The sequence below is a fragment of the Paraburkholderia sp. SECH4 genome, from assembly GCF_030511745.1.
GTDB lineage: Bacteria > Pseudomonadota > Gammaproteobacteria > Burkholderiales > Burkholderiaceae > Paraburkholderia > Paraburkholderia madseniana.
The window spans coordinates 115,344-173,014 of sequence record NZ_JALOCP010000015.1 but is presented as its reverse complement, the minus strand read 5'-3'; the positions used below and the strand labels follow the sequence as shown (position 1 = coordinate 173,014).

Sequence of the window (57,671 nt, the reverse complement as noted above, 5' to 3'; positions counted from 1 at the left end):
CCTGTACGCAGTCGCTCCGGAAGATCGGGGTTCGAAATGAACATCCGGCCGAAGGCAACGAGATCCGCATGGCCATCGACAACGATCTGCTCAGCGCTCTCACCGGTGAAACCGCCGGCGGCAATGATCGTGCCCTTGTAGATTCGGCGAATGTCCTTCGAAGAGACGTCCGCGTCGGTCGTCTCCTTCTCCACAATGCCGCGAATGCGCGGTTCGATCACGTGGACGTATGCGAGGTCATACTGATTGAGCCGGCCCGCCACATAGCCGAACGTCGCATGCGGATTGCTATCGGACATGGTGCCGTAAACGCCGCTCGGCGAAAGACGGACGGCCACGCGAGCGGGACCCCACACGGAAACGACTGCATCGAGCGTATCGAATAGGAAACGAGCGCGGTTCTCGATCGAGCCGCCGTACTCGTCACTGCGATGGTTCGTGCCGTCGAGCAGGAACTGCTCGAACAGGTAGCCGTTGGCACCGTGGAGCTCAACGCCGTCGAAGCCGGCCTGCTTTGCGAGTTCAGCGCTGCGACGGAATTGCTCGACGATAACGGGGATTTCCGCGGTCTCGAGGGGGCGAGGCACGATCAGTTCCGCCTCGCTGACCTGGCCGCTCTCGTCGCGAATCGCAGCATGCTCGAGCGAACGCAACGGCGACGGGGCGACGGGTGTGACCCCGCCAGTGTTGGCAGGATGCGCCTGACGGCCCGCGTGCCACATCTGCAGAAAGATGCGTGCTCCCTTGGCATGAACGGCATCGGTCACGCGCTTCCAGCCCTTGACTTGTTCCTCGGTGTAGATCCCGGGCGCATCGACGTAAGCGATGCCGAGCTGGGACACGGCCGTCGCGTCGGTAATGAGCAGGCCACCGTCCGTCGCACGCTGTGCGTAGTACTCCACCATGAGATCACCCGGGACATTGCTCGGCTCGGTACGCATTCTCGTAAGCGGCGCGAGAACTACACGGTGTTGCAGATCGAAATGTCCGACTTTCGTACGACTGAAGAGCTTGCTCATGACGTCATCCTCGAAGAGTGTTGGGTGTCGCTATCTTGGCCGCAAGCGTCCATGTGCAGTAGAGGCCGCGAGGCAATAGCTATCATTCCGGAGTGGAATGGCAGCACATCCGGGTCAGGGCGATCCGGAACGGCACGGAGCATGAGGGACACGCACACCAAGCTTCGACGTTGTTCTCACGCATCCCGAATGAGACGAATGCATGTTGCGCGTCGGCGGTTGCCTCGAGCGAATCGTTAAACTTTGCGCGACTTATGAGGCTGAAATGAATAGGCTCACTTCGGCATGGAAAAGCAAAACTAGCGGAAGACAATAATTCGCAGAAAGTTGATTCGAATACAACACGAACGTCCGCACGCGCTGACGTCCAGCCATTGGCGCTCGCGAACGCCCGATGTCGGCGGGGCAGCCGACGTTCGGACGTCCCTGAGAGTTCGCTAACGAGCGTCCACAGTTGGCCGCACTGAGCCGGATGACGACAGTCGCTGATCGACCCACAAGGGCCCTCGACCCGTTGCTCCTTCAACGACGGCTTCCAAGGTACAGCGGACCTTCGCCCAATCGTGCCGTTCGGCGAGTTGTCGGCCTTTGCGGACGTTCGCAAGCCGTCTTGTCCCGCGCTCGGTGAAGGGGCGCTTACGAGCGAGACCTGAGACCGGAGTCAACCCGGAGCAGACGGTCGAGTTTCTTGAATTCCATACCCGATTGCTTCACACAATGGCCCAAGCGTGCCCAAGCGCAGGGCTCGCCTCGAGCGTGTCATCTGATACGACGCGAGGTCCGAGTCGGCTGCCCATCCAGCGCACTGCATCGCGTGCGCCGAATGGACAGCAGTGGGCCGGCTACTGGCCTACAAAGATCATTCCGTGCGGGGAACCCATCCCGGTATAGACCGGCGTCATTGCCCCCGTCGAAGTGTTGAGCTGCAACAGCGTGCCCTGGCCGGAGGCGTACGCCGTTCCGGCCGTAAAGCCAGCGCTTGCATCGATGCGATAGATCAACTGAGTTTTATTGTCCGACACCAGCATGAACGAACTGCCTGAAGGTGCCCAACGCGTGTCGTCCACCGGTGCAGCGTTGCCGGACAACATAAGCGGCAACACGCTCACCGACTGACTCGCACCAGGGTTCTTCAGGAACACGAGTTCGGCGTCGGCCTGACTATCGACGACCACGTTGCCGGCCGGGTCGATTGCCATCGAATCCGGATCGGTCATGTTAAGCATGACTTGCGTATTCGTTGCAATGTTCGTCGCTGCCGCATTGCCCATCAGAGCGGGCGTCAGATGAAACGTCTTGTTGTCCGGATTCAGGGTGACGGTATAAGCCGACGGCACCGAACTCACGCCTTTAGGCGCCGTTACAGTAGCGGCTCCCAGTGTAGGATGCGATGCGGACACATACACCACCCCGTTGAGCTGCTTCATGTCATCGAGTCCGCCACCATGTGCCGGCGTAACGTCAGGCGCGAGCGTTGTCTGGGTATTGGCCGTGGTATCGATCACGATCAAAAGCGGGTTCGCGTCTTCATTGGTGCTGACCCACACCGTGTGCGAATCGAACTCCATGATGCCGTCCGGGTGTCCCGGTACGTTGAACGTCTTGACGACATTGCCGTTCAGATCGTACTCGATCACCTGGCTTTGCGGCGACGTACCCGCGACTGTCGTTCCGTCCGGATTGTTATTGCTGTCTTGCGCAACGGCGAAGATGTTGCTGCCGTGCTGGACGAGATCGTCGGGCAAAAGCGTGCCGGGCGCCTTGGCAAAGACCGAAATCTTGTAGCCCGACTGAGCGGCGGTCACTGAAGCAGGAACGGCTATAGACGCGGGTGTCGCGGCGGGCGTCGATGAACTGTTGCCGCCGCATGCGGATAGCGTCGCGGCCAGACTCAGCAGGGTGACTAACTTTGTCTGAATCATTTGCATTTTCGATGATGAGATATCTTGAGGAAGTGCGGCGGGACGGCCGCGTCTTGTGAGGGCTGGGAGTTAGAAGCGGGTGCGAATGCCTGCGGTCACCGCAACTTGCGTATTCGTCGCCGACTGCGCGCCAATACCGTTGATCAACGCACCGTTCAACACGGTGCCGCTCGCGCCGTTGACATGTTGATACACGCCTTCGAGATAGAGATCCGTCCGCTTGGAGAGCGCATAGTCGCTCAGCAGGCTGATCTGGTTCCACTTGGGTTTGGCGTTCGTTGTCGCGTTGCTCAGGCGGCCATCGGTAAATGTATAGGCGCCTGAGATACGCCACGCCGGCGTCAGGTCGTAGCGCGCATTGAGTTCATAGTTGTTGAAGCTAAGGCCGCTTGCATTGCCGAACTTCGTGGGGCTCGATGGCGAGCCGGTGCTGATTGTGGTCGCACTGTCAAGCTTCGTCTGGGTCCATACCAGTCCGACGGTTGCGGCGCCAAACGAATAGTTCGCTCCCGCGCCCCAGACGCGCTGACGTTGCGCGGTGAACGGTGCGTCGGCGGACGTGCTGGTGCCGTCCAGGGCGCCGCCACTATTCACCCCGGGCTGATTGATCTCCATGTAGGCCGCCGCGACGTTCAACGGACCGGTGTTGTATGACGCGCCCAGGCTGTACAGACGGTTGTTCGCAAAGGCACCGGCCTGGTTTGAAAAGCCATAGACGCCGCCGAACTTCAGGCCACTATAGTTCGCGCTCGCATACTTGATCGCGTTGTCGACGCGAAACGAGTTATCGAGATTATCGTTGTCAAACGGGTGAGCGAACTGGGTGCCTCCATACTGCGTGCCAGTCAGGCTCATGGGTCCAAGATAGTCGACTACCGAATCGTATTGACGCCCTAGTGTCACTGAGCCGTACTGGTCTGTCGCGAGGCCCACCCAAGCCTGACGGCCGAACATACGGCCACCCTGGCCCAATTTTCCGTTGGTGATGCTGAAACCGTTCTCCAACGTGAAGATGGCATGCATACCGGAGCCGAGATCTTCGCTGCCGCGCAGTCCCCATCTGTCGGAATTGAGATTGCCACTGGTCGCCTGCACGTTGCTGTGACCTGTCGTGCCGCTGACATGTTGATTGTTCGTATACGTGACGCCGGCATCGAGAAGACCGTATAGCGTCACGCTGCTCTGCGCATGGGCCACCGTGGCCCACATTGCTGCAGACGCGAGAATTAGAGAATTGACTTTCACTTGATCATCCATCGGAAGTGGGGGAATTCGGCTCCTCTGGGTCATAGGAACCGCACGTCCCTTCCGGGCCCCGCCGCTGCGTCTGGTGCCTCGCCGCAAGATCCGGTAAGGGATCGAGCGAGTCTATCTTTGCAGTCCGCGCAATTTTTGAGCAACACTGAATTGCTCGATCGCCAGCAGCACCGGATTTCCACCGAAGGCTTGTACCGCTTGGCTGATACGATTGTGCGCCGTGGGAGATAAGAACTTTTTATGACGTCGCGTATCGGCTGTTCACCAGGCGCAACGCATTCAGTTCCGACAGACGAAATCGCCAATCCCGTGAACGCGCGCAGACGACAGCGCGTCACGCACTGACGGGTATGCGGCGAAATAGTAAAAAAGGCCCGCCGTGCGGCGAGCCTCCCTGACGTTACGGAGTGCGCGCGTATGCAGCTTGTGCGGCATCGTTGAGCGCCTGCCAGTTGAATCCTTCAAGCAACACCGCGAGCTGCAACGAGGACAGCGGCGCATTGCCCGCGTCCATCGGCGATCCCCTGGCGTCATCCGTGAGAGTCGTCTGCGTCTGCTTGGGCGCACTTACGGAACTGCGGTGTGATGTGACGGCCTGATCGATGGCAACGAGGCCAGTCAGGGTGGTGATGGCAAGAACGGTTCGGGTAGTGGCAGTAATGTGACGCAACATGTCAGGCCTCCATTCAAAAAAAGGGAAGTGAGCGAATTGCTTTCGCGTCATCATCAGGATAAGAGACCCAAGCTTATTGTCAGCTTAATAGCTGTAGATTTGTTTCACTGCCGTCTGTGAGACCGGCGAAATCCTGCTTTCGTGAGTGACCACTTCGGCCGATGAACCGTCACCGAGTTTGCTAGATTCAGTGACCGCTTTCGATGGATTGTGTTGAAAAAGTCTTGTTTTGGGTCAGGGCGCTGGAGTTGGCACGACGTTATCGAGTTGTGACGATCGGCGAAGCGGTGAACTTGGGCGAGGCAACGATCCTCATTTCTCGTCATGCAACTGCCTGGTTCATCTGCTTGCTTCCTGACATGAACCGCTTGGCCATTCTTCGCAGGTTTTGCGCAGTCGCTGCCATCAGGAACTCATCATGAGCACCGCTTGGACCTCGCAGTCGCAAACGGTCCAGTTTCAGGATGCGTTTGAGATGGGCAAAGAGCATTTCCACCTTCTTTCGCTCACGGCAAGATCGCTTGTATTCCGGCGTCTTCGCAATACGCCTCGTTTCGTCACGCGCAGCTTCATGGATGCTGCGGGCGATCTTGCGGAATGGTGTATTCGGACAGCAGCGGTCCTTCATCGAACAGCTCTCGCAGTCGAGCTGACTTGCCCGATAGATGATCGTGTCAGCCTTCGTGACGCGCGAGCGCGGATTCGTGAATTTGCGCCGATCACTGCGTAGTGCGTGCCCGGTGGGACAGCGATATTCATTGGCCAGTTCATCCCATAGGAACTCGCTGCTGGACAATGTATTGTCCTTGCGCGTCGTTTTATCCCAGACCGGAACATGTGGTGCAATCTCCTTCTCTTCGATCATCCAGGCAAGCATCGCTGCCGAGCCATACGCGGTGTCGCCTGCAAGACGTCGAGGTTTGAGATCATGCCGCCGCTCAACGCGGTCAATCATCGTCCTGGTTGATTCCACTTCGTGCGAACGGTTCGCGGGCGTCGCCTCGACGTCAACGATGATCCCTGCCTGCAGGTCAATCAGATAATTGGTCGAGTAGGCGAAGAACGGCAAGCCACCCTTGGCGGCTGTCCAGCTCGCGGCGGGATCCGTAAGAGATATCCTCCTTGGCGGGGTCGATGTCTCTGCCATCTCCGCCGCTTCGGTGCCCGCTGGATTCGCTTCTTCCAATGCTTCCAGATACTCGCGCACCGCACGGCTTTGTCCCTTGACGCAACCCCAGTCGATGGGCCCAGAACCCGGAACACCGCGTGCAGAGCTCGCGTCGGCTCTGATGATGCTTGCGTCAATCGCGAATCCTTCACCCTTTACGAGGCCTTCGGACATGCACCGACCCAGCACTGACTCGAACACATGGCGTAGTACATCGCTATCGCGGAAGCGACCGTGGCGGTTCTTGGAGAATGTCGAGTGTTCGGGTACGGCGTCCTCCAGGCCCAGGCGACAGAACCATCGATACGCCAGGTTCAGATGCACCTCTTCGCATAGCCTACGCTCGGACCGGATGCCGAAACAGTAGCCGACGATCAACATGCGGATCATGAGCTCCGGATCAATCGATGGCCGCCCCATCGGACTGTAGAACGGCGCGAGATGCTGGCGTAGATCGCGCAGATCAAGGAAGTGATCGATGCCTCTCAACAGGTGTTCGCGAGGGACGTGATTATCGAGGTTAAACGAGTAGAAGAGTTTGTCCTGTCCGCTGCCCAGTTGACCCATCATGACGAATCACTCCCGTCGATCGATGTCTTCCAGGATACCGAACATTCCGAACCACGGGCGACTTTTTCAACACAATCGATGTGCTACCGACGCTCCAGTGTCCAACCGCGGCATCACGTGAACGTCGCTTCCTGGCCGTTCTCGGAAGATCCGACCGTCACCTAGGTCGCCGGCCCGCTGGGCTCACAGCTTCGCTCAGTTCGCAGTCTTCGGTGTTAGTGGTTCGAGCCCGGTCCCCTCAATCGCGGGGGCCGCGTCCGGCGATGACAGAAAACGGATCAGCGCCTCTGCGCCCGCTGGATTTTTGGCATTGGTGGCGATGCCCCCGGAAAACACCGTGTACCTTTGTACCTCCGCGGGCAAACTGCCGACCACCGTCACCCCGTCCACCGGCAACAGTTCGACGATCTGCTGAAATCCGATCTCCGCTTCGCCGTTCGCGACGACACTGGCGACCCGCTCGGCCGGGATCATGCGGCTCTTGTTCTCCACCCGCCCCTCGATACCGAGACGCCGGAATAGTTCACTGCCGATGTAGACTCCATTCGCGTCGTCCGGATAGACGATCGACTTCGCGGCGAGCAGTGTGCCCCGCAATGCGTCGACCGAGCTGATATCCGGCTTCGGCGCCCCCTCGCGAGCCGCGATGCCGATTGCCGAGCGTGCGAAGTCCACCTTGCTGCCAGACACGACCTTGCCGGCGTTGATCTGATCGTCGAGCGCATAGCCGACCACGATCAGCACGTCTGCCCACTCGCCGCGCGCAAGTCGCACAGGGATGGCATTTGCGGCCGTGCCCACCACAGGCCCCCAGACGGTGACCAGCGTATCGCCGGCCGCCTCCTCGAATTGTGGCCCCAGTGCGCGATAGGCTGACGCAAACCCGCCCGAGATCATCACCTTAACTTCATCTGCCGATGCCGCGACGCTGCCCAACAATGCGCCCGCGACGCAGAATACGAGTGCGTAAACCTTCAGCTTGCGGCAAGTCACGGCCCCGCTCCATGTCGATCGGATGACCCAGCCCAGACATGCATCGAGTCTGGACGCCACTCATGATGTTAGCCAGCAGCGCGGCATCGCGCGCAGCACCGATGCCGCTCCAATTCGGAGTCCCTCGACGCCGCCGTTTGCGCGATGGCCACTGCGCACAACCATCCCTATGTGGGACGGGCTTCGTCGACGTCGCTTTCAGCGCCTCAAACGGGTACGACGATCACTTCGAATGGGCGGAATTCGTAGTTGACATTACCCACGTCATATTAGCCCGTCAGCGCTATGCGCAAATTTGGTTCGACCGAGTAACAGCGCTCAGATATTGCTTGGCACGACGGTCAGCAGGCGACCCGAAAGAGACCGTCATACCGCCGAGTGCCCAGAGGCACAAGTGCGATGCAAAGCCGCCTTTCAGTCTCGCTTACACCCGCCGCCTAGGGAAAGCCAGCGCGGGGAAGTCACTGTCTGCGCAGCAGTATTGGAGGCTGGAACGGTATTGAGGTGCGCTCACATGATCGCGCTAATTTGCCAAGGTACGAATTCGTTTTGTCCGTAACCGTGCTGCTCACTGCGAGAACGGGTTCCCGAGGCGACATCTAGCAGCAATTCGAAAAGAACGCGGCCTAGTTGCTCGATCGTCGCTCGTCCTTCCAACAGTTCTCCGCAGTTCAGGTCTATATCATCAGACTGTCGTTGCCATAGTGCTGTGTTCGTCGCAAGTTTGACGGATGGCGCCGGCGCGCAGCCGTAAGCTGAACCACGTCCCGTCGTGAAGCAGATCAGGTTCGCACCGCCGGCCACCTGGCCCGTAGCCGACACCGGGTCGTAGCCGGGCGTGTCCATAAACACCAGACCGCGCGCCGTGACCGGCTGAGCATATTCGTACACCTCGGTCAGATTGGTAGAGCCGGCTTTCGCAATGCCTCCCAGCGATTTTTCAAGGACGGTCGTCAAGCCACCTGCCTTGTTGCCCGCAGACGGATTGTTGTTCATTTGCGCCCCTTGCCGATGCGCATACGCTTCCCACCACTTGATGCGATCAATCAGCTTCCGACCCACCTCGGGCGTTTCGGCGCGGCGCGTAAGTAAGTGCTCCGCGCCATAGATTTCGGGCGTCTCCGAGAGAATCGCGGTGCCTCCGTGTTGCACGAGTAGATCAACGGCTGCACCAAGCACGGGATTGGCGGTGATGCCGGAATACCCGTCCGACCCTCCGCATTGAAGACCGACCGTGAGATGACTTGCACCGACCGGCTCCCGCCTCACGTTGTTCGCTTCGGGCAACATGCGCCGAACCAGTTCAATACCCTTCGCGATCGTCAGTGTCGTACCACCGCTATCCTGGATCGTGAACGTTCGCAAGCGGTCGTGTTCCCGGAGTCCCTGTGTCTCAAGAAGTCGCGGGATCTGGTTCGTTTCACACCCGAGACCGATGAGCAGCACGCTTGCGAAGTTCGGATGACATGCATAGCCGCCAATCGCGCGCTGCAAGATCGCTAGACCATCGCCTTCAGAGTCGATAGCGCAACCGGACCCGTGTGTGAGTGCCACGACGCCATCGACATTCGGGAACGCGGCCAGTTCTTCGGGATGGAAGTCGCGGCGGAAATGATCAGCAATGGCTCGTGCAACCGTGGCCGAGCAGTTCACCGAGGTGAGGATCCCGATATAGTTCCGTGTGGCGACTTGCCCGTCTGCGCGGACAATGCCCTGAAATGTTGCCGGCTCATTCGACGGAACAGTCGGACGCGCGGCCTGACCGAACGCGTAGTCGCGCGCAAAATCGCCCATCGCAAGATTATGGGTATGAACATGCTGCCCCGTGCGAATTGGCTGGCTTGCAAAGCCGATTACCTGGCCGTAGCGGTGCACCGCCTCACCCTGACCGATGTCATGTGTCGCCACTTTGTGCCCGGGTGGAATCAGTCCCGACACGGTCACTGCTTCCTTGCCGAGCACCATGCCCGACACAAGCTGTTCGAGCGCGATAACAACATCGTCGGCAGGATTGAGCCGTATGACACGAGCCGACATCGACGCGGTGGATGGCTCTGAAGTGTCGGCGATATTCAACGACATGGCACTACTCCTACGTTTCTCAGGGTAAAGGCCGGTCGCGCTTAGCCACGTGGGATTCGCGCGAAGGGCCATGCAGCGGTCCTCAGATGACGCTTAACCGCTCAGCCAGCGCTCCAGGGCGTTTTGCAGCGCGTGTACTCAAGTTGATAGAGGGTCGTGTCCGGTGCTGTCGCGCCGGCCTGGGGCAATGCCGCGAGTCCCGAAACGAAACGGTCCACCGCTGAACGGACATAGTCTGCCCGGCACCCTTCGACTAACACGATCCATGTCGGTACCTGGGTGCCTTCTGAACGCGCCTTCTTCTCCGCCGTTTCCACCTTGCTGATCTCCTCGTCGGCAAGGCAAAGGTGCACGCCCGTGATACCCGGTAGGTCGACGAGGGGCGGTAGGACGCGCTGACGCACACCCTTCACGACCTCCGCCCGTGCATCCGATGCAACGTCGAAGCGCACAGTCATGAGATTGGCACCCTGCCCAACACCGTCCGAATAGGCCACGTGACAGATTGAGCGTGCGACGCTCCGGAAAGAGGCGACCACCTGCTTGGTCCACGGCGTCGGCGTATTCAGCCGAGAAAGGTAGTCTTGCGCGCCAAGCACCTCGACCGTGTCAGCCTCGTAAAGATTGAAGTACTCGGGACCTGCATCCAATGCTATAAAGCGCCGACCGCGCCTGAACCCTGGAATCCCGGCGCGTTCGGGCATGTGCTCGCGATTGTGCCACTCGTAAAATTCGTCCTTCGCTTCCGGCAGCAGGTCATGCCAGATTGCGACGACGCCCGTTCCAGCAAGGCTCATATCTCCTCCCTTTGACAAATCGAATCGTCTTAAAGTGCCGACGGATACTCGCCGCGGCCCCACGCTGCGCCAAGCGTATCCACGTACTGCACAACCTTTTGTGCCTGCTCGCCGAGCCCGCTGCCACCGAGCGTCATGGTGTCGCCTGCTTTCAGGAAGACAGGCGGCTTCTGACCGAGGCCTACGCCAGGAGGCGTGCCCGTAATAATCACGTCGCCCGCCATTAAAGGCATGAAGCGGCTGAGATACGCCACGATGTGCGCGACGTTGAAAATCATCGTGCGTGTGTTGCCCGTCTGACGGCGCGTACCGTTCACGTCCAGCCACAGGTCGAGCACCTGCGGATCGGGAACTTCGTCGCGTGTCAGCAGCCACGGACCAAGCGGAGCGAATGAGAATCCGCTTTTGCCCTTGGTCCACTGGCCTTCGCGTTCGAGCTGATACGCACGTTCCGAAACATCATTCGCAAGACAGTATCCCGCCACATGGTCCAGCGCGTTGGCTTCGTCGATCTGCCACGCGGGTTTGCCGATCACCACGCCGAGTTCCACCTCCCAATCGAGCTTGCGCGCGTCTGCGGGCAAGACGACCGGATCGTTCGGGCCGCTGATGGAGCCCGTGTGTTTGTTGAACACCACAGGTTCGCGTGGGATCGGCGTGTCGGTTTCAGCAGCATGATCGGAGTAGTTCAGGCCAATGCACACGAGGTTACGGACATTGCCGACGCAGGTGCCAAGACGCGTCCCCGCCTCAACGACGGGTAGGCGATCCAGATCAAGTTCGCTCAGCTTTGCAAGGGCGGCTGGCGTTATGGTCGTTCCATCAATGTCGCTCACGATGCCGGTCAGATCGCGGATCGCGCCGCTCGAATCGATGATACCGGGGTGCTCCTGACCAGGCTGGCCAAAACGGACGAGACGCATCTAGTACTCCTATCAAGACAGAAAAGTAATCGGCAATGTGCCGAGGTCGCCGAAGCCGATATGCAACTCGCGACCAACTGGCAACTCCAGAACGCCCGCGTAGGACCCGGTGATCACAGCTTGGCCGGCATGCAGCCCGAGGCCGCGGACGCGAAGGAAATTGACGAGCCACACAATCGGCTGGAGCGCACCCCGGTCAGGGTGGCGTCCCGCACACATGACTGGTTCTTCGCCGACGCTGGCCAGACTGACGTCGAATTCGACGGGGAGATCGGCCAGCGTCGCGCCCTCCCGAGATTTAACGCGGGGGCCGATGACAAGGCCGGCATTGAACAGGCCGTCTGCCAGTAGTTCAGGGAACGACAGCGTTTCGGGATGCGAATAACGACTGCCTAGCAATTCGAGCGCGAGGTGCGTGTGCCCGAGAGCGTCGAGCGCTTCAGCTTCGCTGTAGGTTTCGCGCCGCGGCGGCAGGTCGCGGTTCAGCAGGCAGGCCAGTTCCGGCTCCGCCCTTACAGAGACACGCGGAGACCCACTCATGCGACATACATCGCCTCGATGAATATCGGCGTCGTAGATCGGCGCAGCGATGACCTTGCCCGGCTGCGGAAGCGCGCATTTCCATGCGCCGGTTCTACTCTCAAGGGCATCACTCACCTTTCGCTGGATCGCGAAGCCCTCGTCAACCGTTGAAGGCCGCAGTTCAACGGGGAGGCGCTCCACTTGCGTGCCTTGACGGCGCGCTGCGACGAGAATGCTTGCTGCCTTCTCATGCCAAAGGGCGACTCGCTGAGAAGCATGAACTGCGTCCGGCATCTCAGGCCGCCTCGTTGACGTGCCGATCGACGCTCTGTCGCGGCCAGACAGCTCCCAACTTCGCGGATGCTTCGCGCAGTAGCGCGTAAAAGGCGTCGTAACGCTCCGGCGGTATGCGTAAGACCGGCCCAGCAATGCTCATCGTCCCGACTACCGCCCCGTCAATCAGCGAGCGCACGGTCACGGCCATCGCGACGACACCTGGCTCGGCTTCCTCGACGACCAGACCATAGCCACGTTGCCTCGTCAGTTCGAGCTCCGGTATCAATCGGTCGACGCTATTAATCGCCTTCGATGTCCCTGCGCCGTTGGGCTGGCCGAGCCCCCCGCGCAGTGCGAGCCCGATTGCTTCGTCGTTTGACATTGTCGCCAACCACACCTTTCCGACCGATGTGGCATGCAATGCGATGGGACTATGCATGGACGGCGAATACATGAGACCGGGCGCCGCGCCTTGAGACGCAGCGAACCACGCGAGTGTCCCTTCATTGACGACCGTCAGCCGAACTAGCTCGTGACATTGCGCTGCGAGTTCGTCGAGAATCGGCTGCACCAGGCCCGGCAACCCGAGCCCGTGCAGGAACCGCTGACCAAGCAAAGAAAGCTTCAAGGTCAAGCGGTACTGGGAGGTCTGTTCATCTTGTTCAGCCCAGCCCTGCTCGCACAGCTGCGCAAGCACGCGATGGGCGGGGCCTTTCTCCAGCTCGAGTTCAGCGGCGATATCGGACATACGCATCCAGCGCGCTTCACGTGCGAGCAACTCGATCGCCTGAAGCGAACGGTCAACTGCTCCCTTGACAACTCTCATAATATGGGTAACATTGTTCTTACTGGAACGGTGTTACAACAATAACGGAACGGCGCCGAAAAGTCAATCCACGACGGAGACAAGTCATGAACGGAAGCACCCAAGCTGAGGCCCATCGTCAGCGCCAGTCGAAGATAGCCGCGGCCAGCGGCTGGATCGGCTCAGCGCTCGAGTACTACGACTTCTTTATTTACGCGACCGCAGCGTCATTACTCTTTCCGCAGCTCTTCTTTCCCTCTGGCAACCCGACGGTTGCCATCATCGCATCACTGGCGACTTTCGGCGTCGGCTATGTCGCCCGACCAATAGGCGCGATGGTGCTTGGCCACGTCGGCGACCGACACGGCCGGAAGACGGTGCTGATTTTCTGCATGTTTTTAATGGGCATTTCGACGATGGGCGTGGGACTCTTGCCCACGTATCAGCAGGCCGGCATCTGGGCTCCGGTGATGCTTGTCACCCTCCGGCTCATTCAGGGGTTCGCCGTCGCGGGAGAGGTCTCCGGCGCCAGTTCCATGATTCTTGAGCATGCACCGTTCGGCCGGCGTGGCTACTTTGCGAGCTTCACGCTCCAAGGGGTGCAAGCTGGGCAGCTCCTAGCGGCAGCGGTCTTCCTGCCCCTCGCGCATTACATGCCGAAGGACCAGTTCGCTTCCTGGGGATGGCGAATTCCGTTCCTCCTCAGTTTTGTCGTTATCATCGTCGGCTACGTCATTCGCCGCCAGGTCGAGGAAACTCCGGCTTTCTCCGAGGAGCAGGCCCATGGCGAAGTTCCTGCCTCACCGGTCGTCGAAGTCCTCCGGCAGAGTTGGGACGATGTCTTGCGCGTAATCTGCATGGCGCTCACCGCCGTCATCGCGCTTCTCGCTACGGTTTTCGGCGCCGCGTATGCGGTCCAGCCGGCCTACGGTATCGGCTTTTCTGCCGGCGTCTTTCTTTTGATTCCGGTTCTTGGCAACATCTGCTCGGTCATACTGATTCCCTTCGTCGGCAATCTCTCTGACAGAATTGGCCGCAGGCCGCCCGTTCTCGCAGGCGTCCTCAGCGCCGGGCTGCTCTCGTTCGCATACCTCTACGCCATCAGCATCCATAACCTCTGGCTCTCGCTGATTCTTTCGATGCTGATGTGGGGCGTTGCCTACCAAGGCTTCAACGGTGTCTTCCCGAGCCTTTTCCCAGAATTATTCCGCACGCGGGTGCGCGTGACGGGAATGGCCATCGGACAAAACGTTGGGACGACGCTTGCTGCACTGACGCCAACACTCTTCGTAGCTGTCGCGCCCCCCGGCTCCACCAATATTCCGCTGAAGATCGGTTTGCTGACGTTCGGCATTTGTCTTGTCGCCGCGTTCGCTGCTTTCACTACGCGGGAGACGTATCGGATCCGCCTCAACGATCTCGGCGACCGCGATGCGGTCCCGGTACCCAAAGTCGAGTACGAGCGCTTGCGCGGCGAAGCGATGGCCGGAGGAATCAAAACTGCCGATGCCCAGGATCTCGCAAATCAGATTCGCTCGTAGCCGTTCTGGCCGGCCCTACTCGTTGCGACCACTGTGTTGGTGCAACTTGGCATGAGCCGAACATAAACGATGCGACTGCGGCGCTTGCAAATCGATTGACACCGCACAAAGGGAACGCACATGCACAACGAAGACACACCCCGTTACGACGGCCCGCGCGAGCTCGCGCAATCTCTAAGCGCGTTTGCGCGCATCAGCGCGGCCGAGTCGCCCTGGAACCAAGAGGGCCTGCGCGCGGACTCTGAGTATCGCGACCTCGGACTCGCCGCGGTGACCGACGGTCGCATCGGAGCGAAACACATTCGTGCGCTGAAGCCGTTCACCGATCCCACTGGCTGGCACTGGCACGACATGACTGGGCACTACCTGTATGTGCTGCGCGGATCCGTGACGTTCCGTTTCGCCGGAGTGGAGGGCGACGTGACGCTTAACGCTGGTGACGGCCTGTCGCAGCCTGCCGGCGTGCCGCACAACGTGATAGGGCGCTCCGACGACCTCGAGGTCATCGAGATTAACGAGCCCGCTGTCTACGGGACTTGGGATCTGGACGTACCGCCGGCGCCTTGGAAGTGACTGTTTATACCCTTGGGGCCTTCTCGAGTGTCATGAGATCGCCAGTTCTCGGCGCATCCGACAGCCGCAGACGGCCCAAAGTCGAATTGAGCGCGTTGCGTCAAAGAGATGCGGTCTTCGTCATCAAAGGGGCTCGGTCGGAGATTGTATGTGTCCGACACGCGCTTGGTACGCCACATTTCCGAGCAGTCACGCAAGACTGCGCCTTCAGCCAACATCGAACACCAAACAGCCATGGATCCACATATCACAGGTAAATCGCGACTTTATGGATTAGTGGGCGATCCACTGACGGCAGCTAAGTCGCCACAATTGTTGAACCAGCTTTTTGCTGAACAGCGCGTGGACGCGGCTTGCGTTCCGTTCTGGGTGAAGGCGGAAAACCTGTCCGAGTTCGTCAGCGGTGCACGAGCGATGGGCAATCTCTCCGGCCTGCTCGTCACCATGCCTCATAAGCAACGGATGCTGGAATTTGTCGATGAACTAGATCCAACTGCCCGTCAGGTCGGCGCGCTCAACGTCATCCGTTGTGAAGCAGATGGACGTTGGGTCGGCGCGATATTTGATGGCGTCGGTTGCGTTCTTGGGATGCAGTGGGAAGGCAACCACCCGGTGAATAAGTCCGTGCTTCTCTTAGGCGCCGGAGGTGCGGGGAGCGCCATCGCATTTGCGGTTGCGTCCGCAGGCGCTAGCAAGCTAACCGTATCCGATGTCGACGGGCATCGGGCTGGCGACCTTGCGGCATCTGTTGCTGCTGAAACCGGCTGCGACGTACGTTCGGGGCCACCCGATCCGCAAGGCTTCGACATCGTTATCAATGCCACGCCGCTTGGCATGAAAGCGAACGATGCCATGCCAGTTGATCCTGAGCGGCTCGCGCCTGGCGCCATCGTCGTCGACATCATCAATGCGTCCGAGCCAACGCCGCTTCGCCGCGCCGCGCACGCGCGCGGGTGCCGTACCCAGGACGGGGGCCCGATGCATCAGGGGCAGGCTGTCTATGCACTTAAGTTTCTGGGATTCGATTACCGCCCCGATGGACGATCAGCACCGGACACGGCCCGCGATGAGTAAAAATTTCAAAGGAGAATACGCATGAGAGTTGCTTTACTGGAAGTCAGTCATTGGCATGTGCCACTCTATCTCGATGCGCTGGAAGCGCCCGGGATTGAAGTGGTTGCCGTGTCAGATGCGGAGGATGTCAAGGGCGAGGCAATTGCCGCACGATTCGGAAGCAAGCTGTACTCGTCGGCCTATGAACTGCTCGAACGTGAGGAAGTCGATTTCGCATTCGTGTTCGGGCGGCATTCTGAGATGCCGGCGCTCGCTGAGGCCGTGATCGCGCGTAACATTCCCTTTGCGCTGGAGAAACCGTGCGGCGTCAACATGTCGCAGATCACCCGACTTCGCAAACTGACCGAGGAAGCCAATCTTTATTGCGCAGTGCCATTGATCTTCCGGATGAGCGAGTTGCTCAGCTCGCTCGAAGATGCGGAGGGGCGCATACCGTCGGACTTCAACTACATGTCGTTCCGTTTCATTGTGGGACCGCCCAGTCGATACGAAGCGGCCGGTGCCGGCTGGGCGCTCGATCCTGTGTATTCCGGAGGCGGATCGACAATCAATGTGGCGACTCACTTCATCGACCTGTTCAGATTGCTCACTGGCAAGGAGATCGTCCGAGTCTCTGCCACGATGAACTCAAGAACGCATCAAACGGCCGTTGAGGACTATTCGCTGCTGACAATGCAAACCGAAGACGGCGTGATCGGCCTGGTGGAAACGGGATATAGCTTCCCCAGTACACCCGACGAGCAGCGCGAATTTTCTTTCACTCTTGCTTCGAACCGCATGTACGCGAAGTCTGGTCCGGACCGGATCGAGATCCGCGACAGAAATAATCTTTCTGCCGGCACGCGAAGCCGCCGCCTCCAGCTTGAGACCGACGTCTATTACCCCTTGTTTGTCAAGCGTGTGCTCGCCGAAAGTCGGACTGGCGCAAAGCCGATCGCATCGTTGCGGGATGCGGAGCTGATGATGCAAGTCATGGACGCGGCCTACGCCTCGGCCAAACAGGGCGGAGTGTCTATTAAACTGGATCCCGTTTCCTAGTCAGAAATCTGTAGCGTAGGAAAAACGCGAGACAGCCGACCTGCATGCGCCTAAGGATCGGTGTCAATCGCCGCAGCATGGGTAGCTGCTCGCAACCTGATGGATCTAGCGCATTAACGAGGAATTTCCCGCAGGTCTAGTTGTTCTAGTTTCATCTGGAAGCGGCGCGCCATACAACTACGTTAGTTGTCCGTACTTGATATGACGCACGAGCCGAAGAATGTAGTTGCAAGTAATCCGACGACACCAAGGGTCGATATGAGCGTACTCAAGGCGCTCGTACCGATCCGATAGGGCAAAAGCAATTCACGTGGACATAGAGGAGAATTTAATGAAGGGTTTCTACTTGAACAAGGCCGCCGTTGCCGCAGCAACGGCACTCGCGGCAGTTGCGCCGGCGTTCGCTCAAAGCAGCGTGACGCTCTACGGTATCGTCGATGATTCGATCGTTTATCAGAGCAGCCAGACGTCGCTCGGTTCGACGAGCGGTGGTCGCTCGAACGTCAAGATGGCATCGGGCATCTGGGCGGGAAGCCGCTTCGGCCTGAAGGGCGCAGAAGATGTGGGCGGCGGCACCAAGGCCATCTTCCAGTTGGAGTCGGGCTTCAACATCAACAGCGGCGCGCAGCAATACGCGAACGCGATGTTCGGCCGTCAAGCCTGGGTCGGTCTGACGAATCAGACCTTCGGTACGCTGACATTGGGTCGTCAGTACACGTCTTACTACACACTGATGGCGCCGTACAGCCCCACGAACTGGCTGACCGGCTACTTCGGCGCGCACCCGGGCGATCTGGACGCATTGGACACGATCTACCGCGCGAACAACTCGATCGTATATACCTCTCCGAAGCTCTACGGCGTGACGGTCAGCGGCTCGTACTCGCTCGCAGGCGTGCCGGACAGCGTGTATCGCGGTTCGACGTGGTCGGCGGCGATCCAGTATCAGCAAGGCCCGATCGGCGGTACGGTTGCGTTCTCGCGCATCAACAACTCGACCGTCGGCGGCGGCGTCTACGGTACGGATTCGACGATGAATACGGCTGGCCAGTCGGGTGTGTCGGCGGTGACGAACGGCTATCAGGGCGCGCAGGCGCAGAATCGCTTCGCGGTCGGCGTCGGCTACGTGTTCAACAGCGCGTGGGATATCTCGGCGACGTACACGAACGTTCAGTACATCCCGGGCGTGCTGTCGAAGTTCACTGACGAGCAGGTTTTCAACACCGCCGGCACCGTGCTGCACTGGAAGCCCACGACGGCATGGGACTTCGCTGCAGGCTACAGCTACACGTGGGCGAGCAAGGCGAACGGAATCGACGACGCAGCGTCGTACCACCAGTTCAACCTGTCCCAGTACTACGCGTTGTCCAAACGTACCGGGTTCTACGCACTTCAAGCGTTCCAGCGTGCGAACGGCCGTACGCTCGCCACGCCGACGTTCCCGGGTGGCCCGACCAACCGCTCGATCGCCGCAACGGCATCGATCGGCGACGGCTTCCAGTCGACTCCGTCGTCGTCGCGCAGCATGTTCGCAGCAGGCGTGGGTATCGTCCACCGCTTCTAGCGTCACCAGAGTTTTATCCTTATTGCGGCTACCGTTGCCACCACTTTCAATGCACATTGGATCCGTTCATGACCTCATATTCCAGCTATCTGCCTCACGATCTCGACGGTGCCCTGCTCGTTGGCCGCGTGTGGCGTCAAACGAAAAACGGCGCGGGACCGTGCGTCGTTGCGGTTCGCGGCGGGGAAGTATTCGATATCTCCCGCATCGCACCAACAGTGTCCGATCTTTTCGATCGCCAGGATCTCGTAGAACTCGTCCGGCAGGCTTCCGGCGAATCTCTGGGTCATGTCGGCAATCTGATCGAAGCCACCGTCGCCGCACAACGGAAAGACGATCAACCCTACCTCCTGGCTCCCTGCGATCTGCAAGCCATCAAAGCCTGTGGCGTAACGTTCGCCATTAGCCTTCTTGAGCGCGTCATTGAAGAGCAGGCAGGCGGCGAAGCTGCGAAGGCTGAGGAAGTGCGCGCTGCGATCACGCGTCTGATCGGCACCGATCTGTCGAAAATCAAGCCCGGCTCAGAAGCTGCCGCCAAGCTTAAGGAAGAGCTGCAGCGACGCGGTGCATGGTCGCAGTACATGGAAGTCGGAATCGGTCCCGATGCAGAGGTATTTTCGAAGTCGCAGCCTATGTCTTCAGTCGGACTCGGTGCCGATATCGGCTTGTTGCCTGCTTCGAAGTGGAACAACCCAGAGCCGGAGATCGTCCTCGCAGTCAACAGCAGGGGCGAGGCGGTGGGCGCCACACTGGGTAACGACGTCAATCTGCGCGACATCGAAGGCCGCTCCGCCCTGCTGCTGGGCAAATGTAAGGATAACAACGGCTCATGCGCGATCGGCCCGTTCATTCGCCTGTTCGACGGACGGTTCACACTGGACACGATTCGAGAAACGAGTGTTTCGTTGCGCGTGGAAGGTACCGACGACGGCTTCGTGCTTGAAGGCATCAGCCATATGCGGGAGATCAGCCGTGACCCTCTTGACCTGGTGAGTCAGACCTGGGGCAAGCACCATCAGTATCCCGACGGCTTCATGTTGTTCCTCGGCACGATGTTCTCTCCGATCAAAGATCGCGATGCGCCGGGTGGCGGCTTTACGCATCACCTCGGCGACCGCGTGACGATCAGCGCCCCTCCGCTTGGCGCGCTCGTCAACACCGTGTGGCTGTCGACCCAAATCGCTCCGTGGACATTCGGCGTGCGTGCGCTGTACGCCAATCTCGCCGAGCGCTCGCTGCTGAACCTCGGTTGATCAAGCAGATATTTACTCACTGACGGATTTACGATGACGCAATTCAAGAACTTCATTGGCGGCGAATGGGTCGATGGCAACGACTTCGCTCCTAATGTGAACCCTTCGGACACGAGCGACGTGATCGGCCATTTCGCACGGGCCAGCGCAGATCAGACACAGAAAGCAATCGCGTCTGCACGCTCAGCCTTTCGCACGTGGTCGCTCAGTACCCCACAACAGCGCTTTGACTTGCTCGACCAGGTCGGCAGCACCATCCTTGCGCGCAAAAACGAACTCGGTAAGCTGCTGGCACGCGAGGAAGGGAAAACGCTCGCCGAAGCAGTCGGCGAAGTGGGACGCGCCGGACAGATTTTCAAATTCTTCGCGGGCGAGGCATTGCGGGTCGGCGGCGAGATTTTGCCGTCCGTCCGCCCGGGACTGACGGTCGAAGTCACACGCGAACCGCTAGGCGTCATCGGTCTGATCACGCCGTGGAACTTCCCGATCGCTATTCCCGCCTGGAAGATCGCGCCTGCGCTCGCGTATGGAAACTGCGTGGTCATCAAGCCGGCGGAACTCGTGCCGGGGAGCGTATGGGAACTCGTCAAGATCATCGCCGAAGGCGGTGCACCGGCGGGCGTAATCAATCTCGTCATGGGCACGGGTTCGATCGTCGGCGAAACACTCGTCAAATCAGCTGACGTGGATGCCATCAGCTTCACGGGCTCGGTTGGGACCGGCCAGGCGATCGCCGCGAAATGCGTCGCCACCGGTAAGAAATTCCAGCTCGAGATGGGTGGCAAGAACCCGATGGTCGTGCTCGACGATGCCGATCTGGACGTCGCGGTCGAGGCCTGCATCAACGGTGCTTTCTACTCCACCGGCCAGCGTTGTACCGCATCTAGCCGCCTGATCGTGACGAGCGGCATCCACGACCGTTTTGTCGAGGCCATGCAGGCGCGCATGCGCAGTCTCAAGATTGGTAACGCGCTGGATGCGTCGACGCAGATCGGTCCCGTTGTCGACGCCAAACAGCTAGAACAGGACGAGCGTTATATCGAACTCGCACGTGCCGAAGGTGGTTCGGTGTTTGGCGGCGACCGTGTTCCCTCGGCGACCGAAGGATTTTTCCTGGCGCCCGCTCTCGTGACCAACACGACCTCGGCGATGACGATCAACAGGGAGGAAGTGTTCGGTCCTGTCGCTTCCGTCATCAAGGTCGCGGATTACGAGGAAGCGCTTGCCGTAGCCAACGACACGCCATTCGGCCTTTCCGCTGGCATCTGCACCATGTCGCTGGCTCATGCGAGCCATTTCAAGCGTCACGTACAGGCCGGTATGGTAATGATCAATACGCCGACAGCGGGCGTCGATTACCACGTTCCATTCGGCGGGCGCAAAGGTTCGAGCCTGGGTCCCCGTGAACAAGGCACCTATGCGCGCGAGTTCTATACAATCGTGAAAACCGCTTACATCGCTCCCGGGAACGTTTGACCAAGCGATAAAAACCGCGATAAATCGCCGATCCCTATGACATGCACGAGTGCTCGCTAAGCTCGACACGACCGCACGGGCGGCGTGAACGGTAACCGGCTACCCGGCAGCCGGTTACACGGCAGCCGATCACATGGCGGTTGAATGCTTATACAGTCAGCTGTATCGAGGAAACGTTCGACGGCCGCAGATCACCGAGAGGATGGCCACGTTCGAAGGTCCGCTGATCGGTTTGTAGCAGCCGCTCGAATGACAATCTTTGCGCGACTGCGAAAGGCTGTTAATGGCCGGCTACCGCCCCACAGGTTTTATATATGCCGGCGCACGGGAGGCGCCCGACTTCGAGGCAGCGAAGCCTCCTGCTCGCGATATGCTGCACGTTAATATTCGCCGGCTGATTTCCCCCTCACCCCGGGGATCTCCTTCGCATGTCCTGTTCGGGAGGGTGCTCAGGTGTTGCCCTGGTTTTGAGCTGCCTTCTCGATGGTGCGACAATCGAATAAGGACAAGCCACTCCTCAACACTGCACACCGTTGGTCCGTTCAATCTGAAAGGATAAGAACATGCGTCGATACATCTATCTCGCGGCATTGCCTGCCACCTTCGTTGCCGGCATGTTTGCATCTCATCTGGGCACACTGGCGTGGGCCCAGGCGTCAGACGTACCGCTAACGGCGCAGATCGTTGACCTGGCAGCCTTAACCGATGCCGATCTTGGTCCACAGATTCCGAACATGGGCACCTTGCGTTCGAAGGGTCTGGTCGTCACGCCGAGCGGGACCGTCGCAGTGCAGACCGGTAACGTACCCAGGCATACGCATAGAGGTTCTGACGAAATCCAGTATGTGATTTCGGGAAGCGGCACTTTCTGGCTAGGTAACGAACAGCGTCAGATCCACGCCGGCGACTTGATCACTATCCCGAAGGGAACCGTGCATGCGGGGTCCGAGCCGACCAGCGGCGAATTCAAGGTCATTTCTATCAAGCTGCCGCCGCAAGCTCCAGGCGACATGCAGATGGTTCCCTGACGTGCCGTCGATATCCGGCGCTCCCTGATCGACGCAAGACAAACACTCGCGCGATCGTCAGGATTGTGTTCACGGACACGCTCGAAATAATCGAGCGCGCGTTGCCGCCGGCCCGCGCACGCCTCGGCGAGGCCAAGCTGTCGATACGCGGCAACCTGTCATTCGCACGATCATGCCTTGACGTTGCTACGCTCAGAGAACGGCCGCTTACGAGAAAAGCGTGAGGCGGGACCCGACCCGGAGCGGTCTCCCGACTGGCTAGATAGCGGTCGTTCGACGGGCATGTTGGAAGCGATAGTAATACCCATGGACAGTCTGATCAGAGCCGTACTTCGAAGCAGCGTACGGCGCCAGCAATGCTGGCCTCCAGATGTTGACACGGTCAAAATGCTTTTTGCCGGTGCAACACCTCAGGCCCCGATGGCGTCTCTCACCGAGATTGCTCCGTTCTGCACCGCTTTGACTTCTTCGGGTCCAAGGCGGACCATTCCGCACTGGCCACGCAATTGCATCTTGCGGGAGCCCCCGCGTGCAATCTTCTGGCAGCGTGCCTTCGCGGACATCACGTACCCTTAACCCTTAGCATTGGACTGCTCTCAAAGCGACGTTGCACTCGATTTTACACACGTCTATGGAACCGTTTGAAGGGCTGCAACGTCGCTTCAGAAGAATCAATTAAGACGTTTCAGTTCACCATCGTCCGCATACCAGTCGATGGTTTTGCCGCTTATATTGATCGTCACCGCACGCGGTTCGCTGAACTGATCGAACGATTCGACACCCGTCTCGCGCCCCACGCCGCTGTTCTTGAAACCGCCCCACGGCGACGCCGGGTCGAGCCGGTGGTGATCGTTGACCCAGACCATGCCGAATTCGAGTTTGCTTGCGACGCGATGCGCGCGCGCGACGTCCTGCGTCCACACGGAAGCGGCGAGGCCGAACTGCGTGTCGTTGGCGATACGGATCGCGTCCGCCTCGTCGTCGAAGGGCATCACGACGGTGATTGGCCCGAACACTTCATCCTGACCGATTTCCGAACGCGGATCGACGTCATACAGCACGGTCGGCTCGATGAAAAAGCCCTGCTTCAGGTTGGACGGCACGCCGCCGCCCGTCAGCACCTTTGCACCCGCCGCCTTCGCGCGCTCCAGCATCGCGAGAACGCGCTGGCGCGAGCGGTCCGAAATCACCGGGCCGAGTTGGGTCTTCACATCGGCAGGATCGCCTACGCGAATACCCATCGTCTTCGCGCGGAAACGTTCGAGAAACGCCACATAGATCGACTTCTGCACCAGAATCCGCGCGCCGCACACGCAGGTCTGCCCCGCGCCAATGAAGGCCGCGAACGCCGCGCCGTTGACCGCGCGCTCCATGTCGAAATCGTCGAATAGCATCACCGCGCCCTTGCCGCCGAGTTCGAGCGTCGTCAACGCGAAGGTGCGTGCCGCCGCTTCGCCAATCGAGCGGCCGACTTCCGTGCCGCCCGTGAATACGACCTTGCGGATCAGCGGATGCTGCGCGAGCGCCGCGCCTGCCTCGCGTCCTTCGCCGTTCACGACGTTCACGACACCCTTCGGTACGCCTGCTTCATCCAGCAGACGCACAAGGCGCACAGTGGTCAGCGGCGTCTGCTCGGACGCCTTGATGACGACGCTATTGCCCGTGGCGAGCGCGGGCGCAAGACTCTTCGACAGAATCATCAGCGGATGATTGAACGACGTCATCAACGCGACGACGCCGAGCGGCACGCGCTGCGTGTAGCAGAGGTACGGCCCTTCGATCGGAATCACGTCGCTGCGGCGCGTCAGCGCAAGCGCCGCGAAATAGCGGTAGAACTGCGGCAGACGCGAAATCTGCGCGCGCGTCTCCGAGATCGGCCGGCCGTTGTTCAGCGTTTCGAGTTTGTAAAACTGTTCTAGATCCGCTTCGAACAGATCGGCGAAACGGTTTAGCACGCGCGCGCGTTGCTGGATCGGCATGTCGCGCCACGCGCCGCTTTCGAACGCGCGATGGCCCGCGCGCACCGCGCGGTCCACATCCTGTTGAGACGCGGCCGCGAGCGCGCCGATTACTTCACCCGTCGCCGGGTTGACGATGTCGAGCCTACGGCCGGTGTCGGCGTCTGTCCATGCGCCGTCGATGAAAAGCTGTGCATCGAGATGTGTCTGGTTCACTGTGTCCATAGAGATCAATTCCAGGTGGTTCACTTGAGAGGCGATGCATGCGCGTCAGTGCGCATCGCATCGCTTGCCTGTAGGTCGGCGGGCTGCAGGTCTTCGAGGCGCTGGCCGGTCGGCTCGACGCCGAGCCACGCAACCACGACGATCTGAATGACGAGCAGGCCGATCATTAGCGTCAGCACACCGACGATGCCGTGCTGCGCATACAGCGCGACGACGATAAACGGCGTGACGATTGTCGCGCCGCGACCCAGCGTGTTGCAGATGCCCGAGGCGCGCAGCCGGACTTCGGTCGGGAAGAGTTCGGGTACGTAAATCGCGAACAGCAGCGCGACAAGCACGTAGATCGGAATAGTCAGCAACAGGCCGACAAGGGGCAGCAGCAGCGGATCCGAGACGAACGGATAGATCGCGCCGAACACGATTGCCGCGAGCGACGCACCGATGATGGTCGGCTTGCGGCCCCACGAGTCCGCCGTCAATGCGCCGATTGCTGAGCCGATTGGCGCGCCGAGCGACATGACGAGCGCGAAGCCGAACGACCTCGCGATGCTGAAGCCCTGATGCACGAAAAAGGTCGGCAGCCAGGTGACGAAGCCGTACAGCAACGTATTGATCACAACGAGCGTCACGCAGCCCACGATCATCCGTTGCAGCATCGTGCCGCTGAAAAGCGATCCGAACGACAGCAACGTTGCCGCTTGCCCCGACGTCTTCGCGACAAAAGGCGGCGGCAGCGGCTCGCCGCCGCGCGCTTCGGTGACTTCGCTTTCGATGCGATTCAGGATCGCGCCGGCTTCCTCATGGCGACCAACCGAGTCGAGCCAACGCGGCGACTCGGGCAGCGACTTGCGCGCATACCAGACACCCAGCGCGCCGAAGCCGCCCAGCACAAACATTGCGCGCCAGCCGAATGCTGGAATCAGCAGCAATCCGATCAGCCCGGCGACCGGCAACCCGGACACGACGAACACGGCCATCAATCCTTGCAGCTTACCGCGCTTTTGCGGCGGCACGAATTCGGTCAGTGTCGAATAGCCGACGACATTTTCCGCGCCGAGTCCGAGGCCCATCACGAAGCGGCACGCGATCAGCACGCTCATGTTCGGCGCGAGCGCCGCACCGAGCGACGCGAGTCCGAACACCGCAAGATTTGCCTGATACGTGAAACGGCGGCCGAAACGGTCGCCGAGAAAACCGGTGCCGAGCGAACCGAGCATCATGCCTAGAAACGTTAGCGACACGAATAGCGCATTCTGGCCGAGTGTCGAGAAGCCGGTTTTGAGCGTTGCACCGAGCACGGTCGACGCGACATAGATGTCGAAGCCGTCGAAGAACATGCCGATGCCAATCAACCACATGATGCGCCGATGAAATCCCGACATCGGCAAACGGTCGAGCCGTGGCCCTGCGTTGACGTTCATGTCTGTCTCCTGTTGACCAGAGTTGGCGCTTTGGCACTGACTCCGGTCCCATGCAAGATGCTTGCTGCCGGCGTGCTGAAGAAACGCGAGCCTTCCCAGGATAAGTTCGCGCGCGCCATGTGCGGACTTCGATGGGTGAGCTTGCGCTCAGCGGCCCTGCATCAGTCGCAGGCTCGTGACGGTCAGCATGTCGGTCGCGCTGCGGAAGTTCTGTTCGATCGGGCTTTCCTCCGCCGACTGAAAGAACGCCTTGCACTGGCGCACGCCTGCATCGTCGAGCGCGAGGATGCGATCGGTGAGGGCGTCGGCGTCGCCGCGCAGCGCAGCAGCCTCGCAGACCTGCGTGATCAGCCCCGCCTGCAGCGCGGCGGCGGGCGTCAACGTGTCGCCGAACAGCACCATTGGAAACAGCGTCTTCGGCAAAGCGTAGCGGCCCAGATAGGCCATGATCGCGGCGGGCGGCAAGCCTTTGCGCATCTCGGGAAACGCGAGCGTCGCGCGTGACGACACTAGCGTGAAGTCACACAGAATCGCGAGTCCGAAGCCGAAGCCATGCGCATCGCCATGCACTTCCGCTATCGAAATCATCGACGTACCGCGCACGAGGCGCTTCAGTTCGATCAGCCGCGCGACTTCCGAACGGATCGACACTGCGTCGCGGCCGGCGCGCTCGCGTCCGGTACAAAACATGTTGCCGCTCCCGCGGATGCGCAGCACACGCGCGCTCGGCTCTGCGGCCTCGCTGCGTAACGCCGCCGTCATTGCCTCGAACATCAGGCTGGAAACCTCGTTGCCCGCGTCCGGGCGATTCAGCGTAAAACTCAGCACGTTGCCCGTTCGCTCGATCAAAACTGGCTGCGGGAATGGACTGCGATCCATAACTTCTCCTGTGTCGACCGGCGTTGACGCTTCAGCGCTTACTCCAGTGCCGTGCAAGTAATTGCGGGTGTATAATCTGTATACAGCGTATTCACAGAACCATGAGGTGTCAATGCCTTCCAGTAAAACTGCAATGAAAACTGCCGAAGCCGCCGCACCGAAGCACGCGAAAGGTGCGCATGCAGGCACACATTCGCTTGACAAGATCGCGAGCAAATATCACTCGCGCATGCGCACGGTCGATGCATCTAGCGACTCATTGAGCGAAGGCGTGGTGGTACCCGCGTTGCGCGAGGCGATCGTCGAGGGCGTGCTTGCGCCGGGCAGCCGCCTTTCAGAAGTTCAGGTCGCGAAGCAGTTGAATGTAAGCCGCACGCCGATGCGCGAGGCGTTCGCGCAACTCGAACGCGAGGGACTGGTGACGGTGCTGCCGCGTGTCGGCGCGTACGTGCGCGCCGTGACGCTGCGCGATGTCGAGGAGATTTACACGGTCCGCGCCGCGCTTGAATGTCTTGCCGTACAGCTTGCGTTGGAGCGCATCACGACACTCGGCATCGCGCAACTTGACGACGTGATCGAGGCGATGCAGGTGAGCGTCGATGCTGGCGATCCGGTGGGTTACGTAGAAGCGCTAGACCGCTTCTACACAATCGTGATGACGATCGCCGACAACCGCACGCTGCAGGACAGTCACGCTGGATTGATCGGACCTGTGCGCCGCCTGCGGCGCATAGCGATGGCGCGCGGCGGCCGTATGCAGGCGTCGTTCAGTCAAGCGGTCAAAATTCGCGATGCCATTGTGAACCGCTCGTCGAACGTGCAGGATTTGATGCGTGAACAACTGGCCGGCGCGTGTCGTGCTGCGCTGGACGTGCTGAACGACGCGAGCGAATAGTCAAGGAAACGAGTCATGCTCAATACGCAAACCACCCGCATTCTTTCCCGCTATAAAACCTGGGCGGACAACGTGCTGTTCGATTGCATCGAAGCATTGCCGCCCGGTGAAGCCGTCAAAACGCGGCAGACCTTGTTCAAGTCGATGATCGGCACGCTGAATCACATTTACGTGGTCGATCTGATCTGGAAGGCGCACCTCGAACGCAAGGAGCACGGCTTCACGACACGCAACGTGGTCGTGCATGCCGATCTACACGACCTGCGTGGCGCGCAACAGGACATGAACACGTGGTTCGAACGCTGGGCGGATGAACAGACTGACGCGTCGCTGGCTGAGACGTTGTCGTTCGCGTTCATATCCGGCGAGCGTTCGGCTATGTCGCGCGGCGCGATGTTCATGCATCTCGTGAACCACGCTTCGTATCATCGCGGCTGGGTTTGCGAAATGTTCTTCGACGTTCCCGCCAGGCCGCCCGCTACCGACCTGCCTGTTTTTCTTACAACCCACCCGGAGGCCAGTTTTCCGCCCCCTTCGCACGCGTCGCACGATCAGGTGAACGCATAGCACGAGGTGGGATGGGAAATCGACCGGATGAACGCTTGTAAAAGCGAGCGTGCGCAGGAGAGGGTGTGCTTGGGTTGACGGAGCGCGACTAGAACTGATGCCGGATTCCGATACGAGCGACCGCTTGATGACGATTCGAAGAAGGCGACAAATCGGCAATGTTCGCGACCGCCGCGTGGCCGGTCGAGTCGTCTCCGCTCGCCGTCTGCCATGCACCTGAAATATAGACATCGGTGCGCTTGGACAGCTTGTGATTCACACCGGCGGAGAGCTGATTGTATTTGGCGCCCCCAATGGTTTGAGTCACAGCGTTCCCTTTCAGGAAGTTGTAGGCCGCTCCAACCGACCAATCCGGGGCAATCAGGTACTGCAGGCTGACTTCCGCGTCGTTGAAATCCGCACTGCTTTCACTAAGCGTGGCAATGTTCGAGTAGCGAATGTTCGAATAGGTCGCGCCCACGACCACGTGTCCGAACGCATATGAACCGCCGGCCGCTACGACCTGGTACGTTCTTGCCGACGCATAGCCGCTGTAGATCGGGCTCGCGGTCAGCCCGTTCGACGTCGCGGTATCGGTTGGGTTGCTCCCTAACAAGGACGCCGCCGGATTGTTGACGTGTGAATATGCCACGGACATACCAAGCGGGCCTCTCGCAAAATGGGCTCCGAAAGAGTAGGCCTGATTGGTTGCAAGCGAGCCTGGCACACCGCCGAAGCTATAGAGACTTTCGAATCTCAAACCGCCGTAGTCGGGGCTCTGGTACTTGACTGAATTGTTCTGGCGACGTGTGAAGTTGAAATTGTCGAGGTCGCCGGGATGTGCCGCGTGATCCGAGCCAAGATTTGAATCACCGAACTCGTATATTCCGACGTAGTCGATGATGGGATCGTATTGCCGCCCGAGCGTCACAGTGCCATACCGGTCGCTCGACAAACCGACAAAGGCCTGTCGGCCAAATTCATCACCTCCTTGCGCGAGATTTCCGGTGTTGAGTTCGAAGCCGTTCTCGAGCGTGAAGACCGCCTTGAGGCCGCCGCCGAGATCTTCGGATCCTTTGAGTCCCCAACGGGACCCATTCAGACCATTGTTGGCATCGAGTCGAAACAGTCTGCCGCCGCTTTTGCTGCCGGCAACAGGCACATTGCTGATTGCTTCGAAGCCCTCATCAATGATGCCGTACAACGTAATGCTGCTTTGCGCATGCGCGGCAGGGACAGACACAACAAGAGCACATGTCACCAGGATTTTTTTCATTGGCAAACTCGCAGGATGCCGGCGTCGCCCGCAGCGCGTGGAGAGCGCAAGCAGGTCCGACATTGCCGAAGCGGAAGAAAGAAAAATCAAAGGCAATGGACGAAACGAGCGCCGGCTCAATTTATTCCGCAGATTCTTCAGAAAGCGAGTCCGTGACGGTTCAATCAGGACGTCAGCTTCCCGGCTCGACCCGCATCAGCCGTTCGTGCTTGTCCAGATGCAATGGCTGCTTGCAGACGTTGACTCAAAAAAAACTTTGCAGTGAACGGAATGTTTGCACCGGGACTGTGTTTGCACCTTCGTACACCAGAATCCAGCGCCCGCTTGCAGTCGTAAGCATCGACCGGATGATTGGCTGGGTATGGTTCGTCTTTCGACTCGTCATTGCGGCTGAGCGAAATTCGCGAATCTCATCCTTCACATATCTCGGAGAAGTCTCATGAAGTTGAATTCGTTTGTCCTCGCCGGTTTCGCCTGCGCCACGCTGCTGAGCGCAACGACGTCATTCGCACAGGACAGCACCGCAGCTCCGTCCGCACCGATCAAGAACGTCGTGCTGGTTCACGGGTTGTTTGCAGATGGTTCGAGCTGGGGGAAAGTGATTCCGCTACTGCAGGCAAAAGGCCTGCACGTGACGGCGGTGCAGAATCCGACGACCTCGCTCGACGCGGACGTGGACGCGGTTAAGCGCGCACTTGCGCAACAGGATGGCCCGACGCTGCTAGTCGCGCACTCGTACGGCGGGATGGTGATCAGCCAGGCTGGCGATGATCCGAAAGTGGCCGGTCTCGTGTACATTGCCGCGCGTGCGCCGGATGCCGGCGAGGACTATCCGGCACTGACGAAGAAATTTCCAGCCGCGCCCGCATCGGCGGGGCTTCAGTGGTCGGCCGACGGCTACGGCCAGCTATCCGAGCAGGCATTTTTGAAAGACTTTGCCGGCGATCTGCCGAGGGCTGACGCAGAGAAGTATTATGCGGTTCAGCAGCCCATTGGCAAGGCGATCACGATGGCGAAGACGACCGTCGCCGCGTGGCACGACAAGCCGACCTGGTATGCGGTATCGACTGAAGACCGGACCATCAACACCGATCTGGAGCGCTTCATGGCGAACCGGATGCACGCGCATACGATCGAGCTTAAGTCGAGCCACGTGTCGCTGCTGTCGCATCCGACTGAAGTGGCAAATCTGATCCTCGAAGCGACCGGAGAGCAGAAGTAGAGTGGCGCTTGCATCAATCAACGGTGAATGAATCTGCTAGCGGCTTCCTGATCAGCCGCCAGCTTCGCCGGCATGGTATCCCTCAGATAGTCCACCCAGCTGCGAATCTTTGCGTCCACGTATTGTCGCGATAGATACATCGCGTAAAGTCCCATCTCCTGCGAACTGTATTCGGGTAGAACCCACGCAAGTTCGCCGTTGTGCAATCCGCTGATCGCCGAATAAATCGGAATCAGGCCGATTCCTAGTCCTTCCCGTACTCCAGTGACAAGAGCCTCTGGTGTATTGACTTCCAGCAAGGCTGGCCGGAGTCGAATGGACTCCTCTCCGTTTGGCCCCTTGAAGGACCACACGTTCATTGGAGATTCGGGTGTGTTCAGGTGGATGCACGAATGCGCTTCGAGATCGTCTGGCTTGTGCGGGACACCATGGGTCTCGATGTAAGTACGTGATGCGCAAACAATGCTGAATGCACTACCGATTTTCTGTGAAATGAGCTCTGAATCCGATAATGCCAGTGCCCCGACAATTGCAACGTCGCAGCCGTCTTCGATGAAATCCGGCGTGCCATTGGCGAGCGTCAGCCGGACTTTCACTTCAGGATATAGCTGTTGATATGCACCGATCGCCTTGATGAGGTAGTGCTGTCCAAACCCGACCGGAGTGCGAACCCTCAGTTTCCCACACGGACGCGCATGTGCGTCACCAGCCTCCGCCTCAGCCTGTTCGATCAGTGCCAGAATCTGCATGCAATGATCGTAATATCGCTCACCAGCTTCAGTCATCGCGATGCGTCGTGTGGTCCTGTTGAGCAGTCGGGTTCGAAGGTGTGCTTCCAGATCCGAAACGGCGCGTGAGGTCTGGCCAGGAGTGGCGTCCATGCTGTTCGCCGCCGCGGTGAAGCTCCCGGCTTCGACGACGCGCACAAAGACGCGCATGTCTTGAAGTATGTCCATGCAGAGCTCCCGATACGAGTCCAACCGGCGCTTACGTTAAATTATCTCGATGGCCATGGCGGTGGCTTCGCCACCGCCGATGCAGAGGCTTGCAATTCCGCGCTTTCCGCCCGTCGATCTGAGGGCCGCAAGCAAGGTGACCAGAATGCGTGCTCCGGACGCGCCGATAGGGTGACCGATGGCACAGGCGCCGCCGTGTATGTTGACCTTGTCGTGATCGAGCGTCATGTCCTGCATGGCAGCCATCACGGCGACCGCGAATGCCTCGTTGATTTCCCACAAATCTACGCTGGACGTCCCCCATCCAATCCTGGACAGTAGTTTCTTAATCGCGCCCGCGGGAGCGGTGGTAAACAGTCTCGGCTCCTGAGCGTGGGTGGCGTGCCCGGCGATAGCGGCCAGAGGCTTGATCCCAAGTCTCTCGGCACTTGAGAGGCGCATCAGCACCAGCGCGGCGGCACCATCGGAAATCGAACTGGAGTTAGCCGCAGTTACTGTGCCATCGGTCTTGAAAGCGGGTTTCAGGCTGGTGATCCTGTCCAGTTTGGTTTTGCCCGGCTGCTCATCGTGCTGTACCAGAACTTCACCTTTTTTGCTGGAGGTCATCACTGGGATGACCTCCCACGCGAACGCACCGGACCGAATAGCGGCTTGGGCTCGTGTGGTTGACTTTATTGCGTAGGCATCCTGATCCTCCCGGGAGAATCCGTAAGACTCGGCGCACTCTTCAGCGAAGGTGCCCATTTGACGGCCACGGTCGAAATAGGCATCTTCCAGACCGTCGAAGGACATATGGTCGAGAATCTGTCCGTGACCAAGGCGGAAGCCCCCTCGTGCCTTCGGGATGAAGTAAGGAGCGTTTGTCATGGACTCCATGCCTCCCGCAACAATGACCTCGTTGCTGCTCGCCATCAGGAGATCATGGGCTAGCATGGCGGCTTTCATGCCGGAACCGCACACTTTGTTAACAGTGGAGCAGACCACCGAGAGGGGTAGCCCGGCGCCGATGGCCGCCTGGCGCGCAGGGGCCTGGCCGAGTCCCGCAGGCAGCACACAACCCAGGATGAGTTCCTGGACCTGCTCGGCGCTAATGCCGGCTCGCTGGATAGCGGCCTGTACGGCAACGGCACCGAGCTGCGGCGCCGTGCGATCGGAGAGATTCCCCTGGAAGCTGCCAATAGGGGTGCGGGCGGCTGAGACGATAACGACGGGATCTTTGGACATGATTCGTTCACTGAAAAGATGGATGCGGTTTATTTGGCGGCCATACGAATGGCGCCGTCGAGGCGGACGACCTCGCCGTTCAGGTATTCATTCAAGAGGATGTGCTCCACCAGAGCGGCGTATTCGGCTGGCTTACCCATCCGGGCTGGGAACGGCACCGTTTTGCCCAGCGCCTCCTGTACTTCAGCGGGCATGCCAAGCAGCATCGGCGTTTCCATGATGCCTGGAGCCACTGTCATAACCCGGATGCCGCAGCGCGAGAGTTCCCGCGCGAGTGGCAAGGTCATCGCCACAACGCCGCCTTTGGAAGCGGCGTAGGCTGCCTGCCCCACCTGTCCTTCAAACGCGGCCACGGAGGCTGTGCAGATGATGACGCCACGTTCGCCGGAGGGCACTGGCGGACAGGCGCTCATCATCTCCGCCGCATTGCGGGTCATGTTGAAAGTACCAACCAGGTTGATATTGATCGTCCGGGCGAACGCTTCCAGCTTGTGGGTTCCTTCACGGCCGATGACCCTTTCGGCGGGAGCAACGCCTGCGCAATTGATGAGTCCCCTGAGGTGTCCCATTTCCATGGCCGCCGCAAAAGCTGCCCGGGCGCTGTGTTCGCTGGCGACGTCGGTGGCAACGAATCGGGCATTCGGCCCTAGCTGTGCGGCGATGGCCTCACCAGATTCGGGGTTAAGGTCCGCCAGGACCACCTTGCCGCCCCGCTCGACGATCATCTTCGCCGTGGCCGCCCCCAACCCGGAACCGGCACCGGTCACTACAAATACGTTGTCTCTTATCTGCATGTCTGTTTTCCTTTCATGTGACGCTGCGCTGATGCATTCGTTACGTGGGTCGCTGACTGGTGTCTGGATTCGCTCCCGATGCACGCTGCTAATCCGAATAAAACGTAGTAAACGAGCCGACCTCCGCTCTTTCCGTGACGAGGGTGTTCTCGATGCGCGAGGCATCCGCAAATCCGAGACTCATGCCGACAACAAACCTCTCACCTGTCTCCAATCGAAGTTGATCGGCAATGACCTTGTGGTACTTCATAAATGCTGCTTGAGGGCATGTGCTCAAGCCATGAGCACGGGCAGCGATCATGATGTTCTGCAGGAACATGCCGTAGTCGAGCAGGCTACCCTGCTGCATGACGCGGTCGATTGTGAAAAACAGGCCGACGGGCGCGTCAAAGAATTGATAGTTGCGGCTGTGCTGGGCCAGCATCCGTTCCTTGTCGCCCTTTTCGATTCCAAGCAACCCATATAGCTTCCAACCCACAGTCCGTTTTCTTTCAAGGTATGGAGATATCCACTCGCGCGGGTAATAGTCCCACTCGTCCGTGCATGTCTCGTCTAGTGCCGAGTCGTCATTAACCCGTTGGATCGCGGCACAGATACGGTCTTTGGCGTGCCCCGTGACGACGTGTACGCGCCAGGGCTGAATGTTGACTCCCGTGGCAGCGAAGCGCGCTACGTCCAATATCGATTCCACCGTCTCCCGAGGAACCGACGTGGGCAGAAACGCCCTGACGCTGCGACGCGACAGGATCGCCCATTCGATGGCCTTGCGCAGCGCATCGGCGTCCATCGCCGGTGGTGTCTCACTTCTCTTCATCTGTCACTCCATCTGTCTTCAACGTCAGCAAACTCAAGCAACTTCCCTTCACGGCAGCATTGCCTTGCGAGCAAGATTAGCCAGGGGGAACAGGGCGTGTTGTCTCGAACATGACAATTGGCATCCAGCAACCCGTCGTCCCCTACGAACCCAAGGAGTGTCCTGTTCGAGACAGTTCCATTCCGGCGCAACGGTTAGATTTGATGCGACATCGCAAGGTTTGAGCGATCCGATTCAGAGGTTGCACCTACGCACCACCAATGCCCGGAACACTTTCACATTCATGTGAGGAGACACGACATGGCCACTAAAATCTACGAGCGCGGCCTCGATCGAAACGAAGCCAACTACGTGCCGCTGACACCGCTGCATTCATTGGATCGATGCGCCGATCTGTTTCCGGAGCGTATCGCCATCGTGCATGGCGAGATGCGTCAGACCTGGGCGGCGACGCGCAGCCGCTGCCGCCGGCTCGCCAGTGCGCTCGTCCGGCGAGGTGTCAAGCGCGGCGACACCGTATCGATCATTGCGCCTAATACGCCCGCGTTGGTGGAGGCGCATTTCGGGGTGCCGCTCAGCGGAGCTGTTCTCAACACGATCAACTGCAGGCTGGATGCCGACGGCATTCGGTTCATCCTGCTTCACGGGGAATGCAAGGTCCTTTTTGTGGATCGCGAGTTTGCCGCCCTTGCTGCGAACGCACTCGAGCATGTTCCAGACAGGCCACTCGTGATTGACATTGCGGATCTCGAAGCGCCGCCGGGGGCATCGATAGGTGAGCTCGACTATGAGCAGTTGCTCGGAGAGGGAAATCCGGACTTCGAAGGCGTATGGCCCGCGGATGAAAGGGACGCTATCGCATTGAACTATACGTCTGGCACGACCTCCGACCCGAAAGGGGTCGTGGTCAGTCACCGTGGGGTTCACCTGATGAGCATGCTCCAGTTGATTGACTGGGGCATGCCGCGCGGGCCGGTGTATCTCTGGACCCTCCCAATGTTCCACGCCAACGGATGGTGCTTCGCCTGGGCAGTCACAGCAGCGGGTGGCACCCATGTCTGTCTGCGCAAAGTCAATGCCGCAGGAATATTTCGAGCCATCCGCGAGTACGACGTCGATCATTTTTGTGCAGCGCCAATCGTCCTGGCCGCACTGGCAGACGCGCCCGCCAGCGAGCGTAGCCCGTTACCTCGCGTCGTTCGCGTCCGCACGGCGGGGTCGCCACCTCCGGCAACCGTATTGAAATCGGTAAGCGAGTTGGGATTCGAGGTTGAGCACGTATACGGCATCACCGAATCCTCCGGCACACCGGTCAGTTGCTTCATCCAGGCAGACTGGCACGCATCGACAAACGAGGAGCAGGCGCGCCTGAAGGCGCGGCAAGGTCAGCGGGCCGCCGGACTCGAAGCCATGCAAGTCGCAAATCCCGCCACGCTTGAGCCCGTTCCCGCGGACGGGAAGAGCGAGGGAGAGATATTGCTGCGCGGCAATGTCATGATGAAGGGCTATCTGAAGAACGAGGAAGCGACCCGAAACGCCTTCGAGGGTGGCTGGTTCCACACTGGAGATATTGCCGTGGTGCACCCGGACGGATACATTCAGATCACGGATCGATCCAAAGATGTCATCATTTCGGGTGGCGAAAATATTTCATCGATCGAGGTCGAGGATGTATTGCACCAACACCCAGCAGTACTCATCGCGGCGGTGGTCGCGCAGCCCGATGTCAGGTGGGGGGAAGTGCCTTGCGCATTTGTCGAGTTGAGACAGGGTGTCAATTCACCTTCTGAACGAGAGCTGATTACGTTCTGTCGGGAACGGCTCGCACACTACAAGTGTCCTGTGAGGATCGTATACGGCGCGTTGCCAAAGACAGGCACAGGAAAAATTCAGAAATTTCGGCTTCGCGCGCAGGCTGGCAGCCGGGAAGCCATTACGAAGCTGTCTGACGCGTAGTCACGAATGCGGCCCAATCAATCTTCGGAATGCGCAAAATCTCGAAGCCCTGTTAGGTCAAGAATTCGGACTGACCCATATTCGATCGTTAAAAGCCTCGCATCAGCGAGCTCGTGAAGCGCCCGGTTGGTGTTCTGCCTGGAAAGGCCGGACAAACGTCCAATTTCTTCTTGCGAAAGACCCAGCATCAGATCAGCGACGCCAAAGAGTTGCGGATTGAACATTTCAGCGAGACAGAAAGCGACTCTTGCAGACGCTTTCTGCAAACGGAGGTTTGCAACCAGACCGACGTAGTAGCCGCACCGGGCGTTGAGTTGATTGATGACAAATCGACTGAACGAGTGGCTATTGTCAAGCAGCCACTCAAATGTGCTGCACGGTATAAACCCGACTTCGCTGTCACGCAGCGCTACCACCGAGTATGGGCGAGGCTCATCCTTTAGTAGGGCTCCCTCCCCGAACCAGGAACCCGCCGGCACGCCGGCGAAGGTTGTAGCCCGCCCACCTTTAGAGACCGTATCGACTTTGACTAACCCTTCGATCACGCCGATCCAATGATCCGCAGGGGCTCCGCGAAGACAGACCAGGGCGCCGGCAGAAAACGATCGTTGAAAAGCATCTTTTTGGACGCGAGCGAGCTGTTCCTGTGTCAACCTGGCCGACCAGGCGGAACGCGATATGAAGCACTGCAACTCAACTGACAGGGGCATAGCCAGGTTAGGTTCGAAGGGTCCAGAGGCATTAGTTTAACCATTTGCCGGCCGACGTTGCCAATGACCCGATCGGCCGAAATCTGCTCGATGGTCCGGTCCGGAGCAGTAGCCAACGTTCGACCGAGCACTCGATGGCGTGGGCCAACGTCCGTAGTTGTCCGAGTCCAGCCTGAATCGGCTAGGCCGGACGTAACGCCGCCGACCGGAAGCCGACGGTCGTTCGCCGCGGGTATGGCCGCCGAAAAGCGGTCGCTCTACGCTGACGCTGAGCCGCAGACGGAGGTTCGCCTGCGGACGTCGGCTCGAGCGCCCGGCTGGATGGCAACTCGGCGGTTCCGTATGTGGCCTTCACTTCTTCGCCTGCCAAACCGACTCGCTCCAGGTCGGTGCCGCTGCCCGGATGATATCGAGGACATTTGGCGGGACGTCGCCCGCTCCGGTGAGTTGGCGCACCTCCAGTACATCGTCCGCGCCGAGACCGGATGGCGCGCGCAATGCCCAGGAAATCGCCTCCTCAAGAGATCCAACTTCGATGATGTAAAAGCCACCGACCAGTTCCTTGGACTCTGCAAACGGGCCATCGACGATATACCGTTTCCCCTTGCTAACCGCAATTCGCGCTCCGGGCGCTGCTGGGTTCAAGCCTTCGGAAGCCACCAGGACACCGGCCTTGTGCATCTCTTCGTTGAACCTCATGTACGCCGTGAGAAGGGCCTCGTCCAAACCGCCGCCGGCATCCGGCTCCTCATTGTCTGCGCTCGCTTGGGCTGTGATGATGAATCGCATCGTCGTTCTCCTGAGTTGAATGGTGCTTCAGGACCACGACGAACGAAGGGCTGTCGAATCGACACGTTGCGGCCAATTTCGATGATACATATCGCAGCCCACCAGGCCGATGCCGAGCGCCTCTGTGAGACTTGAAATCACAGGGATTCCAGCGTACCCGAAAGAAGACGTTCACGAAGGGCAGCCAACGGCCAAACGCGGGCGAATGCCAAACTGGCGTTGCGGCCTGCCTGTCATCGATCTGCATCCGGCGCCGGTCGACCCTGAGGCGCCCTTCGGGCACGCACAAGGTCGGCGGCAGCTTCCTGTGCGAAGCGGCCACCTGAACGTCCAAGTTACAGCTCGTACGAATGACGCGTAATGGCCGCACAGAGCCGAATGACAACCTGCTCAGCTCGACCCTTTATAGCAGCCGGTCGAAGTATCTCCCCAGCGGACGCTCAGATTCCGACTCAGCCTGCCACGCCACAAATCCGAATGGTCCGTGCGCCCGCATTCAGCTTGTCTAGATAGTCTGCCCACAACTGCATCATCACCCGGCGCTCCCTGATGAACTTGGTCCGGTTATACGCCGAGCCACGATTATCCGGTACTGCATGTGCGAGTTGATGCTCGATTGCCTCTGGTTTCTGCTCCAGTTCCTCGTGCAGGAGGGTACGGGCCATCGCGCGAAAACCGTGGCCGGTAATTTCCGTTCGGGTGTCATAACCCAGTCGTCTGAGTGCAGCATTGATCGCCGCTTCGCTCATTGGATGCAACGTCGAACGAGCGCCGGGAAAGACAAAACGCCCCTTGCCTGTCAGTGCTTGCAACTCCCGCAAGAGAGCCACTGTCTGGGTTGCAAGCGGCACCAGATTCTGAGTCCGTGTCTTTGTCACCAGATAGCGCCACTCCCCCTTATCCAGGTCGAATTGCGCCCACTCGGCCCGACGAAGCTCGCTTGGCCGCACGAACAGCATCGGCGCAACCTTGAGCGCGCAGAGGACGGGAAACGTCCCCGAGAAACCGTCGAAGGCCCTGAGCATTTCCGCCACCTTGGCGGGTTCGGTGAGCGCAGCAAAGTGCTTTTCTATTGGAGGCGGAATCGCTCCGATCAGGTCTTTTGCTGGATCGCTCTTTGCCTTGCCTTCCTTGATCGGATATCGGAAAACGCGGCTGATTTCACTGCGCACCCGGTGCGCTGAATATCGCGCCCCCCTCCTATCGATCCGCTTGAGCACCAGCAGAATCTCGGGCGCGTCGATCTCGGTGATGGGACGCTTGCCCAGCCACGGGAATACGTCGTTTTGCAGACGGGCGAGCGTCTTTTCGTGCTGACCAATCTGCACGACCGATTTGCGCTCCTCCAGCCAGTCGCGGGCTACGGCCTCGAATGAATTGTTGGCGTTGAGTCTTGCGGCTCGCTTATCAGCCTTTTTGACGTCGCCTGGGTCTATCCCCGCCGCCAGTTGTTCACGCGCCGCACTTCGCTTCCTGCGCGCTGCTGCGAGCGATACGTCAGAGTAGATGCCCAGCGCCAAGCGTCTTTCTCTACCACCGAATCAGTATTTCAGGCGCCAGTATTTCCCTCCCGACGGCGCAATCTCCAGATACATCCCGCCACCGTCGGTCAGGCGATAGACACTCTCACGAGGGGCTGCGCTACGCACAGCAATGTCAGTCAGGGGCATGAAGGCCTCCTGGGGGCTTTTTTTCAAGGACGCCGTTTTTTACACCAACATGCCCCCTAAGATGCCCCCAGAGGTCAACGGAACTCCGCGGTTTCTCCAGGAAACAAAAAAACCCTCGAAGCATTGCTGCATCGAGGGTCCAAGGAATTTTCTGGAATCTGGTGGAATACTTCCTGGTGCCGGGGATCGGACTCGAACCGACAAGCCGTGAGGCGGCGGATTTTAAGTCCGCTATGTTTACCAATTTCATCACCCCGGCAGGGGTCAGAACCACGCTGGACGCGAATTCTACCATTGCCAGGCGGACGCACCAAACCGCCGCAATCCAGCCGCGACCCATCCTCACCCTCTCCCGCCAGGCACAAAAATTGGAGTCATCCGCAAGTCACAAACATTCCTGATAATCCGCTGACGAAAACGTTTACATAACGCGCGGAAATCATGATCCCAACGATCAAAGACGTCGCCGCCCACGCGGGCTTCTCCATCGCCACGGTCTCGCGCGCGATCAACGCGCCGCACACCGTGAATCCAGTCACGCTCGATAAGGTGCGTCAATCCATCGATGCCCTTAACTTCCGTCCCAGCCCGCTCGGCCGGCAGTTGCGCGGTGAGCGCACGCGCCTGATCGGCGTGATCCTGCCGACACTCGCCAACCCCGTGTTCGCCGAATGCCTGCAAGGCATCGACGAGCTCGCCGCGGCGCAAGGCTACCGGCTCATGCTGATGACCACCCAGTACGATGCCGACCGCGAACGCCACGCCATCGAAACGCTGCGCGAGCATCGCGTGGAAGGCCTGATCGTGACCGTCGCCGATGCCGACACGCATCCGCTGCTCGACGAACTCGACCGCGCCGGTCTGCTCTATGTGCTGATGCATAACGACACCGTGCGGCGTCCGTCGGTTTCGGTCGACAACCGCCTCGCTGCGTTCGATGGCGTACGCATGCTCATCGCGCACGGCCATCGCCGCATCCTGATGCTGGCGGGCACACTCGCCGCTTCGGACCGCGCTCGCCAGCGGCATCTCGGCTACGCGCAGGCGATGCAGCAGGCCGGCCTCACCCCTGCGCCCGCGCTCGAAGTCGATTTCAACGCCGACGAACTGGCGCCGTCCGTGCTCGCCCATCTGACCAGCGGCCCGAACCGCCCGACCGCCCTCTTCTGCAGCAACGATCTGCTCGCCATGGTCGTGATGCGCGGCCTGCGCCGTGCGCGTCTGCAGATTCCGCACGACATGTCGATTCTCGGCTTTGACGGACTCGCGATGGGCGAATTGCTGTCGCCGCCGCTGGCAAGCATCTGCGCGCCGAATCGCGAGATCGGCTGCGCCGCCTGGCGGCGTTTGCTGGCCCGCGTAACTGGCAGCTACGAAACGCTAGGGGAAACGTCGCCCACGCTGACCTTGCCGCACAGCTTGCGTGAAGGCGCCACCATCGCGGCGATTTCGAACCGCACAGAAACTTCGGTGGCGACCTGAAGGCCGTTTGCATAGTCGCTTGCGTAAGCATCCAATTCAAACCCCGAACCACCCGCTCTCGTCCTCTCCAGGAGACCCGCAGTGATCCGCTCTTCAACACGTTTTGCGTCTTCGATCAAACCGCTCTGGCGCCGTCTAGCCCGCACCACGGCCACCGCGCTGTCAGCCGGCATGATCGTCACGGCCGCGCTCGCCGCCCTCGCACCGCAAGCTGCCCATGCCGACGAAACCGCGATCTGCTACAACTGCCCGCCCGAATGGGCCGACTGGGCGAGCCAGATCAAGGCGATCCAGCAAAAGACCGGCATCCGCGTACCGTTCGACAACAAGAACTCCGGCCAGTCGATTGCGCAACTGATGGCCGAGCAGAAGAGCCCGGTTGCGGACGTGGTCTATCTCGGCGTGTCGTCGGCGTTCCAGGCGAAAGACAAAGGCGTCATCCAGCCGTACAAGCCCGCGCACTGGGACGACATTCCGGCCAACATGAAGGACCCGCAAGGCTACTGGTTCACGATTCACTCGGGCACGCTGGGCTTTTTCGTCAACAAGGACGCGCTCGAAGGCAAACCGGTCCCGCGTTCGTGGGCCGACCTTCTGAAGCCTGAGTACAAAGGCATGATCGGCTACCTCGATCCGTCGAGCGCGTTTGTCGGCTATGCGGGCGCAGTCGCGGTGAATCAGGCGCTCGGCGGCACGCTCGATAACTTCGAGCCGGGCCTCGACTGGTTCCGCAAGCTGAAGGCCAACGCGCCGATCGTGCCGAAGCAGACCGCCTACGCGCGCGTGATGTCCGGCGAAATCCCGATCCTGCTCGACTACGACTTCGACGCCTACCGCGCGAAGTACAAGGATCACGCCAACGTCGAATTCGTGATTCCGAAGGAAGGCACGATCTCGGTACCGTACGTGATGAGTCTTGTGAAGGGCGCGCCGCATGAAGCGAACGGCAAGAAGGTGCTCGATTTCGTGCTGTCGGACGAAGGCCAGAAACTGTGGGCCGACGCCTATCTGCGTCCGGTGCGCGCGAATGCAATGAGCCCGGAAACCGCAGCCAAATTCCTGCCCGCAAGCGACTATGCCCGCGCCAAACCGGTCGACTTCGGCAAGATGGCCGAGAAGCAGTCGAGCTTCGGCGAGCGTTATCTACAGGTGATGCATTGAACGACGTCACGTTCCCGCTGCGCTGGCGCATCGCCTTGATCGCGCCGGCGCTGGCGGTTTTCATCGCGTTCTGGCTGTTGCCGATGGGCGCGCTCGCGCAAATCAGCGGCGACGGCCACGCATTCGCGACCTATCGCGCGATGCTGACGAATCCGCGCTACATGTCGAGCCTCGGCGCGACGGTTATGCTATCCGCAGCGGTCACGGCGACGACGCTTGTGCTTTCGGTGATCGCCGGTTTGCTGCTGGCGCGCCGTGAGTTCCCACTCAAGCGCACACTGCTCGCGCTGCTGACATTTCCATTGGCATTCCCTGGCGTCGTGGTCGGCTTCATGGTGATCATGCTGGCCGGACGTCAGGGTTTGATCGGCGCGTTGTCGCTGAAACTCACGGGCGACCGCTGGGTGTTCGCTTACTCGATGAGCGGCCTCTTTCTCGGCTACCTGTACTTCTCGATCCCTCGCGTGATCGTCACCGTGATGGCGTCGGCGACCAAGCTCGATGCCTCGCTCGAAGAGGCCGCGCGTTCGCTCGGCGCATCGCCGTGGCGCATTACGCGCGACATCGTGTTGCCCGCCTTGTCGCCGGGCTTGATCGCGGCCGGCGCGGTATGTTTCGCGACCGCCATGGGTGCCTTCGGCACCGCCTTCACCCTGGCCACCGACATCGACGTATTGCCGATGACCATCTACACCGAGTTCACACTGAACGCGAACATGGTGACGGCCGCGGGCCTCTCGATCGTGCTCGGCATCGTCACATGGGCCGTGCTGGCGTTCGCTCGCAGCGTGAGCGGTTCCGCTGTCGCGGCAAGCGCATGAGCGGTGTGTCCAAACCCGATGAAAAGACTTCGATGAATTCCATCACTGCTCCAATCAAGCAGCCCGCAAAACCGCGTGCGCGGCGCCGTGGGTTGCCCACATCACGCACGTGGCTCGCAGCCGGACAGTGGTTCGTTACGCTGCTGCTATGCGCGTTTCTGATCGTGCCGGTCGTGATGTCGATCATGGCCGGGCTCACGGTGAACTACTTCAAAGGCGTATCGAGCGGACTCACGCTGCGCTGGCTCGGCGAAGTGTGGACGCAGTATCACGGCTCGGTATTTCTCTCGCTCGAAGTGGCAGCGATGACCTTGCTGATCACGCTGCTGACCGGCGTGCCCGCCGGCTACGTGCTGGCGCGCAGCAAGACGCGGCTCTCGCGCATCATCGAAGAGTTTCTGGTGCTGCCGATCGCCCTGCCCGGTCTCGCTTCCGCGCTCGCGCTGCTGGTGGTCTACGGCGGCTTCACGATGTTTCGCATGAGCGTCGCGTTTATCGTCGTCGGGCACGTGGTGTTCACGCTGCCGTTCATGGTGCGCGCGGTTGCGGCAGTGTGCGCGAGCAGCGATCTGCGCACACTCGAAGAAGGCGCGGCGAGCCTCGGCGCGAGCTTCTTTCAACGCTTCGTGACGATCGTGCTGCCGAATGCGCGGCCGGGGATCGTCGCCGGTGCGTTGGCGGTGCTGACGCTCTCGATCGGCGAATTCAACCTCACCTGGATGCTGCATACGCCCGACACCAAAACGCTGCCGGTCGGTCTCGCCGACACCTATGCGTCGTTACGCATCGAAATCGGCAGCGCCTACACGATTCTGTTTTTTATCATGACGATGCCGTTGCTCGTCGCGATGCAATGGCTCGGCGTCGATGCGACCGGCCAGCGCAGCGCGGGCAAACAACGCACCGCTGCCTCCCGTTCAAAGCCTACACCGACGTCCACGCCATGAAACTCGACTCCGTTCCCATCACGCTCACACAGTGCGCGAAAACGTTTCGCGGCACGCGTGTGCTCGAACCGCTCGATCTGCACATCGGCGCCGGTGAGACGCTGGTGCTGCTCGGCCCGTCCGGTTGCGGCAAGACCACCACGCTGCGCATGATCGCGGGCCTCGAGACACCTGACGCCGGCGGCAGCATCGCGTTCGGCGACGAAGACGTCACTGCCCTGCCGATCGAAAAACGTCAGGTCGGCATGGTGTTCCAGAGCTACGCGCTGTTTCCGAATCTGACCGTGCGCGGTAACATCGGCTACGGCCTGAAGATCAAACGCGTGCCGGCTGAAACCGCACGGCAACGCGTCGACGAATTGCTCGCGATGATGCGTCTCACCGCGCACGCGGACAAACCCATCGATCAGCTTTCGGGCGGCCAGCGTCAGCGTGTTGCATTGGCGCGCGCACTCGCCGTGCAACCCCGTGTGCTGCTGCTCGACGAACCGCTGACCGCGCTCGACGCGCGTTTGCGCGACACCTTGCGCAGCGAGATGAATACTTTGCTGCGCGAATTGGGCATCACAACCGTCTACGTGACCCACGATCAGGCCGAAGCGATGGAGCTCGGCGACCGCATCGTCGTGATGAGCGCAGGCCGCATCGAGCAGATCGGGTCGCCGCGCGACATCTACTACCGTCCGGCGAATCGCACGGTCGCGCAATTCGTCGGCACGATCAACCGGCTGGCGGGCGAACGGCGTGATGGTCTGCTGACGACGACCGGCGGCGCTGTACCGCTGCCATCAGGTCCCGCTCAGGCAAGCGCGGCACACGAATTTTTCTTCCGACCCGAAGACGCGTACCTCGCCGACCCGGCCAGCGCCCAATTGCGCGGCAACATCGAAAGCACGGCGTTTCTTGGCGAGCGCACCCGTCTGACGATCGGTGGCGCCGCACCGGACGCGCTGCTGATCGACGTCGCGGGCCGCGTCGAACTCGCGCGTGGCACGCCGGTCGGGATTTCGATCGCGCAGGACGCGCTGATTGCGCTATCGTAATGACACAGCGCTGCGTTTCTAGCGCGCCATAACGAAGGACATCCCCATGCTGCTGGCTCAAATTAGCGACCTCCATATCAAACGGCCCGGCGCGCTGGCTTACCGCCGCGTCGACACCGGTGCCTATCTCGCGCGCACTGTCGCCGCGCTCAATGCGCTGGACCCGCGTCCAGCCGCTGTGATCATGACCGGCGACCTCGTCGATCAGGGCGATCCGGAACAGTACGAACACCTCAAGACCTTGCTCGCGCCGCTCGAGATCCCCTACTTCCTGATGGTGGGCAATCATGACGAACGTGCTGCGTTGCGCGCGGCGTTTCCCGATCGCGCCGAATTGCGTAGTGGTGGCGAGTTCGTGCACTACGCGGTCGACGTCGGACCGCTGCGCGTAATAGCGCTCGATTCGCTGGTCCCGGGCGAAAGCGCCGGCAATCTATGCGACGCACGTCTCGCCTGGCTCGAGACGCAACTCGATGCGGCACAAGGCAAGCCGACGGTGGTCGCGTTGCATCATCCGCCGTTCGTCTGCGGAATCGGGCATATGGATGAATTGCGGCTCGATCCCGCTGCCGCCGACAAGCTCGCCGCGTTGATCGCGCGTTATCCGAACGTGGAGCGGGTGATCTGCGGCCACGTGCATCGGCCGATGTTCGTGCGTTTTGGCGGCACGATTGCGTCCGCGGTGCCGGCACCCGCGCATCAGGTCGGACTCGATCTGCGCGAGGATGCGCCCTCCGCATTCGTGATGGAGCCGCCCGCGTACGCGCTGCATCGCTACGATCCGGCGACAGGCATCGTCACGCATCATGCGTATGTCGATACAGCGGATGGGCCGTATCCGTTTTACGAGGCTGAAGGCGAGTTGATCGATTAACGGTGTCGCCTCGCCGGTTCAGGCAACGACGAAAGTTTGCCGTACGCGCCGGGACAGCCTGAAATACGGTATCCCGAGCGCGGCAGCAACGCCGGCCTGAATGAAGCCATCGAACGGAATGGCGATGGCGACGCCAATGGTGCGGGTCATGTGATCGCCGAGCAGGTAGGCGATGGTTCGCATGACGACGATGGCCAACAGCCACGCCTGCACTTGCACCGGAAAACGCGCCGATTTGCGCCGCGCGAGCAACGCGAGCCAACCTGCGCCTGCGACGATGAACACCCCGATAATCACGTCACAACCGACCATCGCGATCACGGTGCGATACCAGCCGTGTGTTTCAGGGCGCACGAATACCGCCAGCAGCTCCCATTCGAGCATCAGCTTGAGCGGATCGCGCAATGCAACCGCGGTAGAAAGCGCCCACGCAGCGAGGCAGATCAAGGCGACGAGCAGCCAGCCGCTGATGCGTCGAGGTTCGGGTGTCGAGGGTGTGTTCATGAGATCGGTCACGTAATGGATCGTGTTGCGCGCGCAGATTCTACGAACGAAAACCGAACGACCATCTCATTTTGTCTGCGAGGCCTGCGAGGCCGTCAGCACGATCCTTCCTGCTCCGGTATGATCGGCACGCTTGAGGACCGCGCATGGGCCGGTCCGTCGATAGCCCCCTCTCATGTCCACATCCGACGCTTCCACTCCCGCTTCCGCCGACCGGTCGTTGCGCGGCTTGCTGCTTCTGCTCGCGACGATCGCCGGTGTGGCAGTCGCAAACATCTATTACAACCAGCCGCTGCTCGACAATTTCCGGCAGTCGTTTCCGAATAGCGCGTCGTGGGTTGGCGCGGTACCGGCCGTGACGCAGCTCGGCTACGCAGCCGGGATGCTGCTGTTGGCGCCGCTCGGCGACCGCTTCGATCGACGCCTCCTGATCCTGTTGCAGATCGTGGGCATGTGCGTCGCACTGGTGCTGGCGTCCACGGCACCGACGCTGTCGGTGCTGATCGTCGCGAGTCTCGCGATTGGCGTGCTCTCCACCATCGCGCAACAGGCGGTGCCGTTCGCGGCCGAACTCGCGCCGGCTTCCCAGCGTGGCCATGCCGTTGGCACGGTGATGAGTGGATTGTTGCTGGGGATTTTGCTGGCACGGACTGCGGCGGGCATTGTCGCCGAGTATTTCGGCTGGCGTGCCGTGTTCGGCGCTTCTGTGGTTGCGCTGCTGGTGCTGGCGGCGGTGATCATCATGCGTCTGCCGAAGAGCAAGCCGACGTCGACGCTGCCGTACGGCAAGTTGCTGGTCTCGATGTGGCACCTGGTGGTCGAGCATCGCGCGCTGCGTGAAGCCTCGTTGACTGGGGCCGCGATGTTCGCGGCGTTCAGCATTTTCTGGTCGGTGCTGGCGTTGTTGCTGGCAGGTGCGCCTTTTCATCTTGGGCCGCAGGCGGCTGGATTATTCGGGATCGTCGGTGCTGCGGGGGCGATGGCTGCGCCGCTCGCCGGCAAGTTTTCCGACCGCCGCGGACCGCGGGCGATCATCACAGTGTCGATTGTGCTGGTGGCGATTTCGTTTGTTGTTTTTGCCTTGTCGGCGAAGAGTATTGCAGGGTTGGTGATCGGCGTGATCATCCTCGATATCGGTGTGCAGGCTGCACAGATTTCCAATCAATCGCGGATTTATGCGTTGAAGCCTGAGGCGCGGAGTCGCGTGAATACGGTTTATATGGTGGCTTATTTTATTGGTGGTGCTGTCGGGTCTGGGGTCGGCGCTGCGGTTTGGCCGGCCTTTGGGTGGGTTGGGGTGAGTGTTGCTGGGGTGGGTTTTGCCGCACTGGCGGCCTGGAATCATTTGAGGCTTGCAGCCACGGTAAAAGGTTAGAGGTTTATTAGTGTTGCCCTGTGCGGGGCGGCACCTCTACGCCGACGACGCAAACGCCGGAGCACGCTTACAATAGAATCGCAGCGCAGTTGATAGCACTACCGCCGTCTTGTTTAACATGCAATCAGACCGGATCGACTGGAGTAAGTCCCGGTCAGACGAAAGCTGGCCGGGCTAGCGCGTGCCGTAAAACATGAGCACGGCAACCAATGCATTATCGACAGGGAGAACTCTCATGAATCGACTAATCGCTTTGCTTCTTATTGCAGGGATGACCGCGCTCGCGGGTTGCAACACGATGGCGGGGGTTGGGCAGGATATTTCGAAGGGTGGCAACGCCATCACGAATTCGGCCGATCAAGCCAAGTAAGTGAGCGATAGCCAATCGGCTGCTGGGCGCCTCGCGGCGCCTTGCAATGCAGGATCTCCATAGCCCGTCGCGGGAAACCGCGGCGGGCTTTTTTATAGTCAGACCTATAAACAAAACGGCGATTGGCTTCTGGCACCAGACGAATGGCTTACTGAGCAACGAGTTGCGCGGATTAGAATTTTTCCTCGGCGGGTTGGCACGTTTCGCGGTGTATTGTTCGCGCACAACCCATACTCACACGGTCCCCTGCATGTCTTACCCACACTTACTCGCTGAACTCGACCTCGGCTTCACCCGTTTGCGCAATCGCGTGGTGATGGGTTCGATGCATACCGGCATGGAGGATCGTTTCTGGAATTACCCGAAACTGGCCGCGTATTTCCGTGAGCGCGCGAAAGGCGGCGTCGGTCTGATCGTCACGGGCGGCATCTCGCCGAACCGGCAAGGCTGGCTGCTGCCCTTCGGCGGCACGCTGAACTCGGTATTCGATCTGCGCAATCACCGTTTGCTGACCGAGGCCGTGCATGCCGAAGGCGGCAAGATCGCGTTGCAGATCCTGCATGCGGGCCGCTATGGGTATCAGCCTTTTGTCGTGTCAGCGTCGGCGCTCAAGTCGCCGATCTCGAAGTTCAAACCGCGCGCGCTCACCGAAGCCGGCATCGAGCGGACCGTGCGCGATTATGCACGCTGCGCGCGCCTTGCCCAGCGCGCGGGTTACGACGGCATCGAAATCATGGGCAGCGAAGGCTATCTGCTCAACCAGTTCCTGTGCCCACGCACGAACCGGCGTACCGATCGCTACGGCGGCAGCATCGAGAACCGCATGCGGCTCGCGCGCGAGATTGTCGAGCGCGTACGCGCGGCGTGCGGCAAACGCTTTATCGTGGTGTACCGGCTCTCGCTGATCGATCTGGTCGAAGGCGGCAACACGTGGGAAGAAACCGTGCAGGTCGCCCAGGCACTCGAAGCCGCCGGCGTGACGATGTTCAACAGCGGAATCGGCTGGCACGAAGCGCGAGTGCCGACCATCGTGACCTCGGTGCCGCGTGCTGCATTCGCCGCGTTGAGCGCGCGGTTGAAGGCTGCGGTCAAGGTGCCGGTGATCGTGTCGAACCGCATCAACACGCCCGAGGTCGCCGAAGAACTGCTCGCTCAGGGAGCGGGCGATCTGGTGTCGATGGCAAGACCGCTACTCGCCGACCCGGAGTTCGTGCTGAAGACCGCCGAGGGACGCGCGCACGAAATCAACACCTGTATCGCCTGCAATCAGGCCTGCCTCGATCACACGTTCAAGAACCAGCGCGCAAGTTGCCTCGTGAATCCACGTGCGGGACGCGAGACCGAGCTGGTCTATCGGCCGATCGCAGGCCAAGAGGCCGCGCGCTCGGTGGCGGTAGTCGGCGCGGGTCCGGCGGGACTTTCCGCGGCGAGCGTTGCGGCCTCACGCGGGCACCGCGTGACCTTATTCGATGCAAGCGCAACCATCGGCGGCCAGTTCAATCTGGCGATGCGCGTGCCGGGCAAGGAAGAGTTCAGCGAAACGATCCGCTATTTTCAGAGCCAGTTGGAGCGGCATCGCGTCGACGTGCGGCTCGATACGCGCGTCGATCCTGCCCTGCTCGCGGCAGGCGGTTACGACGATGTGATCATCGCCACGGGCATCGTGCCGCGGAGCCCCGCGATCGCCGGTATTAACGGGCCTAACGTGCTGTCTTACGTGGATGTATTGCGCGGTGCACCGGTGGGACGCCGCGTGGCGGTGATCGGTGCGGGTGGGATCGGCTTCGATGTCAGCGAGTTTTTGCTGCATCGTTCCGGCGATCCTCTGCCCGTGCCACGCGATGCATGGCTCGACGAATGGGGTGTCGACCTTGCGGTTCGGGAACGCGGCGGTTTGAAACCGCCGGCGCCGGCAGAGCCGGTCCGCGAGATCTGGTTGCTGCAGCGTAAGGCGGGCAAGCTCGGCATGGGGCTCGGCAAGACCTCCGGCTGGGTACATCGCGCCACGCTGGCCAGAAACGGCGCGAAGATGCTCGGTGGTGTGTCGTATCTGGAGATCAGCGAGCGCGGTTTGAAGATCGCGCGCGAAGGTGTCGAAGAATGGCTTGAAGTGGACACGATCGTCGTGTGCGCGGGGCAGGAATCGTTGCGCGACCTGGTTCCGGAGACGGCGGCACGAACTACGGGCAGGTCAAACGGCGCGAACAGCGTTAAAGGCTCGAATGATGCGAACGGTCCGCGCTATCACGTGATCGGCGGCGCAAAGGTGGCAACCGAACTCGATGCGAAACGCGCGATTCGCGAGGGTGCGGAGGTGGCGGCAGCGCTCTGAGCCACTGAGCCAGCGGAGAGCGGAGGTGGCCGCGCCGCCCTCCTTAAACAAGCCCCTTCTTCCGGTAATCGAACCAGAAAGACAGCCCCACGCTGGCCAGAATCACGATCGTCGCGATGACCGTCGAGCGCGTCACCGGCTCGCCGAGCAACAACGCGCCGAGCGCCACCGCCACCACGGGATTCACGTACATGCAGCTACTGGCGATGATCGGACTCGTATGGCGGATCAGAAAGCCGTACGCGACGTAGGCGGTCATCGTCCCGATCAGCATCAGGTAGACGAAGGCCAGCACCGGCAGAAAATGCACCTCCATCATCCTCTCGCCCGTCACAAGGGCGACCATCGTCGACATCGCGCCGCCGAGGCCAATCTGCAGCGACGTCGAGAGAAACAGGTCCGACGGCAGCTTCAGCCGCCCGGCCAGATGCGCGCCGCCGGCCCAGAAAAGCGCACCGCACAGGATCGCCAGGCTGCCGCCCGCCGATCCCGGTGCACTGTCGCCGTGGCTCAGGATCGCGATACCCACCAGCCCGAGGCCAACCGCAAACCACTCGCCCCTGCCGATCTTGCGCCCCGCCACCGCCGCGATCACCGTTGCGAACAGCGGCACGGTCGCGACCATCACAGCAGCGGTACCGGTGCCCACGGTACGCATGCCGTAGGCCAGCATGCCGCTCGACAGGCCGACCAGCATCGTGCCGACAATACCGGCATTGCGGATTTCACCCACGCTCGGCCAGACCGGATTGCGGCGCGTCGCGAAGATGAAGAGCCCTATCCCGGCAAACAGGTTGCGCAGACCCGAGAGCAGCAAGGGCGGAAACGAACCGAGCGCGACGTGCACGGCCAGATAGGTCGAGCCCCACACGAGATAAACGACGGCGAGCGCGAGCGCGATCTGTCCATTACGGGACTGCGGCAAACGGATCGGGAAACCACGCGAAAAGCGGCTGGGGAGTTGCGGCGCCATACGTTCAACCCGCCCATGCCGCTCGAGGTGCTGCGCCCCCGCAGAAGACCCTGTGACGGGATGGCGGACACCGCATCGGCGATGCGGTCTGACGGGCGAGGCTGGCGGACATGTCGGTGGAACGGAAGGACGATAGATGGCCAATGGGGCCACAACGCCGCGGAGATCGATGGAAATCGAGCCACGGCTGACACACGCCAAATGTTCGGCGCGCATCGCATTATGCAGTAAGCGCCCACCGCGTCGCCTGAAAGAATCGTAACTTTTTTGCGTACATGCAACAGAAAAGCCGGGGACGTATCCCCGGCTTTGGGCTCACCTGCAACACCGGCGCTCAAGCTATGCAACCGGCATCGCCGGCAACGCTCAGTTGGCCATGGCGCCCGATGCTTCGTGCTTCATGCCCATCGCGTCGCTGCCCTTTTTCATCTTGTCGTGCTTCATCGTGTCCTTCTTCATGCTGTCTTTCGACATGGTGTCTTTGGACATCGAATCCTTCGACATCGTGTCCTTGGACATCGCATCGTTGGACATTGCGCCACTTGCCTGGGCGAACGCGGCGCCGCCGCTGGTCAGGAGGGCGACGGCCATTGCTGCGATTGCGAACTTTTTCATGGGATGACTCCGTTTTGTGGTGGATGAATCTGACCCGGCTTCTGGTTTCTACCTTGTGCCGGGGTACTTCCGAAGCTTCTGCCGCCCGGGGTCGCGCGTCCGGCATTGCACGCGCCGACCCGCGCGCGTCAAGAGCCTCCGAACCAGTTGTAGCCCTGGTCGACCCAATAGCCGCCGGGATACGTGTTGGTGACGAACATCTCGACGATGTGTTTCGGATTCTTGTAGCCGAGCTTGGTCGGCATGCGCAGCTTCATCGGGAAGCCGTATTTCGCGGGCAGGCGTTCGCCGTCGTACGAAAATGTGAGCAGCGTTTGCGGATGCAGCGCGGTCGGCATGTCGATGCTTTCGTAGTAGTCGTCGGCGCATTTGAAGCCGACGTACTTCGCGCTCGTGTCCGCACCGATGCGCCGCAGAAAATCGGCAAACGGCGTGCCGCCCCAGCGGCCGATCGCGCTCCACCCTTCCACGCAGATATGCCGCGTGATCTGCTCGGCATGCGGCAGCGCGTACAACTCGGGCAAGGTCCAGACGCGCTGACCGGTGACGAGGCCGCTGATCTTCAGCTTGTAGTCGGAGGGGTCGACATCGGGGACGTCGTCGATACCGTAGAACGCATTGAACGGAAACGGCCGCGTGATTTGCGCTTCCGTGTAGGTTGGCGCGAGTTGCTTTGGATCGAACAGCGCGGCTTGTGCGCGGTCGTTCAGGCGCGACACGGCCGTCAGGAACGCGTTGACAGAATCGTTGTCGGTGAGCGAGCAACCCGTCAGCATCGACAGGCCGCCGAGCGTCAGAAGCCGCTTGCCGAACAGGCGCCGCGACGGCATCGCGAGTTCGCGCCGTGCGTCGATCAGGATCGATTCGCGGTCGAGCGTGTTGTCAGGCATAGCGGCAAGCTTTCGATCGAGTTTTGTATCAGGCGTGGTCATGATTCGATGTCCTTAGGCTTTGCATATCCGTGGGTCAGCCGCTTAGCGTCCGCGCAGCATCGCCAGCAGCGAGCGCGGCACGAGGGCCACCATCACCAGATGCACGGCGATGAACGCGGCCATCAGTGACATGGCGCAGAAGTGGACGATGCGTGCGTTGTCGTAGCCGCCCATCAGCTCGCGCAGCAGCGGAAACTGCACCGATTTCCAGATCGCGAGGCCCGAGAGTACGAGAACGATCAGATCGCAGACGACAAACAGATAAGCGAATTTCTGCACCGCGTTGTAGACGCGCAGATCGGCGTGCGAGAGCTTGCCGGTCAGCGCGGCGATGAAGTCGTGCAGCACGGCGCGCGGCGAGACCGGCAGGAACTTGCGCACGAAGCGCCCGCTGGCCAGATTCAGCACGAGATACAGCAAGCCGTTGAAGACCAGCAGCCACATCGCCGCGAAGTGCCATTGCAGCGCGCCGCCGAGCCAGCCGCCGAGCGTGATTCCCGTGGGGAACGTGAAGCCTTTGAAGATCGGCGAGGCGTCATAGATGCGCCAGCCGGACAGCATCATCAGAATGGCCGCGAGTGCGTTGAGCCAATGCGTGACGCGCACCCACACCGGATGAATCGTGCCGCTCTTCGGCGTGGCGGGCGGAGCGGTTTTGCTAAGAGCATGAGGCGTGGCCATGAGAATCTCCGATGAAATGGGGAGCGCTGCGGGGTCGTCGCGCGATCAGTTGCAGGCAGCGAGCTCGCCCACTTGCAACACGTCGCCGGTCGCAGCGTTTTCGACGAAGGCGACGACGCCGAAGTGGTCAGCCGGGGCGTTAGCATCGGCATCGTCGATGCGGATATCGCGGCGGATCTGCGCGTTACCGGCAACCAGCGGCACGGGGCCGATCCATTGCCGCACGACGCGTTCGTGATGCAGCGTTGCGCCGCTGTTTTCCCCTGCTCTGACCTGCGAGTTCAACGCGTTCTGGTAGACCGCGACATAGGCGTTCAGTGGGGCCGTGGTGTCTGCCGCCTTGCTGGTGAATTGCGCATCGACATTGAAGGCGCCCTTCGCCTGGGGTTTCAGTTCAAGCGCCACGTTCGCCTGCGCCGGTTCGGCGACGACCTGGCCGACGCGGCTCTGGAAACTGTCGCGTTGCGACCAGCTACGCAGTTCGCGGCCCGATACGAAGATTTCGGGCGTGTAGATGGTGTGGCCACCAGCGAGGTCAGTGAGGGTTTGCTGACGCTCAGTAAAGCGATGTTGCGAGAAGCGGTCGGTCCAGCCGAGGCTATTCCAGTAGTCCACGTGCAGCGCCAATGGCACGATGCTTTGGGTTGCACCGCTGTTTTTCCACTGGCCCAGCCAGTTGTCGGCGGGCGGGCAGCTATTGCAGCCTTCGCTGCTGTAGAGCTCCACCAGCGCTACGCGGTGCGATGGGCTATGCGACGTGCACACGGCGCCGGCCGCGCTTGCAAGGCCACTGGCGGAGAGGGTTGTCAGCGCTACGGCTAGCGCGATTGCGCGCGTGACATGCCGATTGTCTCGGCGGGTTCGTGCGGTTTGCATGGCGTGCTCCATCAGGATCTGCACGTTTGTCGAACCACGAGACCGCTTATGACAGCCGATTTTGATTTTTTATTTTTGTTCGGGTCGTGCGCCTACGGTCGAGACCGTTCCATGCTGTTTATACCCCGCGGGGCGCGGCGTGTCTGTACGCTTGCGGGCGAACCGCCCCAAAGCGCCCCGCGGAGGGTGCCTCAGTCGTAACTCACGACAACCGTCACCCGGGTATCCTGCCCCGCATTCTTCGGTGCAAGCGACAACACCCCGCCATCGCGGCCAACCCGGTAGTGCCCATCACTGCCCGCGCGAAACACGCGTCCATGGCTGTCGACAAAACGCTCAGTCAGCGCATCACCCAGCGCATTACCATTACGCGCCGTCGCGCCGCTGTTCACCTGAAGCGCGACATCGGCGCCCGTCGCCACGCCCGGCGCGGCGCTAAAGGTCAGCATGACCGCTGAACCCGACTGCTCGAGCCGCGCGCCCCTGGCATCGACACGTGCCCCGGCCGGCGCCGCCGAAATCGCCAGTTGTGGCGCCACGATCGCGCCCGAAAAGCTGATCGTTCCACCATTCGCGGCCACCGCCGACATTGGCGCTGCAACCAGCGCAACCAGCGTTGCCGTCGCCGCGACCGCGCTGAGCCCCCCAAACCGCCCCATTCCCGTTTTCATCAGCACTCTCCTTAAGCCGTCTCAAACCGCATCGCGCCATTGACGCGCTGCCCACCGCCGGTCGCTCGACTGGGCAACGGCCGCCCCTACAGGCGGATTAACGGCAGCGCGGCGACGGCCTTGAATGACCAAGTGCGGTATCGACACGCCGCAGCGCGTATCCACGGCACCTCCCGGCGGCAATTAAAGAGACACCCGGCCCGTGCTAACATTCACCTTTCGATTGCGTCGATCAGGCTTTTCTTCCGACGCTCCCCCAATACTTTTCGCACTCTGCCGGCTATCCCGATGCGCGTTCCGTTCTCCCGAGCCCTCACCCGCTTGCGCCCCCGCCGCGCAACCGGTTGCGCGCGCGCGGACATCGCGACGCTTCACGCCGGCCAGCCGTCCCGAACGCTCCCGCTTCTCGCCGCCCGGCGCCCGACCTGACGCAATTCCCCTCCATTACCGGGGCCGCGTCGTCGGGCTCCGGGCAAATCTCATCCGCACGCTGTCCCTTTACATGCAGATCGAATTGGAGAACCCGTCATGAAAAAGACGAAAACCTGTTACCTCACCGAACTCGACGTCGCCCGTCTTGAAAAGCACGCGGCCGCGCCCGGCGCCGACGCCAAATTGCAAGACATGCTCGACGACGTCCTGGAACGCGCCGTGATCGTCGAATCGCGCGACATCCCCGCGAACGTCGTCACGATGAATTCGCAAGCCACGCTGGTCGACGAAGCCAGCGGCGAGCAGATGACCTGGACGGTTGTCTATCCGCCCAACGCGGATTTCGCACACGGCCGCCTGAACGTGTTTTCGCCGGTTGGCCTTGCGCTGCTCGGCGCCAAACGCGGCGAACGCATCCGCTTCACGCCGCCGAGCGGCACGGAGAAAGTGTTGAAGCTCGAAAAAATCCTGTTCCAGCCCGAAGCTGCCGACGATTTCACGCTGTAAGCGAAGCGCATTCGCGACGCAGAACTGCTGCGCCGCATCATCCCCGGCAGCCCTATCACAATAAGAATAGTGCGTGGCTGACCGGCGTTATCTCCGACATCTGACTTTTTCAAGACGGGTTGCCAAGCAACGCCCGGGCGGTGTATCGTGTGCGCTGCTAACGCGGGGGTCCTGCGTAGCGCGGAGGTTGGAGGTCCGTGTTGCGTGGGTGAGAAATACCCTTTGAACCTGATCTGGATAATGCCAGCGCAGGGAAGCGTACGGATTTCGCACCTGGTCTACCGTTTCATCCCTCGCGAATTCCGACAACTTCCGTCTCGTCTCCTGCTTAGCGGCCCTACATTGCTTTGCAGAGGAGATACGCATGAACGCCAATCCGAAGTTCCTTTCCGCCGACGCCCACGTCGATGCCGCCGCTGTCGCGCCGCTGCCGAATTCCCGCAAGGTTTACGTGACCGGCTCGCGCCCCGATATCCGCGTGCCGATGCGCGAAATTTCCCAGGCGGATACGCCGGATAGCTTCGGCGGCGAGAAAAATCCGCCGGTCTTCGTCTACGATACGTCGGGCCCCTATTCCGATCCGGAAGCCAAAATCGACATCCGCGCCGGTCTGCCCGCGCTGCGTCAAGCCTGGATCGAAGAGCGCGGCGACACCGAAGCGCTGACGGGCCTGTCGAGCGACTTCAGCCGCGAACGCGCCGCCGATACCGCGACCGCCGATCTGCGTTTCCAAGGCCTGCACCGCACGCCGCGCCGCGCCATCGCCGGCAAGAACGTCTCGCAGATGCACTACGCGCGTCGCGGCATCATCACGCCGGAGATGGAATACATCGCGATTCGCGAGAACCAGCAACGCGCCGCGTATCTGGAGACCCTGAAGACGAGCGGTCCGAACGGCGAAAAGCTCGCCGCGATGATGGGCCGCCAGCATCCGGGCCAGGCGTTCGGCGCGAGCGCCTTCGGTCCCGACGGACTGAAAGAAATCACCGCGGAATTCGTGCGCGAAGAAGTCGCCCGCGGCCGCGCGATCATCCCGAACAACATCAACCACCCGGAAAGCGAGCCGATGATCATCGGCCGTAACTTCCTCGTGAAGGTGAATGCGAACATCGGCAACTCGGCGGTGACCTCCTCCATCGGCGAAGAAGTCGACAAGATGACCTGGGCGATCCGCTGGGGCGGCGAC

51 protein-coding genes, 1 tRNA gene, 1 pseudogene and 1 riboswitch (2 of these 54 cut by a window edge) are annotated in these 57,671 nt (G+C 60.7%); of the genes and pseudogenes, 23 read left to right on the top strand and 30 right to left on the bottom strand.

The annotated features are described in order from the left end of the window. The 11 genes from M0D67_RS21315 to M0D67_RS21265 form a co-directional block, all read right to left on the bottom strand. Window positions 1-1,019, bottom strand: the 5' portion of a protein-coding gene (locus M0D67_RS21315; protein ID WP_171927811.1) for an alkene reductase. It extends 97 nt beyond the left edge of the window; only the first 1,019 of its 1,116 coding nucleotides appear in the window; its start codon is at window positions 1,017-1,019; the stop codon falls past the left edge of the window. A gap of 842 nt (window positions 1,020-1,861) precedes the next feature. Further along, the gene (locus tag M0D67_RS21310) at window positions 1,862-2,941 is read right to left on the bottom strand and encodes a hypothetical protein (RefSeq protein ID WP_171927812.1); all 1,080 of its coding nucleotides are present in this window, start codon (window positions 2,939-2,941) and stop codon (window positions 1,862-1,864) included. 69 nt (window positions 2,942-3,010) lie between these two features. After that, entirely contained in the window at window positions 3,011-4,186 is a 1,176-nt protein-coding gene (locus M0D67_RS21305; RefSeq protein ID WP_168435791.1) for a porin, read from the bottom strand. Between the two features lie 412 nt (window positions 4,187-4,598). Next, complete coding sequence (locus M0D67_RS21300; protein WP_154562600.1) at window positions 4,599-4,871, bottom strand: hypothetical protein; 273 nt, start codon at window positions 4,869-4,871, stop codon at window positions 4,599-4,601. Window positions 4,872-5,193: 322 nt separating this feature from the next. After that, window positions 5,194-6,609: an IS1182 family transposase gene (locus tag M0D67_RS21295; RefSeq protein ID WP_154562598.1), complete on the bottom strand. Its 1,416-nt coding sequence runs from the start codon at window positions 6,607-6,609 to the stop codon at window positions 5,194-5,196. Between the two features lie 195 nt (window positions 6,610-6,804). Next, window positions 6,805-7,602, bottom strand: a complete 798-nt coding sequence (locus tag M0D67_RS21290; protein ID WP_171927814.1) for a substrate-binding domain-containing protein — start codon at window positions 7,600-7,602, stop codon at window positions 6,805-6,807. Window positions 7,603-8,112: 510 nt separating this feature from the next. Next, entirely contained in the window at window positions 8,113-9,684 is a 1,572-nt protein-coding gene (locus tag M0D67_RS21285) for a UxaA family hydrolase (RefSeq protein WP_266239566.1), read from the bottom strand. Between the two features lie 101 nt (window positions 9,685-9,785). Then, window positions 9,786-10,481, bottom strand: coding sequence for a hypothetical protein (locus M0D67_RS21280; protein WP_154562594.1), 696 nt, complete (start codon window positions 10,479-10,481; stop codon window positions 9,786-9,788). A gap of 29 nt (window positions 10,482-10,510) precedes the next feature. Continuing rightward, entirely contained in the window at window positions 10,511-11,404 is an 894-nt protein-coding gene (locus M0D67_RS21275; RefSeq protein WP_171927815.1) for a fumarylacetoacetate hydrolase family protein, read from the bottom strand. A gap of 12 nt (window positions 11,405-11,416) precedes the next feature. Further along, on the bottom strand, window positions 11,417-12,220 hold the full coding sequence (locus tag M0D67_RS21270) for a 2-keto-4-pentenoate hydratase (protein ID WP_154562590.1): 804 nt from the start codon (window positions 12,218-12,220) through the stop codon (window positions 11,417-11,419). 1 nt (window position 12,221) lies between these two features. Beyond that, the gene (locus M0D67_RS21265) at window positions 12,222-13,028 is read right to left on the bottom strand and encodes an IclR family transcriptional regulator (RefSeq protein WP_171927816.1); all 807 of its coding nucleotides are present in this window, start codon (window positions 13,026-13,028) and stop codon (window positions 12,222-12,224) included. Window positions 13,029-13,114: 86 nt separating this feature from the next. Here M0D67_RS21265 and M0D67_RS21260 point away from each other — a divergent pair, with 86 nt between their 5' ends. The 8 genes from M0D67_RS21260 to M0D67_RS21225 all read left to right on the top strand — a co-directional run bounded on the left by M0D67_RS21260 (window position 13,115) and on the right by M0D67_RS21225 (window position 22,554). Continuing rightward, window positions 13,115-14,548 (top strand): MFS transporter, encoded by a 1,434-nt coding sequence (locus tag M0D67_RS21260; protein ID WP_154562586.1) that lies wholly within the window; start codon window positions 13,115-13,117, stop codon window positions 14,546-14,548. 120 nt (window positions 14,549-14,668) lie between these two features. Further along, complete coding sequence (locus tag M0D67_RS21255) at window positions 14,669-15,121, top strand: cupin domain-containing protein (protein WP_171927817.1); 453 nt, start codon at window positions 14,669-14,671, stop codon at window positions 15,119-15,121. Between the two features lie 150 nt (window positions 15,122-15,271). Continuing rightward, window positions 15,272-16,195, top strand: coding sequence for a shikimate dehydrogenase (locus M0D67_RS21250; RefSeq protein ID WP_266239565.1), 924 nt, complete (start codon window positions 15,272-15,274; stop codon window positions 16,193-16,195). A gap of 21 nt (window positions 16,196-16,216) precedes the next feature. Further along, the gene (locus tag M0D67_RS21245; protein ID WP_171927818.1) at window positions 16,217-17,233 is read left to right on the top strand and encodes a Gfo/Idh/MocA family protein; all 1,017 of its coding nucleotides are present in this window, start codon (window positions 16,217-16,219) and stop codon (window positions 17,231-17,233) included. Between the two features lie 331 nt (window positions 17,234-17,564). Beyond that, window positions 17,565-18,797 carry a porin gene (locus M0D67_RS21240; RefSeq protein WP_154562579.1) on the top strand — a complete coding sequence of 411 codons (1,233 nt, stop codon included), beginning with the start codon at window positions 17,565-17,567 and terminating at the stop codon, window positions 18,795-18,797. A gap of 68 nt (window positions 18,798-18,865) precedes the next feature. After that, a complete protein-coding gene (locus M0D67_RS21235; protein WP_154562577.1) occupies window positions 18,866-20,050 on the top strand; it encodes a fumarylacetoacetate hydrolase family protein in 1,185 nt (394 codons plus the stop codon). Window positions 20,051-20,083: 33 nt separating this feature from the next. After that, entirely contained in the window at window positions 20,084-21,526 is a 1,443-nt protein-coding gene (locus M0D67_RS21230; protein WP_154562575.1) for an aldehyde dehydrogenase family protein, read from the top strand. A gap of 563 nt (window positions 21,527-22,089) precedes the next feature. Next, on the top strand, window positions 22,090-22,554 hold the full coding sequence (locus tag M0D67_RS21225) for a cupin domain-containing protein (RefSeq protein ID WP_154567359.1): 465 nt from the start codon (window positions 22,090-22,092) through the stop codon (window positions 22,552-22,554). Window positions 22,555-23,225: 671 nt separating this feature from the next. On the opposite strand, the gene M0D67_RS21220 is transcribed toward M0D67_RS21225, so the two are convergent. From M0D67_RS21220 to M0D67_RS21210, 3 genes are all read right to left on the bottom strand, one after another. Next, complete coding sequence (locus M0D67_RS21220) at window positions 23,226-24,737, bottom strand: aldehyde dehydrogenase (protein WP_154567360.1); 1,512 nt, start codon at window positions 24,735-24,737, stop codon at window positions 23,226-23,228. A gap of 20 nt (window positions 24,738-24,757) precedes the next feature. Further along, complete coding sequence (locus tag M0D67_RS21215) at window positions 24,758-26,158, bottom strand: MFS transporter (protein ID WP_154567361.1); 1,401 nt, start codon at window positions 26,156-26,158, stop codon at window positions 24,758-24,760. A 147-nt stretch (window positions 26,159-26,305) separates the two neighbouring features. After that, entirely contained in the window at window positions 26,306-27,037 is a 732-nt protein-coding gene (locus tag M0D67_RS21210; RefSeq protein ID WP_171927820.1) for an enoyl-CoA hydratase/isomerase family protein, read from the bottom strand. Between the two features lie 112 nt (window positions 27,038-27,149). Between M0D67_RS21210 and M0D67_RS21205 the strand changes: the two genes are divergently transcribed. Together M0D67_RS21205 and M0D67_RS21200 are read left to right on the top strand one after the other, a co-directional pair. After that, a complete protein-coding gene (locus M0D67_RS21205; RefSeq protein ID WP_154567363.1) occupies window positions 27,150-27,932 on the top strand; it encodes a GntR family transcriptional regulator in 783 nt (260 codons plus the stop codon). Between the two features lie 15 nt (window positions 27,933-27,947). Then, window positions 27,948-28,499 carry a DinB family protein gene (locus M0D67_RS21200; protein ID WP_171927821.1) on the top strand — a complete coding sequence of 184 codons (552 nt, stop codon included), beginning with the start codon at window positions 27,948-27,950 and terminating at the stop codon, window positions 28,497-28,499. A gap of 88 nt (window positions 28,500-28,587) precedes the next feature. On the opposite strand, the gene M0D67_RS21195 is transcribed toward M0D67_RS21200, so the two are convergent. Further along, window positions 28,588-29,754: a porin gene (locus M0D67_RS21195; RefSeq protein ID WP_171927822.1), complete on the bottom strand. Its 1,167-nt coding sequence runs from the start codon at window positions 29,752-29,754 to the stop codon at window positions 28,588-28,590. Window positions 29,755-30,193: 439 nt separating this feature from the next. Between M0D67_RS21195 and M0D67_RS21190 the strand changes: the two genes are divergently transcribed. After that, window positions 30,194-30,976, top strand: coding sequence for an alpha/beta hydrolase (locus M0D67_RS21190; RefSeq protein WP_171927823.1), 783 nt, complete (start codon window positions 30,194-30,196; stop codon window positions 30,974-30,976). Between the two features lie 17 nt (window positions 30,977-30,993). Here the strand turns inward: M0D67_RS21190 and M0D67_RS21185 are convergent, their stop codons facing one another. From M0D67_RS21185 to M0D67_RS21170, 4 genes are all read right to left on the bottom strand, one after another. Then, window positions 30,994-31,932, bottom strand: coding sequence for a LysR family transcriptional regulator (locus M0D67_RS21185; protein WP_171927824.1), 939 nt, complete (start codon window positions 31,930-31,932; stop codon window positions 30,994-30,996). A gap of 36 nt (window positions 31,933-31,968) precedes the next feature. Then, window positions 31,969-33,156 (bottom strand): acetyl-CoA C-acyltransferase, encoded by a 1,188-nt coding sequence (locus M0D67_RS21180; protein ID WP_171927825.1) that lies wholly within the window; start codon window positions 33,154-33,156, stop codon window positions 31,969-31,971. A 29-nt stretch (window positions 33,157-33,185) separates the two neighbouring features. Continuing rightward, a complete protein-coding gene (locus M0D67_RS21175) occupies window positions 33,186-33,950 on the bottom strand; it encodes an SDR family NAD(P)-dependent oxidoreductase (protein ID WP_171927826.1) in 765 nt (254 codons plus the stop codon). Between the two features lie 88 nt (window positions 33,951-34,038). After that, on the bottom strand, window positions 34,039-34,764 hold the full coding sequence (locus tag M0D67_RS21170; protein ID WP_154567369.1) for a nitroreductase: 726 nt from the start codon (window positions 34,762-34,764) through the stop codon (window positions 34,039-34,041). Between the two features lie 300 nt (window positions 34,765-35,064). Between M0D67_RS21170 and M0D67_RS21165 the strand changes: the two genes are divergently transcribed. Next, window positions 35,065-36,720, top strand: a complete 1,656-nt coding sequence (locus M0D67_RS21165; RefSeq protein ID WP_171927827.1) for an AMP-binding protein — start codon at window positions 35,065-35,067, stop codon at window positions 36,718-36,720. A 17-nt stretch (window positions 36,721-36,737) separates the two neighbouring features. Here M0D67_RS21165 and M0D67_RS21160 read toward each other — a convergent pair whose 3' ends face one another. From M0D67_RS21160 to M0D67_RS21145, 4 genes and pseudogenes are all read right to left on the bottom strand, one after another. After that, window positions 36,738-37,430, bottom strand: coding sequence for a Crp/Fnr family transcriptional regulator (locus M0D67_RS21160; protein WP_171927828.1), 693 nt, complete (start codon window positions 37,428-37,430; stop codon window positions 36,738-36,740). A gap of 351 nt (window positions 37,431-37,781) precedes the next feature. Next, window positions 37,782-38,219 (bottom strand): YciI family protein, encoded by a 438-nt coding sequence (locus M0D67_RS21155; protein ID WP_154559106.1) that lies wholly within the window; start codon window positions 38,217-38,219, stop codon window positions 37,782-37,784. 452 nt (window positions 38,220-38,671) lie between these two features. Further along, window positions 38,672-39,889, bottom strand: a pseudogene (locus M0D67_RS21150) (tyrosine-type recombinase/integrase). Window positions 39,890-40,063: 174 nt separating this feature from the next. After that, window positions 40,064-40,148, bottom strand: a tRNA-Leu gene (locus M0D67_RS21145). Window positions 40,149-40,330: 182 nt separating this feature from the next. Here M0D67_RS21145 and M0D67_RS21140 point away from each other — a divergent pair. The 6 genes from M0D67_RS21140 (at window position 40,331) to M0D67_RS21115 (ending at window position 46,217) form a co-directional block, all read left to right on the top strand. After that, window positions 40,331-41,371 carry a LacI family DNA-binding transcriptional regulator gene (locus tag M0D67_RS21140; RefSeq protein ID WP_171927829.1) on the top strand — a complete coding sequence of 347 codons (1,041 nt, stop codon included), beginning with the start codon at window positions 40,331-40,333 and terminating at the stop codon, window positions 41,369-41,371. 81 nt (window positions 41,372-41,452) lie between these two features. Beyond that, window positions 41,453-42,532: an ABC transporter substrate-binding protein gene (locus M0D67_RS21135; RefSeq protein ID WP_171927830.1), complete on the top strand. Its 1,080-nt coding sequence runs from the start codon at window positions 41,453-41,455 to the stop codon at window positions 42,530-42,532. Beyond that, on the top strand, window positions 42,529-43,353 hold the full coding sequence (locus M0D67_RS21130) for an ABC transporter permease (protein ID WP_093647257.1): 825 nt from the start codon (window positions 42,529-42,531) through the stop codon (window positions 43,351-43,353). Before M0D67_RS21135 ends, M0D67_RS21130 begins: the two co-directional genes overlap by 4 nt. Before the next feature lie 32 nt (window positions 43,354-43,385). Next, the gene (locus M0D67_RS21125) at window positions 43,386-44,300 is read left to right on the top strand and encodes an ABC transporter permease (RefSeq protein ID WP_266239564.1); all 915 of its coding nucleotides are present in this window, start codon (window positions 43,386-43,388) and stop codon (window positions 44,298-44,300) included. Further along, window positions 44,297-45,343: an ABC transporter ATP-binding protein gene (locus M0D67_RS21120; RefSeq protein WP_171927833.1), complete on the top strand. Its 1,047-nt coding sequence runs from the start codon at window positions 44,297-44,299 to the stop codon at window positions 45,341-45,343. The genes M0D67_RS21125 and M0D67_RS21120 overlap by 4 nt, the downstream gene beginning before the upstream one ends. Before the next feature lie 46 nt (window positions 45,344-45,389). Next, entirely contained in the window at window positions 45,390-46,217 is an 828-nt protein-coding gene (locus tag M0D67_RS21115; RefSeq protein ID WP_266239563.1) for a phosphodiesterase, read from the top strand. Between the two features lie 18 nt (window positions 46,218-46,235). Here M0D67_RS21115 and M0D67_RS21110 read toward each other — a convergent pair whose 3' ends face one another. Then, window positions 46,236-46,721, bottom strand: coding sequence for a DUF2569 domain-containing protein (locus tag M0D67_RS21110; protein WP_171927835.1), 486 nt, complete (start codon window positions 46,719-46,721; stop codon window positions 46,236-46,238). A gap of 175 nt (window positions 46,722-46,896) precedes the next feature. Between M0D67_RS21110 and M0D67_RS21105 the strand changes: the two genes are divergently transcribed. From M0D67_RS21105 to M0D67_RS21095, 3 genes are all read left to right on the top strand, one after another. Beyond that, window positions 46,897-48,096 carry an MFS transporter gene (locus M0D67_RS21105; protein WP_154559100.1) on the top strand — a complete coding sequence of 400 codons (1,200 nt, stop codon included), beginning with the start codon at window positions 46,897-46,899 and terminating at the stop codon, window positions 48,094-48,096. Window positions 48,097-48,331: 235 nt separating this feature from the next. Further along, entirely contained in the window at window positions 48,332-48,466 is a 135-nt protein-coding gene (locus M0D67_RS21100) for an entericidin A/B family lipoprotein (protein WP_154559099.1), read from the top strand. A 250-nt stretch (window positions 48,467-48,716) separates the two neighbouring features. Next, window positions 48,717-50,798, top strand: coding sequence for an NADPH-dependent 2,4-dienoyl-CoA reductase (locus M0D67_RS21095; protein WP_266239562.1), 2,082 nt, complete (start codon window positions 48,717-48,719; stop codon window positions 50,796-50,798). Window positions 50,799-50,841: 43 nt separating this feature from the next. On the opposite strand, the gene M0D67_RS21090 is transcribed toward M0D67_RS21095, so the two are convergent. The 6 genes from M0D67_RS21090 to M0D67_RS21065 all read right to left on the bottom strand — a co-directional run bounded on the left by M0D67_RS21090 (window position 50,842) and on the right by M0D67_RS21065 (window position 55,546). Then, entirely contained in the window at window positions 50,842-51,771 is a 930-nt protein-coding gene (locus M0D67_RS21090) for an EamA family transporter (protein WP_266239561.1), read from the bottom strand. 366 nt (window positions 51,772-52,137) lie between these two features. After that, the gene (locus M0D67_RS21085) at window positions 52,138-52,386 is read right to left on the bottom strand and encodes a pentapeptide MXKDX repeat protein (RefSeq protein ID WP_154559096.1); all 249 of its coding nucleotides are present in this window, start codon (window positions 52,384-52,386) and stop codon (window positions 52,138-52,140) included. A gap of 128 nt (window positions 52,387-52,514) precedes the next feature. Continuing rightward, on the bottom strand, window positions 52,515-53,318 hold the full coding sequence (locus tag M0D67_RS21080) for a molybdopterin-dependent oxidoreductase (RefSeq protein ID WP_233464769.1): 804 nt from the start codon (window positions 53,316-53,318) through the stop codon (window positions 52,515-52,517). A 42-nt stretch (window positions 53,319-53,360) separates the two neighbouring features. Next, window positions 53,361-53,999, bottom strand: a complete 639-nt coding sequence (locus M0D67_RS21075) for a cytochrome b/b6 domain-containing protein (RefSeq protein ID WP_154559095.1) — start codon at window positions 53,997-53,999, stop codon at window positions 53,361-53,363. A 45-nt stretch (window positions 54,000-54,044) separates the two neighbouring features. Next, complete coding sequence (locus M0D67_RS21070; protein WP_171927837.1) at window positions 54,045-54,875, bottom strand: DUF1223 domain-containing protein; 831 nt, start codon at window positions 54,873-54,875, stop codon at window positions 54,045-54,047. Window positions 54,876-55,066: 191 nt separating this feature from the next. Next, complete coding sequence (locus M0D67_RS21065; protein WP_233464768.1) at window positions 55,067-55,546, bottom strand: hypothetical protein; 480 nt, start codon at window positions 55,544-55,546, stop codon at window positions 55,067-55,069. Between the two features lie 528 nt (window positions 55,547-56,074). Between M0D67_RS21065 and M0D67_RS21060 the strand changes: the two genes are divergently transcribed. Next, complete coding sequence (locus tag M0D67_RS21060; RefSeq protein ID WP_154559093.1) at window positions 56,075-56,485, top strand: GreA/GreB family elongation factor; 411 nt, start codon at window positions 56,075-56,077, stop codon at window positions 56,483-56,485. A 154-nt stretch (window positions 56,486-56,639) separates the two neighbouring features. After that, a riboswitch (TPP riboswitch) is annotated at window positions 56,640-56,758 on the top strand. A gap of 91 nt (window positions 56,759-56,849) precedes the next feature. Continuing rightward, window positions 56,850-57,671, top strand: partial view of a phosphomethylpyrimidine synthase ThiC gene (thiC, locus tag M0D67_RS21055; RefSeq protein WP_171927838.1) — the 5' portion only. 1,110 nt of this gene lie beyond the right edge of the window; 822 of the gene's 1,932 nt are visible here — the first part of the coding sequence; its start codon is at window positions 56,850-56,852; the stop codon falls past the right edge of the window.

Coding starts and splice junctions, on each gene's coding strand:
- M0D67_RS21205 (WP_154567363.1), top strand. CDS start 27,150: ATGCCTTCCAGTAAAACTGCAATGAAAACTGCCGAAGCCGCCGCACCG.
- M0D67_RS21195 (WP_171927822.1), bottom strand. CDS start 29,754: ATGAAAAAAATCCTGGTGACATGTGCTCTTGTTGTGTCTGTCCCTGCC.
- M0D67_RS21215 (WP_154567361.1), bottom strand. CDS start 26,158: ATGAACGTCAACGCAGGGCCACGGCTCGACCGTTTGCCGATGTCGGGA.
- M0D67_RS21170 (WP_154567369.1), bottom strand. CDS start 34,764: ATGAAGAGAAGTGAGACACCACCGGCGATGGACGCCGATGCGCTGCGC.
- M0D67_RS21270 (WP_154562590.1), bottom strand. CDS start 12,220: ATGCCGGACGCAGTTCATGCTTCTCAGCGAGTCGCCCTTTGGCATGAG.
- M0D67_RS21095 (WP_266239562.1), top strand. CDS start 48,717: ATGTCTTACCCACACTTACTCGCTGAACTCGACCTCGGCTTCACCCGT.
- M0D67_RS21110 (WP_171927835.1), bottom strand. CDS start 46,721: ATGAACACACCCTCGACACCCGAACCTCGACGCATCAGCGGCTGGCTG.
- M0D67_RS21300 (WP_154562600.1), bottom strand. CDS start 4,871: ATGTTGCGTCACATTACTGCCACTACCCGAACCGTTCTTGCCATCACC.
- M0D67_RS21080 (WP_233464769.1), bottom strand. CDS start 53,318: ATGACCACGCCTGATACAAAACTCGATCGAAAGCTTGCCGCTATGCCT.
- M0D67_RS21235 (WP_154562577.1), top strand. CDS start 18,866: ATGACCTCATATTCCAGCTATCTGCCTCACGATCTCGACGGTGCCCTG.
- M0D67_RS21220 (WP_154567360.1), bottom strand. CDS start 24,737: ATGGACACAGTGAACCAGACACATCTCGATGCACAGCTTTTCATCGAC.
- M0D67_RS21180 (WP_171927825.1), bottom strand. CDS start 33,156: ATGTCCAAAGATCCCGTCGTTATCGTCTCAGCCGCCCGCACCCCTATT.
- M0D67_RS21230 (WP_154562575.1), top strand. CDS start 20,084: ATGACGCAATTCAAGAACTTCATTGGCGGCGAATGGGTCGATGGCAAC.
- M0D67_RS21065 (WP_233464768.1), bottom strand. CDS start 55,546: ATGAAAACGGGAATGGGGCGGTTTGGGGGGCTCAGCGCGGTCGCGGCG.
- M0D67_RS21090 (WP_266239561.1), bottom strand. CDS start 51,771: ATGGCGCCGCAACTCCCCAGCCGCTTTTCGCGTGGTTTCCCGATCCGT.
- M0D67_RS21190 (WP_171927823.1), top strand. CDS start 30,194: ATGAAGTTGAATTCGTTTGTCCTCGCCGGTTTCGCCTGCGCCACGCTG.
- M0D67_RS21225 (WP_154567359.1), top strand. CDS start 22,090: ATGCGTCGATACATCTATCTCGCGGCATTGCCTGCCACCTTCGTTGCC.
- M0D67_RS21255 (WP_171927817.1), top strand. CDS start 14,669: ATGCACAACGAAGACACACCCCGTTACGACGGCCCGCGCGAGCTCGCG.
- M0D67_RS21115 (WP_266239563.1), top strand. CDS start 45,390: ATGCTGCTGGCTCAAATTAGCGACCTCCATATCAAACGGCCCGGCGCG.
- M0D67_RS21105 (WP_154559100.1), top strand. CDS start 46,897: ATGTCCACATCCGACGCTTCCACTCCCGCTTCCGCCGACCGGTCGTTG.
- M0D67_RS21060 (WP_154559093.1), top strand. CDS start 56,075: ATGAAAAAGACGAAAACCTGTTACCTCACCGAACTCGACGTCGCCCGT.
- M0D67_RS21295 (WP_154562598.1), bottom strand. CDS start 6,609: ATGATGGGTCAACTGGGCAGCGGACAGGACAAACTCTTCTACTCGTTT.
- M0D67_RS21265 (WP_171927816.1), bottom strand. CDS start 13,028: ATGAGAGTTGTCAAGGGAGCAGTTGACCGTTCGCTTCAGGCGATCGAG.
- M0D67_RS21165 (WP_171927827.1), top strand. CDS start 35,065: ATGGCCACTAAAATCTACGAGCGCGGCCTCGATCGAAACGAAGCCAAC.
- M0D67_RS21160 (WP_171927828.1), bottom strand. CDS start 37,430: ATGCCCCTGTCAGTTGAGTTGCAGTGCTTCATATCGCGTTCCGCCTGG.
- M0D67_RS21185 (WP_171927824.1), bottom strand. CDS start 31,932: ATGGACATACTTCAAGACATGCGCGTCTTTGTGCGCGTCGTCGAAGCC.
- M0D67_RS21275 (WP_171927815.1), bottom strand. CDS start 11,404: ATGCGTCTCGTCCGTTTTGGCCAGCCTGGTCAGGAGCACCCCGGTATC.
- M0D67_RS21140 (WP_171927829.1), top strand. CDS start 40,331: ATGATCCCAACGATCAAAGACGTCGCCGCCCACGCGGGCTTCTCCATC.
- M0D67_RS21070 (WP_171927837.1), bottom strand. CDS start 54,875: ATGCAAACCGCACGAACCCGCCGAGACAATCGGCATGTCACGCGCGCA.
- M0D67_RS21120 (WP_171927833.1), top strand. CDS start 44,297: ATGAAACTCGACTCCGTTCCCATCACGCTCACACAGTGCGCGAAAACG.
- M0D67_RS21210 (WP_171927820.1), bottom strand. CDS start 27,037: ATGGATCGCAGTCCATTCCCGCAGCCAGTTTTGATCGAGCGAACGGGC.
- M0D67_RS21285 (WP_266239566.1), bottom strand. CDS start 9,684: ATGTCGTTGAATATCGCCGACACTTCAGAGCCATCCACCGCGTCGATG.
- M0D67_RS21085 (WP_154559096.1), bottom strand. CDS start 52,386: ATGAAAAAGTTCGCAATCGCAGCAATGGCCGTCGCCCTCCTGACCAGC.
- M0D67_RS21240 (WP_154562579.1), top strand. CDS start 17,565: ATGAAGGGTTTCTACTTGAACAAGGCCGCCGTTGCCGCAGCAACGGCA.
- M0D67_RS21175 (WP_171927826.1), bottom strand. CDS start 33,950: ATGCAGATAAGAGACAACGTATTTGTAGTGACCGGTGCCGGTTCCGGG.
- M0D67_RS21280 (WP_154562594.1), bottom strand. CDS start 10,481: ATGAGCCTTGCTGGAACGGGCGTCGTCGCAATCTGGCATGACCTGCTG.
- M0D67_RS21125 (WP_266239564.1), top strand. CDS start 43,386: ATGAATTCCATCACTGCTCCAATCAAGCAGCCCGCAAAACCGCGTGCG.
- M0D67_RS21100 (WP_154559099.1), top strand. CDS start 48,332: ATGAATCGACTAATCGCTTTGCTTCTTATTGCAGGGATGACCGCGCTC.
- M0D67_RS21075 (WP_154559095.1), bottom strand. CDS start 53,999: ATGGCCACGCCTCATGCTCTTAGCAAAACCGCTCCGCCCGCCACGCCG.
- M0D67_RS21155 (WP_154559106.1), bottom strand. CDS start 38,219: ATGCGATTCATCATCACAGCCCAAGCGAGCGCAGACAATGAGGAGCCG.
- M0D67_RS21310 (WP_171927812.1), bottom strand. CDS start 2,941: ATGATTCAGACAAAGTTAGTCACCCTGCTGAGTCTGGCCGCGACGCTA.
- M0D67_RS21245 (WP_171927818.1), top strand. CDS start 16,217: ATGAGAGTTGCTTTACTGGAAGTCAGTCATTGGCATGTGCCACTCTAT.
- M0D67_RS21260 (WP_154562586.1), top strand. CDS start 13,115: ATGAACGGAAGCACCCAAGCTGAGGCCCATCGTCAGCGCCAGTCGAAG.
- M0D67_RS21200 (WP_171927821.1), top strand. CDS start 27,948: ATGCTCAATACGCAAACCACCCGCATTCTTTCCCGCTATAAAACCTGG.